Source organism: Paenibacillus sp. BIHB 4019, assembly GCF_002741035.1.
In the GTDB taxonomy this organism is placed as follows: domain Bacteria; phylum Bacillota; class Bacilli; order Paenibacillales; family Paenibacillaceae; genus Pristimantibacillus.
In genome coordinates, this window is sequence record NZ_CP016808.1 from 634,251 (window position 1) to 691,921 (window position 57,671).

Here is a 57,671-nt window from a genome sequence, read left to right on the forward strand (position 1 = left end):
CATCGCCTGCTTTGAACAGCCGATTTTGCTTAAATGTATGCCTCAGCGTCAACTGCTGTCCGGCTTATTTCTTATCGATAAGCGCCTGCAGCTTGTTTACCGCACTTTGATAATCCGATTTATCCTTTTCATTTAAGGATAGCTGTTCCTGAAGCTGCAATTGCACCTCAAATTGCTTCATTATAGTTAGCAGCTGTGATTTGGGGTTCGTTGGTTTAGCTGGCTCAATGGATTTGGTGCCTGTCTGAATCATCAGCTCTCCCTGATCATCAACTTGCCCCAAAAAGATGTCCTTCACCTCGATCCGTTGATCGCGCAGCTTTTTGTTCAGCCAGTTGTCATCAAGTCCTGACTCCCGAAGCGTCTCCTTAAGCACCTTGCCATCCATAATAATCGTAGTCGCTTCCGCCTCCGGCTCCACTTGAAGGCCGATAATATCAGCGGTCAGCGGCTGTTGTTCCTTTTTCAGCAGCACATTAATTTCACCGCTTTGCTCCATAATAGCAAATTCCACATCCGCCATCCGATAGACATCCTTTTTACGCAGCTGCTCTAGAAACTCATCGAGCGTCATACGCTCCTTTTGCAAATTTTTTCGCAGCAGCTTTCCTCTTCGGATAAGCACGGTTCCCTGCCCGTCGATAAAGTTGCGAAGCGTCTTGCTCTTCATGGTAGCAAACTCGAAGCCAACGGACACAATGACCCATACGAGCAAGGCTAAAATGCCCAAATACCATTCATTATCGAGATCCAGCGAAATGTACGAAGCAATATTCCCCATCGTAATACCCGTAATATACTCGAATAACGATAGCTGCGAAATTTGCCGTTTGCCCAATAGCTTGGTCATGACAAACAAAATAACGACCGAGGACAACGTTCGCAGCGTAATTTCCAACCAATCTTGCATAAAAGGTTTCGCCTCCTGCATTTGTTTGCTCTTACCCAGGGATGGAACAAACTTTGTGAGTTTTGTATTTAAAGTAGCGTAACCAGATAGGCAAAAGTCATACATGTATAGGCATCTTTTCGCCCCTCTTGCAATTGTTCTTCATATAGGCTATAATGAACTTTGATGTGTTATATTTAACCCCCAAATATCCCTCCTAGAGATTCAATGTTTTCCACAGTTTTGATCTTCTTTTCTGGATTTTCTTTTCTGTTCATTTCTGAATTCTCACGTTCGTGCTGTACGAGCTTTGATTCACACTGGCGCGGTCTAGGAGCCGCAAGGATGGAAGAGAGGTAGGGCTTCCGTTGTTTTGGAGTTAGGTTACGAGGCAAGATTATGCTGTCTTGCAAGATTAACAAGGGATATAACGGCCATTCATGTTGCTGAAGGCCCGGTTAAATATACGATACACAAACAGCGGCACCCATTTGATGGGTGCCGCTATCCAATTTTATAGAGGTAATTCTGCAATTAAACGCACGCTGCTCAGCGCGAGTGGCTGCTATTTGATTTGTTTTCCCCATACTGCGAGCCCTTTGTCATCCATTCCGGTAAATACAAGCGAAGGCTTATTCCGCTCTGCATCCCATGCTGGCAGCACCAGCACCGTTTCAACCCCTGCCTTCGTCTGATCGTCATCTTGAAAATACAGGCGCACCGTATGCTCGCCATCAAACTCCCAATAATCTGCTGAATCTTCAGCGCCAATCTTGCCGTCTTTTCTCAGCTCAATCGCTTCTGAATCAATCGGCCCATCTATATATTTCTCGTGCACAATGCGCTCCCATGTGCCCGCAAGCGCGCTTTTAGGTATCGTTTGCACCTGTTCCCCCGCATATCGCTCCGGCGACACCACCGGCCAGCCATCGCCATTCCAGAGCAGCTTGCGCACATGCAAGTACATCCAGTTCGAATCCTGCTCTGGGCGAGCATGATGAACGATATAATCGCTATCGCCGTCCTGCAATATTGAATTGTGGCCGGGAGCAATCCAGCCCTCTCCTTCCGCAAACCGGTAGCCGCCCATAATCTTGTTGCCGACATCGAAGGTCGGATCATAAGCTGTATCGAGCATATCCCTGCCGAGAGAATCGAGAAAAGGCCCTGTTATCGACGCCGAGCGCCCTACCCGCACATTATAATCCTGACTGAGCGAGTCATAGGAAACGAACAAATAATATTGCTTGAGCTCAGCATTATAAATCATATAAGGACCTTCCACTGCCCCCGATTCCGAGGCAGCGCGAGCCGCGATTTTCGTCCCGTAGCCCTGCTCCTTAAGCTTGCCGGTAGCCGGATCGAGCGGAGCTGCATAGATGCCTCCGAAAAAAGAGCCATACACGAACCAAGGCTTGCCTTCGGCATCCTTCACAATATTAGGATCAATCGCATTGGGCTCGTCTCCAGGCCCCGTCTTTACGACTTCCCCCTGATCCGTCCACGGCCCTTCCAGCGAATCGCTTGTCGCAACCCCAATAAACGACCGGTTTGAACCAAAGGTCGACGCGGAATAATATAAATAGAAGCGATCGCCAAGCTTTGCCACCTCTGGCGCCCACATGCCGGTTGCCCCCGTCCATGCTTCTGCTTCCGCTGGAACTCCATCAAGCGCATAGCCGGCCCATTCCCAGTTCATTAGATCCTTCGATTTTCTGACCATAAGTCCCGGCTTTGCCGTTCCGCCGACCTTAACATCCGTGGAGAAAATATAATACGTATCCCCATCCTTAATAATAGAAGGATCATGCACATTGCTCATATTCCACGCCTGCTCATTGTCTATATTCGCTGTATCATACATCGGGTAGCTAGTCGGCGCCTGCGGATAAACTAGTTCCTCGCCCGAGCAGCCCGTTAGCCAAACCGTAGCAATTGCCGTCATCGTTAAAAAATATCGTTTCATAGGCGCCTCTAACCTTTCACGCCAGAAATGGCAACCGATTCAATAATTTGCTTCTGGAATACGAGAAAAATAATAAGCATCGGCAGCAGCGCAATAAAAGAGGCCGCCATAATAAGCGCATAATCGGTCTGAATCGCATAAGTCGCGTTAAAATTCGCAATGACGAGCTGGAGCGTCTGCTTCTCCGGCGAATTCAAATAAATAATCGGCGCCAAATAATCATTCCATACCGCCATAAACCATAAAATAAGCTGCGCCGCCACAGCTGGACGGATAAGCGGGAAAATGATTTTGGAGAAAATGCCGAAATACGAGCTGCCGTCTATTTTTGCCGCTTCAATAATCGCCCCTGGCACGCTCGTCAAATACTGCCGCAGAAAAAAGATCATCATAATGTTGCCGAACAGTCCCGGCACGATTAGCGGCTTGAGCGTATCAACCCAGCCAAATTCGGAGAACAGAATAAACTGCGGAATCATGACCGCCGGGTAAGGAATCATTAAGGCGGATAGCAGCAGCAGAAAAATCATATTTTTGAAAGGAAAACGCAGCTTGGCGAAGGCGAACGCCGCCAGACTTGAGGTGAATGTGCCGATAATCGTCACGCACACCGTAATGATCAGGCTGTTCTGAATGCCGCTAAGCAGCGGACCCTTTTCCCAAATTTCGATATACTTCTCAAAATGGAACGTTTCCGGTATCCATACCGGAGGCAGCGCAAAAACCTCCGCCTTCGACTTGAAGGAGGTCGACAACGTCCACAGCAGCGGGGCAACCATAAAGACAGCACCGACACTGATGACGATAAAAGCAAGCACATCGGTCAGATTGAATCTTTTTAACGATAGCATAATTCAGGCTTCACTCCTTTCCTGCCGGCAAGTTTATTCCATATCCTTCGAGGCGCGTTCATTCATGCGGAACTGCACGAGCGTAATGACGAAAATAAACAGTCCCAGCAGCATCGCCATCCCCGAAGCATAGCCCATCTGCAGGTTCTCGAACGCTTTCTTCCATACATAGAAAACGACCGTTGCGGAGCTGTATTCCGGCCCGCCCGTCGGCGTCATAATGTTAACCTCAGTGAAAATTTGCGCTCCCCCGATAATTTTCGTGACGACGATAAAAAATGTGACAGGCTTCACCATCGGGAACGTAATGTTCCAAAAAATGTTCCAGCTATTCGCGCCGTCCAATTGGGCCGCTTCATAATAATCCTTCGGCACGCTTTGCAGCGCAGCCAAATAAAGCAGCATGGAATACCCGATATTTTTCCAAATCATCATCAATATAAGAGCAGGCTTTACCGTATATTTATCCGCGAGCCAGTTCGGGCCCTCAAAGCCAAACAGCGCTAGAAACTGGTTCACCAGTCCATAATCGCCATTATAAGCCCACTGCCACAGTATCGATACCGCTGCAAGCGACGAAATAACCGGCACATAATAAATGACCCGGAACGTTGTCGTGCCGAACATTTTCCGATTCAGGCCCATCGCCAGCAGCAGCGCTAATGTAATTTCAATTGGAATACCAATCATCATAAAAATCGTATTAAAGCTCGCTTTATAAAAAAGCTCATCCGCGAGAATATCTTTAAAATTGTCCAGCCCAATAAACGTCATCTGCCCAAGCCCATCCCAATCGGTAAAAGAACCATATAGAGAGTACAGCAGCGGGTACAGCGTAAACAAAAGATAGCCGACAACGGGCGCCAGCACGAATAAATACCCGTAATAGCCTTCCTTCCGGTAAAGATTCGACCTTACTTTCATGTTTCACCCCTCAAAATGACCAGAGGCCAGAGGAACAGGCACTCCTTGCAGCTGCCCCTTAAAGACCTTGGGGCCCTGCTTCGCCTGTCCTCCGTCCTTCTGGTACTGAGATTAGCTTCTGCTTGCAACCATTATTTCTTGGATTTCGCTTCCTGCTCAACCGCTTTATCAAGCAGCTTCTGCATCTTAGGCTGCTCTGCCTTCACGTAGTCCGCTGCTGTCACCTTGCCATCAAGCACAGGCTGAATATCGGTGAAAAACAGCTGATACCATTCCGAGTTGTACGTCAGCGTGTTAGGCATTGGCTTCCCGTAATCCTCTACGATACGGAGGAATTCTGCTTTGTTTGCAGGCTTCGTCGTCGTGTCTGCAGCCCATTTTTCCGCCATATCTATCAAGTTCGGAATTTGCACCTTCGCATCAACAAGCTGCTGCATGCCTTCCGGAGATGCGGTGAGATACGTTACGAGCTGTGCCGCTTCTTCCGGATTTTTTGAGCCGCTGGATACGCCGATGCCAAGCGAGCCAAGGAAGGTCGCGGATTTGCCGGTCGAGCCCGCAGGGTAAGGGATTAAATCATAATCGAAGGGCAGCGTCTCATACGTCGCAAGATCCCATGGGCCTACCGGGAAAAAGGCAAGCTCGCCCTTCATCCAGCGCTGATACGTATCAAGCGTCGCCGCATCTTCAATAGAAGGCGTAATTTTATGTACATTTTGCATATCGGCAAAATATTGCAGCGCCTCCGCGAACTTCGGATCGTCAATCGTCACCTTCGTATTCGTTGCGTCCAGCCAGTCTGCGCCATTGCTCCAGACGAAGGCCTGCAGCGCCCAGTTGACATTAAAACCCGTTCCGTACTGATCGATTTTGCCATCGCCATTCGTATCCTTCACCAATTGCTGATTGACCTTGATGAATTCATCCCATGTATACGGCTTTTCCTTATCCGGCAATGGGATTCCGGCCGCTGTGAACATGTCTTTATTGTAGCCGAGCGCAAACGGGCCCACGTCCTTTGGCAAGCCATAGATGCTGCCCTGGCCTACGTTATTGCCATCATAGCGGTAAATATCTACGCCGCGCTTCCAAATGTTATCAAAGTCGACATCCTTCACGTATTCCGTAATATCTTTCAAAACTCCCGCATTCACATAAGCTCTTAAATCGCCTGGGTCAAAATAAAAGACGTCCGGCACGCTTTTGCCTGTAATCGCTGCTTTCAGCTTCGTCGCGTATTGGTCGCCCGTCGTCGTAATGATCTTCACCTTGACATCAGGATGATCGGCCTCAAACTTCTTGACTGTCGCCTCATATGCCTTCTGCTCCTCCGGTCCGCCGCGGAACATGAAGCTAAGCTGCTTCGTGCCGCCCTGCCCAGCCTCTGTACTTCCTTCTGTTTGCGAATTGCTGCTGCAGCCCGCGATAACGCCCCCCAGCACAATCGTCGCTGCCATTGCTGCTAGTAAACTTTTTTTCATCCTCAAACCCTCCTCCATAAAATGAAAACGTATTCACAATTTCGAAAAGTTGCCTTGCATCATGATGGTATAAGTACAGTGCTCGCTCACGCGACACATCCGTTTGCAAGTCAAAATCGCCTTTCAACCGTTGTATCGCGCCTTATGAATTCTATTGCTTCATAAACATTAATAATAAATATATTAATAATTAATGTTTTTATTATTTATGATGATAGTTCAAAGCGCTTACATTGTCAACTATATTTGTTTGATTTTTGGAATTTCTTTGCGCTCAGCCAGTCTCTTACTTGCCATCTCGCACCGGGACGCCAAAGCTAGGCTTGCCATCCGCTGTCCAGCCGAATACTTGCGCCCTCGTGTGGCGGTTCGGATCATAAAGCGGATCCCCTGTAATCTCCTTATAATTGCGGGCATGGTAAATCAAAATATCCTGCTTGCCATCCGGCGACACCGTAAAGCTGTTATGTCCAGGGCCATACTGCCCGTTCTCTTCACTCGTTGCAAATACAGGCTCCGGCGCCTTGCTCCATGAAGCCGGGTCGAGCAAATCGCTGTCCTCCGAAGCGCTCAGCAGTCCCATGCAATAATGATGATCCGTTGCGCTGGCTGAATAGCTAATAAATATCGTCCCGCCACGCTTCAGCACCGCAGCTCCTTCATTGACGCAAAAGCCGATCTTTTCCCATTCGTATTCGGGCTGGGCAATCATAACCTGCTTGCCGCTCATCGTCCAAGGATTGCTCATCGCCGCAATATATAAATTGGAGTTGCCTGCGATCGCCAAATCCTTCTGCGCCCAGACGAGATATTGCGTGCCCTTATGCTCGAAGCTTGTCGCATCCAGCGCAAACGATTCCCAATTGGCGACAAGCTGCCCTTTTTCAACCCACTCGCCTTCCAGCGGATTGGCGGATTCATTTTCCAATACGAACATGCGATGGTCGAACAGCCCTTCAACCGTCTCCGTCGTCCGCGCCGCAGCGAAGTAGATATACCATTTGCCCTGAACAACATGCAGCTCCGGCGCCCAAATGTTCGCGCTCATCGGTCCCTCCGCATATTTTCGCCAGGCGACAACTGGCTCCGCTTCCCCTAACTGCTGGATTGTGCGCGCTCTTCTAAGCTCAATGCGGTCGTATTCCGGAACGGAGCCCGTGAAATAGTAGTAGCCGTCGGAATGGAGATATACCCATGGATCCGCACGCTGCGGTATAATAGGATTGACGAAAGATTGCTCGGCTTGGATCTGCTGCTCCATCATAATCAAAACCCCTTTGTTAATTATTCATAAATATATTACTTACTTTCTTCGATGTTAATATATCAACAGCTTTACGCTGCTGTCAACCAGATTATGGCTGTTTGAAGGCGTTTCCTTGTCTGTTTTAGCCAAATCATGTATCATTAGTCTCAATCAGTGTTATTCACATATTCATTAATATTTCAATTTCCGGAGGACGCCACGTTGAAAATAGAACTTTCCGAACAATATTTGCCTGTATTCGAGGCTATATCCAGCAACGTCCGCATCCAAATCATTCACCTTCTGTCGCAAAAATCGATGAATATTCGCGAGCTTGCCGAAGCCCTCGGGCTCAGCAGCGCTATTATGACGATGCATGTCAAGAAGCTCGAGAAAGCAAACATTATTCACTCGGAGATGACGCCTGGCAAAGGCGGGGCAGCACAGAAGGTATGCTCGCTCAGCATCGATAATTTGGAAATTATGTTTCCGATCAAGGATGTGATTCCGCGCGAGGTTCGGCGAACCGATATTTCGATTGGCCATTTTACCGATTTGGACATTTCGCCGACCTGCGGCATTTGTACGAGGGATTCCATCATCGGCATATTCGACGATCCGAGGCATTTTCTTGATCCAGAGCGGCTGAATGCGAAGATTTTGTGGTTTGGGCAAGGGTATATTGAATACAAGATGCCTAATTACATGCTTGGGAGCGAAAATCCGGAGCAGCTCGAAATTTCAATGGAAATTTCCTCGGAGGCCCCTTTTACGAACAACAATTGGCCTTCGGACATCAGCTTCTTTTTCAATGGCATGAAGGTTGGCATGTGGACGAGCCCCGGCGACTTTGGAGGCAAAGGCAAGCTTAATCCGCCATGGTGGTTCGAAAGCGTCAATCAGCATGGGCTGCTCAAGCATTTGATCGTGAAGAAGGAGGGCACCTTCATGGATGGCATTAAGCTGTCCGATGTGACGATTGACGATATCGATATTCGCAGCAACCAGTGGACCTTCCGAATCGCTGTTGAGGAAAATGCCGAGCATATTGGAGGCGTCACGCTGTTCGGCTCCGGCTTCGGCAACCACAATCAGGACCTGGTGTTCCGCCTGTATTATACGAAGCAGCCTCAGGAGAAGGATATCGAAGCTTAGGCAACGGTAACTCCCTGCACAATGACAGCTTTGGCGGACACAGCAGCCGTTAATTCAACCGAATCAAGGGTTAAGGCACAAGTGACGGACTCAGGAGCCGCTATGGTGCTGCAAATGACCATTTTGGCGGGATAATGACGGTCATAGCGGCTTTCCTGTCCGCTTATGGCCTGAAATCGGGTCAAAAGCCAGAATAGCGGAAACTCAGTCCGCCAAAATAGTATGAGCGTTCCCAAGCTGCTGCTTGGTCTAATCAACAGTGCTCTGAACGACCGTGTACTTAGTAACAGTGAACTTAGCAACGGTAGTCTTAGTATCTGTGGTCTTAGCAACACTCGCATGCTGCCGTTCCCTCACCCTTGAAACTGAATCGCAAAATAAGATTGGCCTTGAATAAACGCTAAGCAAGGTACAGCAGGATGGCTACGGTCAACATACCCGCCTAGTATAACTGCACGCAAAAAAGCTGCATCCCTAGAGGGAGGCAGCTTTTTCGTATGGACAGAAATAGTTGTGCTTTAATGATTTCAGTGGGTATCAGGGGAATGAAAAGCATTCATATTCACATACTGATTAACAGGCTTGCGGTAGCCGCGCGGGCGCTCTTTGTTTGGATCGCTTTTGCCCAGCGTTATGAGCATAACTGGCACATAGCGATCGGGAATTTCGAACAGCTGCTGGATTTTATCCGCATCAAAACCGATCATCGGGCACGTATCCCAGCCCATATCCTTCGCGATCAGCATGAACTGCATGGCCGACAGGCTCGCATTACGAATCGCATCGTCCCGCTGGAACAGCTCGCCCCGCGATTCGTAAAATTGGATCACATTTTCATTTTCCTGATCGTAATCGAGCTTGCTCATCATGCCTAGCGCGAGCATGCCTGCATTCAGCTCTCCAACATTGAGGTGCGCCTTCGTATCACCAAGCACGACGATGGCTGCTGAAGCATTTTTTACTTTATATTGTTTGGAAGCTTCATAGATTTTTTCTTTGCTTTCCTCGGATGTCGCCACGATGTAGTGGCTGTGCTGCAAATTAAAAGCCGAAGGCACGAAACGATTTAGTGAAAAAAGCTGCTGAAGCTCATCCTCCGAAATCGCCACATTTTCCACAAAATTCACTGCCGAACGACGTTTTTCGATAATCGTTTTAAGTTCTCCCATGTTCAAACGCTCCCTTTGAAAAATCATTTTTATGTAAGATTAGTTGAAGGCTTGTCTTTATGTTTGTAATTATAATATATCTACTTTAATTTTGTAAGTAGTTTTCGAAAAATATTTTTGTGATTGCTTGCGGATGCGAAAGCGTGCATGACAAATTGATTGCTTCGCATTTTTGGTGCGAATGTGAAGCTCCCATGAAATCCCTGGGGCATTCGCACCTCAGATTATGTCGAACCGTGGCGAAAACGAGCTGTTCCGTAAAAAGTCAAGCTTGCTCTTATCTTTTTTCGATATTATTTCGTTGAAAATACAGGCGATTAATGCCATGATGGGATTAATTGATACTGTTTTTGCTGTCGCACTCCGTATGGAGTGCGTGGATTGAAACCAGTGTACGCAGCTCGCCGGCAATAAGATCCGACCGTCGCACTCCGTATGGAGTGCGTGGATTGAAACTATAGTGTCTTGGAATGACGGTATTTCAGCGTTAGGTCGCACTCCGTATGGAGTGCGTGGATTGAAACATATCCTCGCTGGCTCCGGCAGTCTTGCCAAGCTCGTCGCACTCCGTATGGAGTGCGTGGATTGAAACTGGACAATCTCCTCGGCCTCAGTTTCGGGCGCGAAGTCGCACTCCGTATGGAGTGCGTGGATTGAAACAATGTTGTCGTCATATTTATAATCTCCTTTTTAGTCGCACTCCGCATGGGTGCATGAATTGAAACAAAATAAAAAGACTCCTACAAAGAGTCTTTTTATTCGCACCTCGTATAGCTCTCGACAAGTCCCCTCATATCCCCCGAAAGAAACTAATCTTATTCCGTTGCCGCCTCGCTCAACTCCTGTTCAATTACAGCTTGGATGGCCTCGTAATCGAACGGATTCCCTATTCTCTTGTTGTTAATCATAATGGTCGGAGTCTGCAAAATATTAAAATCCTTCACGAGCTGCTGATCTTGATCGACCCGTGCCTGTATTTCTTCCGAGCTCAGCAGGGCTTTGAACTGGTCCTTGTCCAAATCCGGAACGGAAGCCTCTGCTACCTGCATCAGCTTCTCTACTGTAATCCAAAGTCCGTCATGGTCTGCATCTGGCTGCTCCGCAAACAAAGCTTCATGGAAATGCCAGAAATCGTCCGGATTCGATTCTAGCACCGCTTCTCCAGCCAATGCGCCTAATGCTGATTCTGCCCCATGAAATAGAACGTTCACATACGAGAACGAGACTTGTTTCGTATCTACATAATCTTTCTTTAATTGCGGCCAAATCTGCGAGCTCCATGCTTTGCAGGACGGGCACTTGTAATCTCCGAACTCTACGATAGAAACCTTGGCGGCCTTATCCCCCCATGTAGGCTGGCTGGAAATGGGCGGAGCCTCTGCTGCTTCCTGCTCGATGCCCGTCCGGCTTTTAGAAATCTCGTTAATGGCGAACAGCGCAATAAAAACAACGACAATGACTAAGGTATACCAAACTAACGACCTTGATTTCACATTTTTCTTTTTCATCCTGCTTCTGCCCCCTGTACTATTCATAAAAATGCAGCGCTTTGTAGAAATGCTTTTACATCCAATTTAAAGAAGAAATCTCAACTCACCTTAACATATGAGCAAATATTCATCAATCGTCTAACCATTTAGAAATTTTGAAAAAACTTCACCACTTGTTGGTAGGGCTTCTTCTCAAATAACAGTAGGCCACTCCACAACGATCATGAAAACACCTATGATATAATAACGAACATGAGTACGAAATGAATTAACAGGCGGGGATACATATGAAATTGGAGCGATTGGTCTCCATCATCTACAAGCTGCTGAATAACAAAGTTTTGTCTGCCTCGATGCTGGCTGAAGAGTTTCAAGTTTCCCAAAGAACCATCTATCGGGATATTGATGTGATTTGTGCTGCGGGCTTCCCCGTCGTCTCCTATCAGGGAATGCATGGCGGATATGGCATAATGGACGGTTATAAAATGGATAAAAGCTTGCTCGGTTCCTACGATGTCGATTCGCTGATCACTGTGCTCAGCAGCCTCGCCACCGTGTTCGACGATGAGCGTGCGCAGGGTACCATTGAACGGCTGCAAACAATTGGACCCGAGCATCAGAGCCCTAGTTTATCTGTGAACCTTGAAACCCGGCGGGCGGAGCCGGACGCACTTCGTCATTTACGCACAGGCATTACGAAGCGAAAAATCGTCCGCTTTGATTATATCAATGCAAATAATGAACGTACGACCCGGGATATGGAGCCCATGTGGCTGCATTTCAAATACAGCAATTGGTACGTTTATGGGTTTTGCCGAGCACGGCAGGATTATCGGGAGTTTCGACTATCCCGGATGATGAATTTATTTTTGACCGAGGACAGCTTTCAGCCGCATCAAGCAGCACCTAAAGAAGCTGCTATCTCAACCACAGAATGGCACGATCAGCTGCGAAATGTGGTAATCCGAGTGGGACCAGAGGCTTTGGCCGAAGCGATGGATCAATTTCATCAGGCTGATAAACAATTTCATGCCGATGGAAGCATGACGATGCAAATTCCTGTATATAAACCATTAGAAGCCCGTTGGCTTTGGTCCATTCTGCTGGGTTTTGGGAGTGGCGCCGAGGTCCTTGAGCCTTTTGCACTGCGAGGGATTTTAAAAAAACAGCTGCAAAAAACACTTCAACTGTATGAAGAAGTATGACGAACTATTGTCATACTTCTTTTTTTATTATAACAACAGAAACAAAATCTAAATTTAGAAGAAGCCGAAAGGAGACGATATGAATGTAGAAGCATCCAGTACAATTATTTGAATACCACACATGGGCAAACCCTCCTGTTTTAGAGCGTATCAAGGAGCGCCCGCCCACTGTGCAGAGTCAAAAAGTGAACAGCTCGATTCCCACCATCGCCCAGCCCCAAGTTTTATCTATGTTGGATGAATACGCCAATCGCTTTGTCCAGTTATTAGAAAAATTCATAGAATGGCCGCTAAGCCAAGCCTATTTGGAGCAATCTATTCTGCTTGAAAATCGACAATCCATTCGCCGGAATCCGCTAAACAAGTTCAGAACACTGCTGCTTATAACACGATTGTTGAGACACGCAACTCGGGACGGTTCCTCCTTTTTCCGAGGACTGAGATTCCGCTATTTTGGCTTTTGAACCGACTTCGGGCCGTACGCGGACAGGAAATCCGTTATTGCCCCCATTATCCATTCAAAATGGCTTTTGGCAGCACATTTGGGGCTCCTGAGTCCGCCTATTGTGCTTTGCCCATGTTTCTTTTAAAATAGCGTCTGCTGTGTCCGCCAACTCTATCTTTGTGCAGGAATCAAGCCCCTTAAACCCGATCAGCAGCTGGCTCGCTTACTTTTACAAACACGCACCCCAATACAAAAATACGATTTTTCGAATAGGAGAATTAATGATGTTCAATGTCTTGCTGGAAATTAATTGGATCGCCGTTCTGCTAGCTGTATTAGCAACCTCTATTTTGGGAGGCGTTTGGTTTACTATCTTTTTTGGGAAGGCTTATGCTTTTGCGTTAGGAAAAGAAGGAACACCACGTGAAAAACCAGCTCCCCTTTTTATCGCGGGACCTTTTGTCTGTGGTTTAGCAACTACAGTCACTATGGCCATTTTGATTTATGCCTTCGATATCGAATCTATGGTTAATGCGCTAATCTTTGGTGGCATTGTTGGTGTTGGATTGTTGGCTTCAACAACCGTCAATACGGCGATCAACCCAAACATGCCTCGCCCGCTGTTATACGGACTAATTAGCGGAAGCTATTTTTTACTTACAGGTTTGATTATTAGCGTAATTGTTGTAGCTATGAAATAATTTCTGCGAAAAATAAATCGCCTTTTCTGGTAATGATAATAACGACTCTCCATGCCTAGAAAGGAGGAACTTACTTTGTCTATCGATATTGAAAATCTATTGGCATTAACATCGCGAGAAGCTTTGAGAATTTGGCTGCAGGAAAACGGACAGACCGAAGCATGTTGTTGGGTAGTCGTAAGCATGACGCCAAACCCGGACACGCTGCTGTATTTGGACGCGGTCGAGGAATGTTTGTGCTTTGGATGGATTGATGGGGTGAAAAAGAAATTTTCTGCATCCCAGCTCGCGCAGAGATTGTCTCCTAGAAGCAAAAAAAGCTCATGGACTGAATTGAATAAAGAACGCGTCCGCCGACTAGAAAAGCTGGGATTAATGAGCGACGAAGGAAGAAAGGTGCTCCCTGATATGGAGCCCCATTCCTTTAAAATAGATCGCCTTATAGATCAAAGGCTGAAAGAAGACCCGCAAGGATATGAAAATTTCTGCGCTTTTCCAGCTCTTTATCAAAGAGTTCGAATCGACACGATACAAAGCTATAAAAATCAGCCATCATTGTTTGAGAGCCGATTAGACAAATTTATAGCCAACACGAAAGAAAATAAAATGTACGGTCAATGGCATGATAATGGGCGCCTCCTAAACTATTAAGCTGCCCTATAGCACGAATAGAGTGAAATGGTTTTTTAAGGTGATAATGACACCTCTAAATCATACCCAAACGAGCAGGCCGCCCACCTCGGGCGATCTGCTCGTTTTTCCAATTTCAGCTTTGCAGCTTTTCCTATTTGCAGCTTTTCTTTTTTGCATCTTCGCGTTTATTCATATTGGAACTTTAATCCTTGAATGATAAGCTTCATTCAATTTCATTCAGTTTCATTCAGCTTCATTCACTCATTAACGAGGCATACTATAATTTCCCCAGCAAATTCGCGCGTATTTCTGCCAGCTTCTGCTCACGCACCAGCTTGCCATTTTCAAAAATCGTTTTCAGCGCGTCTTCGTGCTTCCTTGCCTCATATTGCTGCACGCTTAAATCGTCAGTGAGCGTCAGTACACCGTCCTGCTCGGTTACGAGCACGAGTCCGGTTTGCGATTTTTTCACTTTGCCGATATCGGTTGCCGGGTCTTTGAAAATTTTGCGCTCTTCGCCGTTAATAATCGTAAACGTCGATTTCAGCGCAAAGCCGAACGTATCTCTCGTATTGTACTGGTACGTGAACGAGCCGATACCGAACACCATATTTGTCGAAGCAAAGCCCTTCGCCGCCAGCTTCTCGCAAATTTCACGGCAGCGGCTGATCGTAATCGCATCCCCATAAATCGCGCCAATGTGGCTGTCGAGCTGCTTAAAGCCCTTCTCCGTCACTGTGCCGCCGAAAATATCCCACAAAATTTCAATAACGCCTTTGCGCTCGAATGGATGCTGCGAATCGGGATCGCCGCAAATAATTTTAACCGGATCTCCACTGTCCGGACGAATGACAACCTTGCCGTCGCGAGCGAGAATATCCTCTTTAAGCCCTCTGACCACCACATCGAGCACGCTCCACAAATCCCATGTATCCGAGACGATCGAGACGAAGCCATTCGGATACACCTCATTGATCAAATAGCGGTACGACGCCATTTCATCGGTACCATGGGCGCACATGACGCTGTGCTCGGTCGCTGGAATCGAGGTGCCTACCAGCTCTTTTTCCATATTCGCGCCATAAAATTGCTCCAAATACAAAATCGCCGGAACCGTATCCGTTCCTGTGAACGACAGCAAATGCCCGGCTCCGCTGCCCTTCGCCGCTTCCAGCGAGCTCATGCCCCGCATCGAAAAATCATGCCCCTGAAAAGGCACGCCCGACGTATCGCCGTTCGTCTGCAAAGCGTATTGCTCCAATATTTTGCGGTACTCAAAAGCTATCGTCGCGCTCGTCGTCGGCATCCAAAGCTGGCACGACATGAGCGTCTCCAAATAATTGGTTACCCAGAAAAAGTCAGGATGCGTATTTTCAATCGTCAGCATCGGCACTTTAACCGGAACGATCAAGCCTTCCTCAATCGCCTTAACGCGAATCGGCAAGTAGCCGAGCTCATGCAGCGCAGCGATGTGCGAAGCATCTGGATTAGCATCGCCCAGCGCAAATTTAAGCACTCTGCGATACTCCTCCACAACCTCTTCCTTCGTTCTTGCGAAAAAATGCTCATTGAAATAGTCGATCAAATATTCCTTAATGAAGGCTTGAAAGCCAAAGGCGACCACTTCCTCCACGCCTTCCAGCCGGCTTGTACGGGCGGTCCAGGTCGAGTAGACGAGTTCCGTCCCTTTCGGATACTGGTTTTTGTGGCTGATTTTATAAAAATCGCATAGCAGAGTCGCAGGGTAAGCTGTCTTCGTCGTCATTTTAAACCTCTCCCCATTCAAAAAGTTGTATTTTCTCATGTCCCGCTTCATTCAGCATCGTATTGGTCGTAAACACTTTATCAACGAGCGGCGATTCGAGCAGCTTGCCCTTATGAATCGAAGGCTCGCAGTGCCCTACGAGCAAATAAATTTCCGCCGCGCCCAAGCCTTTAAGCTTCTCCGCACTGCGCATAAACGTTCCCCCGTAGGAGCAAAGATCATCAACGATAATCGCCTTAAAGCCAACGCTTGCCACCTCTCCAACTACATCAAGCCGTTCTATTTCGCCCGTCTGAAAATTCCGCGCCTTAAAGCCGACCAGCTCGTTATAGCCGCGAACTTTGCTGTAGCGCTTCTGCGCCCCGGCATCCGGGAAAAATAAATAGTCGGACGCACGGTCAAAGCCCGTTGCCTCAACGACAAGGTCCAGCAGCTCAATCGTCGGATACCGTGCCGAGCAATTGTTCAGCAGCGCTAGCGTCACATCGGAATGCGGCTCCAGCACCGTCACATGCTCAAATGCCAAGGAGTTGATCAGGCCGCTTACGTATTTCAAGGTAAAAACAGAGGTTCCCTCAATCCGGTCCATCCGGCTGTAGGGCATATAAGCAATCGTCAAGCTCGCCTGCGCCTTCCGGCTGTCCAAATATTGCTTCACGAACATCAGCTTAATCAAGTCGCTGTCATTGTCATATTTAAAAGCAAGCGTATTCTGCTCGGCTATCAATGCCGTAATCGCATCACCATCAACAAGCGTTTCCCCGTTGGGGAACGTTTTGAACACAAGCTCCACGCCATTCAGCTTGATCATCCTGCTCACTCTCCTCGCTGCTTCGTAGTTACCTTCTAAATCTGCCTTTCTGCTCCGTTACACTTTGATACGCTTTGATACGCTCAAATCGTTCTGCTTTCTCTACTCTCACTTCTATCCGTAAATCGACAGCTGCGGCTCTAGCCCTGTAAACCGGTATAGCTGAGCCGGGCGCTGCGAATACTGATTGGAGGACTTTAACGCCCCGGCCGCGTCCACGACTTTCTCAATAATGCCGCTGCGGCTTTGCGTCGAGGTAATTTTCCGAATAAAATTTTGTTCCGCAAAATCCGGCACGACCGCTTGAATGACCTGATACAGCTCGGCAATCGTAAATTCATCCGGCAAAAAAGCTTTCGCTATCGTCGTCGTCAGCATCTTCCGCTGAATTTGAATCCGCGCATCTTGAATCAAGATGCGGTGGTCAAAGGCAAGCGGCAGCTTCAGCGCCTCCTCTACCGAAAACAGCTGCACCTCCGATGCATCGACCGCCGCCTGCCGATTCGCAAGCTGCTGCTCTCCCACGAGTGCAAGAAATGCATGTGAAATCATCCAGCCCCGCGGATCGCGTCCAGGCGCACTATATACGTTAAAATATTCGAGATGGACCTCGCTAACCTGCGTCTCTTCCAATAGCTCACGTCTGGCACATTCCTGCACCGTTTCCGTTTCCAATGTAAAACCGCCCGGCAGCGCCCATTGCCCTTCGAAAGGCCAAATGTTACGCTTGATGAGCAGCACCTGCAGCTCATGATGCGGCAAAGCTTTCTTAACCTTGCTGCGCTGGGTTGAAACAATCGTAAAGATCACGATGTCCGTCGGCGCTCCGTCCGGCGTTCGGTAACGATCCGGCGAATAATTGGATTCATTTTCGATCAAGTGCTTCACTTCCTGTTACGATTTAATTTTCTATTTGATATTATCATTATGACATTATTAAATCATTTGTCAACCCTTTGAATGATTTTAGGCTATTCCTCCCCATTAGTTTATAACGCTACTGACAATCTGTTGTCAGTAGCGTTCTTGTATATTCAACGTATAGTTACGAAAGGGAGGCTCACACTTTCAAAATGGACATAAACAACGACGCTTTTATATTTGAAACACCGCTTATTGAAGGACTGATTCTTCGAAGAAGAAATCGATTTATTATGGAAGTGGCGATCGACGGCATCATTTACGATTGCCACTGCCCTACTACAGGACGCATAGGCAGCATCGTATTCCGCGATATTCCTTGCCTGCTTTCCAAGAGCAAAGACTTGACCAGAAAAACCCTCTACACCGTAGAGGCCATTTCACTCGATTTGCTGTCTGAGCCAAATAAATCTTGGATTGGGATAAATCAAAATGCGGCGAACCGCTATGTGGAACATTTTCTGAAAAATGGCCAGCTCTCTGCTATGGTCAGCAGTGATAGCGTGAAGCGGGAACAAAAGCTCGGCAATTCCAAGCTTGATTTTCTTGTAGGGAATACTTACATCGAGGTCAAGACCCCGCTTACAACTTTACAGGTTGAGAAAAAAGACCATATCACGACCGCAAAAGGAAGTGAGTTCAATTCCTTCGAACGCTTCCTTAAGCACATTGGCGAACTTGAAGCAAGCTTAGCAGAAAATGATAGAGCTATACTGTTCATTTGTTTTATCTATGATAGTCCAGAATTCAGAGGTTCTAAGAACGGCAAATACAGCAGCTATATTAGAGAATCCGTTGAATCTTCTATCAAACGGGGTGTTGAAATCTGGCAGGGTAACTTCAAAATTACGCCTGACGAAGTGAAGCTTATCCGTTATTTCGAAACAACAACAGATATGCTGAACTAATGCGGCTGCTCAAAAAATAATCCTTGCTCGTCATGATGCTAGAAAATAAGGGGGCCGCTGCAAATTGAATAAAACAGAACGTTTGTTATCGATCGTTCTAGAGCTGCAGCGAAATAAGGTGTTGAAGGCTGAAGAACTGGCAGAGATGCTGGAAGTTAGTTCTAGAACGATTTATCGGGATGTTCAAGTGCTGAGTGAATCCGGTGTGCCCATCATCGGTGCAACTGGATTAGGTTATTCTTTGATGAATGGTTATTTTCTGCCGCCAGTGAGTTTTACTGTAGAAGAAGCAGCAGCGCTGTTGATTGGAGCCGAGTTTGTAGAACAGCGCTTTGATCCTGTCTACAGCAGGAGCGCACGCTCTTCACGCGGGAAAATCGAAGCTGTATTAACGGAGCCCATCCGCGATGAAGCGGATCGGATACGCGATAACATCCTTCTTCTTCACAAGGATTATGAACCCGAAATAGGCCATCGAGAGAAGGCTTACGTGGCAGCCATTCGTACTGCCATGCTTGAAGGCAACAAAATCCGCTTTGAATACCACAAACGAGCAGCACAAGCCAATGATAAACATGAAATGCTGCGAACAGTTGCCCCTTACGGGCTCGTACTAGATGAACAAAATGGCTGGCTTTTAGTTGCCCATTGCGACTTGCGGGATGACATTCGCCATTTTCGGGTATCGCGAATTAAAGAGCTTGCCATTACGAATGAAACGTTCCAGCTGCCCAGCAGCTTTCACCTGCACGGCTATCAGCCGAAGGATGACCGCGACGTCAAAGTCCAAGTGCTTTTTAATGTGAGCATCGCAGAGAAAGTGAAAATAGCAAACAACTATTATATGGAGGATGCCCGATTGAACGCCGATGGATATTACGTCACCTTTCGCGTTCGACGGTCTGAGGATTTGCTGTCCTGGCTCCTTGGCTGGGGCGCAGATGCAATAATCATTGAGCCCGAGGCTTTCAAACTCCGCATAAAAAAAGAAATCGAAAACATGATGAAACGTTACTGACAATCTAATGTCAGTAACGTTTTTGTATATTGTAGATAGGCATGAGGTTGCCGTATTTAAAAGGAGGAAAATAAAAAATGAACACCACAAAAGAAACGATATTGGTTACAGGCGCAGGCGGAAATTTAGGGAGATTGGCCGTTCAATGGCTGCTCGAAAATTATGATGGGCCGATTATAGCAGCTACCCGTACCCCAGAAAAACTTTCGGATCTTGCCGACCGCGGGGTTAGCGTACGGCATGCGGACTTCAACCAGGCTGAGACGCTGACCGATGCTTTTGCCGGGGTGCAGCGTCTGCTTTTGGTAAGTACGGATGCGCTTGAAGTGCCAGGTCAGCGAATCACGCAGCATTCGAATGCCATACAAGCTGCCGTTAATGCGGGAGTAAAACATATTGTCTATACATCGTTCTTCAACCCTGAGCCCGGTACAGCGAATTTAACGGCGGGAGACCACTACAGCACGGAAGAGGCTATTAAGAACAGCGGCCTGTCTTATACGATTCTTCGCAGCAATCTGTACGCAGAGAATCTGCTTCAATCCTTGACGCACACGGTCGCCACAGGCCAATACGCCGCTGCTATCGGCGAAGGCAAAATCGCTTATGTGACTCGCAAGGATTGTGCTCATACAGCCGCAGCTGCACTCGCCTCCTCTAACACGGACAAGCACACACGGAATGTAACTGGCCCAGAAGCGCTATCCGGTTATGATATCGCCCAAATATTGAGTGATACCACTAAGAAAAACATTATCTATATTCCACTCGAAACCTCACAGCTCGTTGGCATCTATGAATCGTTTGGCGTTCCGAATGCTGTAGCGCATGCATTAGCTTCCTTCGATACCGCCTCGGCCAGAGGGGAATATGATCAGACGTCAACAACGGTTCAAGAGCTGACTGGTCAAGCTCCTACAAGCTTGAAGCCATTTTTGGACGAGTATTATTGGAAGACGATTACGATCTGCTAAAAGAATAGAACGCAAAAAAGCGGGAGCTGCTTCTTTTCAAGAGCAGCTCCCGCTTTTTTAACCTTCCTCGCTTCATCCTTTAGCATGTGTCGAAATCACACATGCTTGCTTAAGCCTATTATTAAGGCACCGCGGCCTATTCATGTAAATGCTAACTACTGCTCTGCCGCTTCCTAATTTCATTCACGCCCATAATAACCGCAATCAGCTCATAATCTCCGAGCTGGCGGGTTTCGTTCCATAAGCAATAGGCGCCGGATTGCATCCAGCCGCTCGTCTGCGCGAAGCTCGCAATCGTCTCCTCACGGCGGTTCATAATTACATACTCTTTAGAAAACGCTGGCGACTCAATTAAATAAAAGCCGCGCTCGCCCGCATCATACTCAAACCGCTTATTCATGAAGCTCATCCTTGGGCGCAGCACACCTAGCGGAGCGCCGTAGCTGTCGCTGACTTCCCATTTCATTGAGAAAAACCGAAATTTCGCCTCGCACATTTTCGTATCCTTGGCATCATAAACTTCCAGCGAAGTGCTAAACGCACTTTTCAGATTAACCCATCCCGCAGATTCCCCCGTCTCATTCATAATGCCTGTACTGCCGGAACTGAAGAATTTGTCTCTGAAATATAAGGACATGCAGCCTCACTCCCCTTCTACGATGTCATCACCATATACGAAGCGCTCCAGCAGCAGCAGTTTCTCCTCATTCAGCTCTCCTGAATTATCAAAATCCAGCACCGAAGAGGCTGGAATCGGCCAATTCAGCTTGCGCGGTCCCAGCGAGCGGCTGAAGGCTTCCCAATTGCCAAGCTTCCACTCATCAAGCTCCAAGCCCCGTTCCTGTATCCGGGTGCGATGCAGCTCCTGATCCCGCAGGGAGACGAGTACGACCCGCACAGCTACATCACGCAGGCTTGCACCGATGGCCGACAGCTCCTGCTCAATCCAAAGCGGATCAGCAGTTTCCTTCGTGAAGGGGCCGATGACGAGCGCGTCCGTGCCAATCGCTACATTTTCCAAAGCTGCATCCATCGTAATCCGGTAGCCGAGATCGCGGCAGCGCACCTTATACAGCTCCGAATCACGGTCCTTCGGATCAAGCCCCGACGCCGTCATAATTGCCTCGGCCGCCGGACGCAGCAGCGTATCCATATCAAAAATCGCAGCGCCCTTGCGCCGTGCCAGCGCCTTGGCCAGCGTCGTCTTGCCCGCTCCCGCCCCGCCTAGAAAAAATACTAATTTTCGCATATGATTCGCCCCCACACTCTAATGATCATTACCCGCAAACCTGAACCAATGAACACGTTATCAACTCTATCTCTCTACTATAAACCATTTTCTAGCTTGCCTGTAAAAAATAAACCGCTCAGCAGCTGTTATCCCCAGCTGCCCTCATACGCAAAAACCTCCAAAGCTGCGCGAATAGGCAGCCTTGAAGGTTTTTATGCTTGGAATCTCGTTTACTTCGAATTTCCGAGATCGATGAGTTCAGCCTTAATCAGCATGCGCTGAACGATAGCTGCCGTTTCCGCTCTAGTTATGTTGCTTGCTGGCTTCAAACCAGCATCTCTGCCTTGAACCAAGCCGCTGTTTATTGTCGCAGCTACAGCCTGCTTCGCCCAAGCATCTACAGCCGCCCCATCTGTAAACGAAGCAAGTGCAGACGCTGCCTCAGCTTCGCTCACCGTAGTGTTCAAGCCCGTAAGCTTCATCGCCCTCTCAAGCATAACCATCGCTTCTTGGCGTGTAATCGTCTTGTTTGGACGGAATGCTCCGTCTTCATAGCCTTTAATAATCCCGTATTCCTGCGCTTTAGCTACTGCGCCCATGAACCAGTCGCTGGACTTCACATCATGGAAGGCCGTAGTTTTTCCGTTTTCAGCCAATCCCAGCGCCCGAACGATAATCGCCGAGAACTCCGAGCGCGTAATAGCTGCATTCGGATTAAAATGCGTATCGTCGATGCCTTTCACAATAATACGCGAACCCATGTCGTTTACCGCGTCTTTGGACCAATGCCCTTCCACATCCGCGAACGTAATGGGATTCCAGATCAAAGTATAAATGCTGTTCGTCAAACTGCTAACGACCGCATAATAGTTTTTATCATGCTGCGTAACGTACGTCGGCACATGATAAACCGTTCCGTCCTCCAGAAGCACCGTTGCCGTTGTAATCTTGCTCAGGTCTATTCCAGCTGGCAGCGGGATTTCCCGTTGAACATACGAGCTAAACTTGTCTACAACTACGGTTTTGCCATTGTATGAAGCGGTAACCGTAAAATCAATTGGCGGAAGCACCACGCTAAACCCGTCTTTACCCGCCGTATTTTTAACTAGCTCGACGCTTGCATCATTGCTCTTGGCAATGTCCACTTGTACGATGATATCCGTTAGCTTCACTTGAACGCCAAGCAGCGATGACAGGCTGTCGATTGCAATTTCTGCCGCAGGCAGCTTGTAGTTCCCGTTAATCGTCCGAACTTCCAAAATAGCCTCATTGTTTTCCATCGCTTTCACGGCATCCCCAGTCAATACCGTGGATACTTTATCCGCGCTCACGCTCGCAACAGGAATAATGATGGTCGAATTACCGCCCTCTTTGGCGAGCTGTGCTGTCAGCTTGTTCGTATCCACCGTTGCCGTCAGAACACTTTTTCCATCTTGTTTCTTCGTGTTCCCCGTAGCAATCTGATCGTACTCCTTGCCGTTCACGATTACTCGGAAACCTTCCAGCGCCACTTGTCCGCCAGTTGCTGAAGAGCCAGACGAGCCATTGCCTCCGCTGGAGGAATCACCGCCCGAGCCTTGCGAGCTTGTTCTCGGCGTGGCACTCGCTTCATTGGAATAGCCGCCTATTCCTTCTTCGTTATTCGCCTTAACCTTAAAGTAATAAGTTGTTCCGTTGCTCAGTCCAGTTACAGTGAAATTCTCACTGCTTACAACTGCAACGGGAACGGACCCGTAATCACCAGCCACGGTTGACTGATAAACACTGTAAGAAACCGATCCCTGTACGCCAGTCCAGTTCAGCGTCACCGTTCCATTGCCGGCTGTCGCTATAAGCGCGGTTGGCGCAGAGGTTCCCGGCGCATTCACCGTTACGGTGCTCGTTGCCGTCTTGCCGCCGTCTTCCGTTGTCCCTGTAATCGTCACTGTGCCTGCTCTCAGCGGCGTGACTACTCCGTCTTCGTCCACCGTCGCTACCGACGGATCGCTGCTCGTCCACGTGACTTTCTTATTCGTTGCATTGCCTGGCAATACGCCAGCCGACACCGCTCCCGGACTGCCTCCAGCTGTAAGGGTGATCGCCGCTGGGCTTACCGTCACTCCCGTCACCGCCACGTCCGTCGCATTCACCGTAACGATGCTCGTTGCCGTCTTGCCACCGTCTTCCGTCGTTCCTGTAATCGTCACCGTGCCTGCTCTCAGCGGTGTGATTACTCCATCTTCATCCACTGTCGCTACCGATGGATCGCTGCTCGTCCACGTTACCTTCTTATTCGTCGCGTTGCTTGGCGATACGCCCGCCGTCACCGTTCCCGGGCTGCCTCCAGCTGTAAGAGTGATCGCCGCTGGGCTCACCGTCACTCCTGTCACAAGCACGTCCGTTTCATTGATCGTCACCGTGCTCGTTGCAGTCTTGCCTCCATCTTCCGTCGTTCCGGTTATCGTTACTGTGCCCGCTGTCAGCGGTGTAATCACTCCATCCTCGTCCACTGTCGCTACCGATGGATCACTGCTTGTCCACGTTACTTTCTTATTCGTCGCGTTGCTTGGCGATACGACCGCTGTCACCGTTCCCGCGGCGCCTCCAGCTGTAAGGACCAGCGTTGCCGGGTTCACCGTCACTCCTGTCACAAGCACGTCCGCCTCATTTATCGTCACCGTGCTCGTTGCCGTTTGTCCTCCATCTTCCGTCGTCGCCGTAATGGTTACTGTGCCTGCTGTCAGTGGTGTGACCACCCCATCCTCGTCCACTGTCGCTACTGATGGATCACTGCTCGTCCACGTTACTTTCTTATTCGTCGCGTTGCTTGGCAATATCTCCGCCGTCAGCGTTCCAGCGGCGCCTCCAGCCGTTAGCGTAAGCGTCGTCGGGCTCACCGTCACTCCCGTAACGGGCACCGTCACTCCCCCAAGCTTGACCACTTGATCAGCTGTCGCAGGCACCATCCAGATGCTCTCGCCATCAAAAACGCCACCAGAAAAAGGAGCCATGCCTATCGTCGTCGTACTCGGCCAATTGTCGAAAGCCGTCATTACTCCCGTGTCTTTATCCATCTTTACAAGCTGGTCCGTAGACATTCTAGGCAGCATCCAAATACTCTGACCGTCAAAGACACCGGTAAAATATTGGCTCCCACCAGCTATGCTGCTTGGCCAATTGTCGTACCCTGTCATTACTCCCGTGTCTTTATCAATCTTGATAACTCTGTCCGCTCCCGAAGGGATAAGCCAAATGTTCTGACCGTCAAAGATACCGCCGTTAAAGGGATTCGTATTAAAATAATCCTTCGTAAAGCCGCTTGGCCAATCGCTGTAGCTCGTCATCGCTCCCGTATCCTTGTCAATTTTGACTACACGGTCTACTCCGCTAGGAACCATCCAGATGCTCTGGCCATCAAAGATACCCCCGGAAAAGTTTTCATTGCGAATGAAACCATAAGGTGTCGACACACCTTGGCTTGCAAGCTGAACATCGCTTGGCCAGTTATTGTAACCGGTCATTGCTCCCGTATCCTTGTCGATTTTAATGACATAATCGGCTCCAGCCGGAACCATCCAAATGTTCTGACCGTCAAAAACACCGCCGCTGAAGTTTGCCATAGGCGTATAAAAAGGATTTGGATTTGTCGTTGTGCTAGGCAATATAAAGCCGCTCGGCCAGTCGTTATAACCAGTCATTGCCCCTGTATCCTTGTCCACCTTAATCACTCGATCCGCCCCATAAGGAAGCATCCAGATGCTCTGGCCATCAAAGACGCCGCTGAGGAAATCCGGCATCCGGCTGCCTCTCACAAACCCGTTAGGCCATGCTGTGTAGCCAGCCATCGCTCCCGTATCCTTATCAATCTTAATCAAACCTGCAGCACTACTAGGCAGCATCCAAATGCTCTCTCCATCAAAAATACCGCTCGAAAAACCGTTGTTTTGTGTAAAGCCGGCAGGCCAATCGCTATATCCCTCCATCCCGATTGTATCACCAATAGGGGATGGCGATATTGTACCACTGAAGCTTGAACCGCTCTGATTATAAATAGCTGCTGGCCCGGCAAATGCCGTTATTGAGAATAAGTTAGAGATGATTAAGAGCCATGCTGTCCAAATCAACAGCATTTTCTTCTTTTTCCGCGTGTTCATTCGTGTATTCATCCTCTCAGCTTCTTGTTTACTGAATATGTACTTCATCACAAGTTATTTTTCTATTTTGAGTCTTCCTGCCGAGCTCTCCTCCCCCTGCTAATTAGACAACTCTCGTATTTTAATTTCATATTGCGCCTCATTTCGACATTATACTTTATCGTTGTTGAACCGAATTTGAACAAAAAAACGACCCCCACCGTCCTTGGGACAGGGAAGTCGCTTATAATCACCAATTATAAATGTGAAACTTATAGCTGCATCTATTTTAAAAAACAGACGTAGGATTTAGTGCTAGCGCCCTTGTATCTATTTCTGGTGAAGCGCCTAATTCGCCGGCAAACAAGTCCAGCAGCTTTCTCTCTTGCGCTGCTGCCGCTTCCTTGTTGCTCATCAGCAAATGCAGGGCGATGATTTTGGCGTGAATGCGCTCTGCAAACGGCTGCTGCTTTTCCCATCTTTGCAAATACAGCAAAGCAAACTCGTAGCGCTGCTGCCGCACTTCCATATTGACTGCCCATTCCAGCAGCTCGATATATCTAAGTTCAAGCTCGGTCCGCCTCGCTTCCGCCCATTCGTACCCATTGTCCGTCAAATAACCGTTTCGGTACAGCTCCAGCGCCCTTTGCACTTCAGCCATGCTTTCGCCGTTTTTGAACCGCCGATAGCTGCTTTCAAAATCCTCGCAATCCCAGAATTTCGGCTGCCATGTCAAGCGGTAGCGCCCCCCTCCGGCGCGGGTCTGCTCAATAACATCAAACAGGCCAAGCGCTTCCAGCTCTTTGCGCAGCTGATATACTGTCGTATACAGCATCGCCTGCGCCCGCTCTGCATTCCGGTCTCCCCACAACGCATCCATTATGCTCTCCATTGCAATAGGCTGATCCCGGTGGTGGAGAAAGAAGGCAAGCAGCTCTTCCGTCTTGGTTCTGCGCAGCTTGAGCGTCTTCCCTTGGCTCGTTTCCAAGGAAAATTGCCCAAAGCTGCGGACAAGGATGTCCATTGGCTTCGCGCTATGCCCTGTTCCTGCCCCTCTCTTCTTAGTGAATCGTTCCAGCGTCTTGCTGATGCGCTGTGCTGTCATCGGCTTCATCACGTAATCAAAGGCTTCCGACTCAAAAACATCAACCGCATAATAATCATAGGCCGTCACGAAAGCGATCCCTACATCAGGTCTGTGCCTCTGAATCTGCTCAGCCAGCTCCAGCCCATTCATGCCCGGCATTTTCATATCGACAAAAATCAGGTCCGCCTCTATCCTATGTAAACACGCAACAAGCTCCTCAGCGTCGTCAAAAAGTCCCTCTATTTTCACATCGCCAAACGTCTTCAGCACACTCTCAGCCATTTTCAAAGCCGGAAGCTCGTCATCAACCACGATTACTTTAATCATCCAAGTGGTCTCCCTTCGGAATGCTAAACTTTACTGCTGTGCCCCCATTTTCATTGCTTGCAATCTCCAATCGGCGTCTATAGATTCGATATAGACGCTGCTGGATGTTTTTCAGAGCCACGCCGCTGCTCTGCGCTGCGCTATCCCCGATTCGTGTTGCATAATATGAATCTTGAAAACCTACGCCATCGTCCTCTACCGTAATGACGACATCGTGCTCCTTCTCGCAAACGGAAATTTTAATGTTCCCTCCTTGCTTGCGGCTCGCCAAACCATGCTGCACCGCATTTTCGACCAAGGGCTGAATGACAAGCGGCGGCAGTAGGCAATCCACATCGCTGTCTATCTCATAGATAACCTGCAAACGCTCCCCAAAACGGGCTTTTTCAATGGATAAATAAGCCTCCACCAGCTCTAGCTCCTTATGCAGCGGAACGAGTTCTTCCAGATTTCTGAAATCGAAGCTGCCACGCAAATAGTCGCTCAGCGCAGCCAGCAAATCCCGTGCTGCCTGAGGATCATCCAGTGAGTAAGCCGAGATTGTGTTAAGCGCATTGTAGAGAAAATGTGGCTTGATCTGCGCTTGCAGGAAGGCCATCTCGGCAAGTGCCGATTCGCTCGCGGACTTTTTCATTTCCAGCAGTGTACGGATGCGCGCTTTCAATTCGCCAGCCTCGACCGGTTTTCCGAGAAAATCATTCACTCCCGCATCGAACGCTGCTAGCATTTCTTCTGGCCGATTTCTGGCTGTAAGCAGCAGCACCGGGAGCTCGGATAGCGAATATTTGCTGCGTATATTCCGGCACAGCTCGTATCCTGACATTCCCGGCATCATTAAATCAATAACCGCCAAATCGATCCGGCGTTCCTGCTCCAGCTGTCGCATCGCCTCCTTGCCGCTGGATACGGCGAGGACCGAATATTTTTCTACGGACAAAAGATTGAGCAGCACCTGCCGATTGGCGGCATCATCATCTACAACGAGAATCGTAACTGCTCCGCCGCTTTTCAGTTTAATCGTATCTGCCGGGCTGCTTGGCTGAGCTGTGTTTTTCAGCCTTGCGTGAATGGTGTCTGCTTCCGCCTCGGCTGGCTGCACGTCCATATTATTTGCGAGCGGAATAGTAAATGTAAATACCGAGCCTTTACCTAGCTCCGATTCGGCCCAAATGCCTCCCCCATGCAGCTCTACAAGCCGCTTGGCGATGCTGAGCCCCAGCCCCGTTCCGCCTCGTTCCTTCGCCATTGCTCCCCCAGCCTGCTCGAATGATTCGAAAATAACCTCCAGCTTATCATTAGGAATGCCAATGCCCGTGTCCGAGACCGACACCACGAGCCAGCCGTTAACCTCACGCGCTGCAACGGCAATCTCCCCTGCAGCTGTAAATTTGAGCGCATTGCCGATTAGATTGTTCATAATTTGCGTCAGCCTGTCTTCATCGGCATAAACATAGTGCCGATCACTCAAAGAGTCCGTGAAGCGTATCGGCTTTGCGCCGGCGAAATGGCGAAACATCTCGAATATAATGCGCACAAGCGGACGCAGAGCAACCGCCTGCTGGTATAGAACAAGCTCGCCGTTTTTCAATTTGGAGAAATCGAGCAGATCGCCGACCAGATTGCTCATTTTTTTGCCGATGCCTACAATCATCGCCATGTTTTCCTCCTGCTGCGGTGTCATCCGGCCAGCCGCGCCCTCAAGCAGCGATTGCGAAATGTTGATAATGCCATGCAGCGGCGTTTTCATCTCATGGGAGGTGTTCGCCAGAAATTCATCCTTTAGCCGGTCCATCGAACCGAGCCGCTGGGACAGCTTTTGAACGGATTCAAACGCATTTACAAACCTTCGGGATAATAGCAGGCCCTGCGCCATGAAAAAGCACAGCCAAGCGGCCATTTGAAACGATACGTATGACCTTACGCCTAGAAACTCCATCAAGGAGGCAACTGTCATAACCAGCTGCGATACGACGCTGACCAGCATATATACCGAGCCCTCCATCCTCTTCACGACAGCAACGAGCATGACGTAAATGACATAGAGAACGGCAATAAGAGCCATGGCGAAATTAACGAGTGTAAAGCGTGTAAAGACGGCAGCTGGAGTCGCCACAGTTAGGAGCACGGTGAACGCTATGAGCGATCCGGACGTTTGCAGCGCGATTTTATGGAACAGATGGGGCAAGGAATGCCTCGTATACAGCAGTAAAAACAGCACCGCAAGCACACCGGAAAGATCTTGTATTTTCGTAAACAGCTCGTAGGGAATTCCCGGGAACGGCATTAAAAGCATTTTTTCGCCATGTGTCATAAAATACAAGCAGATCGCTATACAGCACAGGCCAAAATAGAGCCATGATCGGTCATGCCCCCGCATATGAAACAATATGATGAAATAGATGCCCATTAACAGAAAGGTCGTTGCGGCAAACCAGTCCTTGGCCACCGCAAACTCCCGTACGGACAAGATGTCCTCCTGATATCCCAAAAGGATAGAATGGGTTATGCCACCTTGCGAATAACGATAGTTGGCAACCTGCACAACAATATCGGCTTCGCCGCCCTCCACCGTAAAAAAACGGACATATGGCGCATTCACGGAAACGGTATCCTCCTTGCTCATTCCCGGAATGCCGCGGCCCCCAATCTCCCGGCCGTTCACGAACAGCTTATGGGCTGTTTTAATATTCATCTGCCTGATGCCAAATACATGCTCGCCTGCTTCCGGAAGCTTAACACGCAAGCGGAAGGTTCCGTACCCGTATGGAGAAGGTTCATCTGCCGCCACCTCATATTGCTCCCATCTATCCGGCACATGGACGTAGCCCGTTCTCTCCAGCCCTTGTCTGCCTTGCATCTCCCGCTTAAAATCAGCCGGGGCCAAAAGCCGGTTTTGGTAAAATTCCCACTCCCCGTCCAGGCGGGCAATACCGTTTTCGGAGAAAGCCCATTTTGTCAAATCCAGCTCCCCGTTTTCAGCTTCTGGAACGTCGCTGGCGATTGCCGCAAAGGGGAACGCCATAATTACCATCCATATCCCACAAAAAATCATGATGGCAATCGCCACTTTTTTTCGCATCTTTCTTCCCCTCTTATGTCAGCAGTTAGTTGAGACTGGCCTCAAGCTTTTATTTCCTGTAATTCCCGCTAGTTCTTCTCTACTATAAACGATTTAGCAGCACCTGTTCAGACTCATTGCAAAAAAACCTTCAAGACCGCGCTTAAACGCAGCCTTGAAGGTTTTCCAGCACTATGCAGCAGTATGCGCATTTGCGCAGGCCGCCACAAGCCCTATACACGGGTCTACTTTATCCTTTATACCATTAGTGAACTTTAATATTCAGCACATCGCCGGCAAGCTGCGTATTCACGCCTGCTCCATCCGTGCCAATCAGCTTGGTGACCGCAAGCGCGGTCACATCAGCTGGCGCGTCCGCTTTAATGCGGAAGGTCAGCTTGAACAGATTGCCCAGCGGATTGTTAAGACCGTCTCCGACATGGCTGCCTTTCATGCTGATAACGCCAGCAGACTCTACAAGCTCGTTAATGACGAATCTGCCCGTATCCAGCGATTCCGGCGTTCTTGCCAGCTCCAATACAGTCGGATCGTATTCAATTCGGATGTTTTGCTTCGCAATGCCTCTTGGCACATTTTGCAGTGCATAAACAACATCGAAGCTTTGTCCCTTCGCCATTGCATTCGGCCCAATGAGCGCTGCGCCCACCGAGCTGCGGTCATCGACAACCGGCGTCCAGTAATTTGGAACCGGCACATTCGCGAAATTCGTATCTGAGGCAAAATAGAAGCTTGTATACGTTGGCTGGTTATACGTCGTATTTTGCCAAGCTACGCCTGTACGGTACTGCGGATCATGCATCAGCGTATACAGCTTGCGGTCTGTCAGCTCTGTGCTCATATAGATACGGATAGCCGAGCTGTCCACGGTGCGCACCAGCATTTCTTCCCGCCAGTCTCCGAAAATATCCGCTACGAGCGAAGGCGTTCCCTTCGTATGATTGTTAGTGCGGGTTCCCTCAGCCGTCAGCAATCTGCCGCGTTTCCAATCATCAATCGTCGGTGTAACTTCCAAGGAGCCATTCACAATTTGCGTCGTCATATTGCCTGCCCATTTAATGTTCATATTCGTTCCAGGAGAGGTTGTGCTGATCTGCGTTCCGCTTGCTGTCCATGTGCCGACTGCCCATGTCTCCAGCCCTCTGTGATCCGGATCGATGTCGCCAATCATGCCGCGTCCGGTATCCTTGCCAGTGTAGCCGCCATAAATGACTTCGCCTGTCTTAGCATCGCGCAGCGAGTAGCCATAAGGGGCATACGGCCCGCCCTCATGCACCATAAAAATTTCCAAGCCCGGACGGTCAGGGTCAATATCTGCGACATGAAGCGCATCGCCATGGCCAAGACCTGCATACGTTCCCGGATTTGCGCTGCCCGGCGGCAAAATATCGCCCGAGCTGTAGAGCAGCGTACCATCATGGTCAATCGTCGAGGAGCCATAAATAATTTCCTGCTTGCCGTCGCCGTCCACGTCCGCCGTGCTCAGCGAATGCGCGCCCTGCGTCGTAAGCGTTGCAAAAGCCGGATTCAGTCCCGGTCTGCCATGCGGTCCGTCGTTAAACGGATTTGTCATCGGCACCCAGCCGCTGTCGACAAACCAGTGCTCGCGCAAATGCTTGCCATCCCATTCATAGGAAACGAGTGTCGAGCGCGTATAGTAGCCGCGGGCAAATACGGCATAAGGCTTCGTGCCATCCAAATAAGCTACGCCTGCAAGGAAACGGTCTACACGGTTGCCCGGCTCAATCCGCGCCATCGCATAGTCGCCCCACATGAGGCCATCGTCATGACGGCCCGGCTTGTAGGGGATCGTCTCCAGCTCCTTGCCCGTCGCTCCCTCAAATACGGTCAAATATTCCGGCCCGCTCAAAATAAAGCCTTCAAAATCACGCAGCTTGTTGTTGCCGCTGCGCGCCGGCGCATATACATCCATAAAATAATCCGTTAGCTCTTCCGCATCCTCGCGGGACAGAGGATAGGCATATTTCGGTGCAATGCCGAAGCTTTCTTCCAGCGTTGCCGGCCAATTGCCGTTTACGACTTCCTCATGCTTGTCCCAGTTCATGAACATATTTACGACATGCTCGTAATAGCCCTGCTTGCTCACGCGGTAATCATCATTATGGCTGTACCCTGCTGCAATATCCTCCTGGGGCATCGTAATATATTTTTCGGAAGCGATGCCGCCGCTGCCGTTGTATTTTGTTATTTTCGTGCCCGGAGCCGTTTTGAACATCATTTCCGCCTTGCCGTCGCCATCAAAGTCATACACCATAAATTCCGTATAATGTGCGCCAGCGCGGATGTTCGGGCCTAGCTCAATGCGGTAAAGCTGCGTTCCATCCAGCTCATAGGCATCAATAATAACTTCGCCAGTGTAGCCCTTCTGCGATACATCCTTGGAGTTGGAAGGATCCCATTTCACGATATATTCGTATTGCCCGTCTCCATCCACATCGCCGACGCTCATATCGCCAGCCGAATAGGTGAAAGCTTCGCCCACAGGCGTCACCCCGTCTGCCGGTTTATTAAGCGGCAAATCGTAATAGCCATCGCCCCACGGCTTAGCTTCGCTGCTTCGTGCCAGCTCTTCCCCATTGACAACAGCCGCCACCTGGTAACGCGATGATGTGCTGCCCTGCGGGTCCGAATAGTTCGTGCTGTCTGTCACCGTCGCAATAAGCTGGCCATCCCGGTAAACGTTGAAATTCGCGCCGGTCATCCCGCCCGCGGAGTACCCAGTCACTTCATTGCCTAGCAGCCGCCAGCTGAGAAATACGCTTCCTGAAGAAGCGACAGCTACAAGTCCTCTATCCAAATATTCCAGCTGTACTTTGCCCAAGGCCGTACCTGCTTGTCCCGAAGCCGTCGTTTCTGCAGCAGTTGCGCCTGCGGCGCTGCCGCAAAGCAGCGTAAGCCCCGTTAACGTGGCGGCCGTCTTTTTAAGCCAGCTCAAGTGGTTGCTGAACATAAATCAATCGCATCCTTTCGATTTGAAGATCAATTGGTTACGCTTACAAAACACAGGTTAAACTAGCTAGCCTCCTTTGCTCAACACCTGCTTAGCGCAGTAAATCCCTTTTTAGTATATAGATTCCTATTTTCCGGCACTAGGCAAAAAACAGAGTTTTTCCATTAAATAACCGTCTTTCCCCATCGTTAGCAGACATTCCCTTGCCTCTTCGCAATCACGAGCTCAAATTAAATCGTTAAATATGATGTTAGATAAAAAAGCAGAGAACCCTTTTACCGGGTTCTCTGCTCTCGCTTACTATAATGCTTTAATTGCCGTTATCTTAAAGTTTATTCATATTTTGATGAAGCACGGCTAGCATTTTCGCCGCTTCTGCTCTTGTTGCGCCGCCTTTCGGATCAAAAGCATTGGCGCCCTTGCCCGAGATGATTTCTGCTTGCTGCAACGAAGCAACGGCATCTGCTGCCCATGAGCTAATGCTGCTTTGATCGGCAAAGGCAACTGCGCTGGCCGTCTTAGGCAGCGTGAAGCCAGCCTGATCGGTAAATCGCTTCAACATGACCGCCATTTCCTCGCGGCTGATCGATACATTTGGTTTGAATTCATTGCTGCTTGAACCTTCAACTATTTTATGCTCTGCTGCCCAGGACACATAAGGCAAGTACCAATCTCCGGCTTTGATATCCCCAAATGCAGAAGCCGTATATCCAGACACATCTGCGCCTGCAACACCAGCCAGTATTTTAGCAAATTCCGCTCTCGTGATGTTTTTGTTCGGCGCGAACTGATTGCTGCCGCTGCCGGAAATCATATCCCGCGCAGCCAGATAGGAAATAAATGAAGCTCCCCAATGACTGCTGCTGTCGCTAAAGCTGATCTTATTGTAGCCTACAGCGTAATGGCTGAGGTGGCTTGTTACGAAAGTAACCTTGCCATTATTGTAGCTTGAATTGTTAAAGGCATTTGCCTTTCCATTACTGTCGATATAATAAGCAATAATAGCGCTTGTATCCTCGCCTTGCGCAGGCGTATACGGAATATCGATCTGAATGCTGCCGCCGCCAAAGGTAGACAGGCTAGTAGAGCCGGATTCAATCGAAATATCCAATATAGGCCTTGTTCCAACTAACCGTTTAGCTTCCGGTGTAAGCGTATCTGCACCGCTTTTCGCTACCTCGAACCGAATATTGCTGCCTGCTGCTTTCTCTATCGCATTCAGCGTAGTCGAAGGAAGGGTAAGAGTGCCAAATGGCGTCACCACGACAACTTGATCTACTTTGCCGTTAGACAGATTTGTAACAGCAGCTTTGGATAGCGTGATGCCAACTGCTTTAGCGTTGTCTGCCGCTTCAACGGTAAGCGTCACAATTCTTGAGCCCGTTTCCATTGCCTGAGCCTGCTCCGTCACGGTTTTAATTTGTGCGTCGTCAATGGCAGCCTCTGCATTTCCATTAGCGTCAGCCTTTGCTGCCACCGTTACACCAATGGAGCTCGGGTCTACAGGGCCGGACGGTGTAGGTGTTGGAGCAGGTGTCGGCGAAGGAGTCGACGGATTCGAATTGCCCGAGCCTGTTGAGCCTCCCGAATTCGACTTATTCGTAATTTCCAGCACCACTTGATTGGCCTGATAAACAACCTGAGTATTGTACTGGCTCGGTACCCCGCTAATCTCAACAGCGGCAAATTGGCCATTTTGTTGACCAGCGCCATAGCTCATAAGAGTCACAGAACCAGCGGATGGCACATAGCTGCTTGGAAAATTGACCTGCAATTTTCCGTTCGCATTTACCGCTCCCTTGATTTCCAGCACATCGTTTGCGCTGTCGACGTTAAGCTCAAGCGTACCATTCGCAGCTTGCGTGAAGCTTCCGCCAATCGTCATTTTTCCGGCTGCCTTCTCTACTAGCGTACCGCCGTTATTCACGACATCGCCGCTGCCGAGAGCTGTTGCCGAGCCGCTTTCCAGCGTACCTGCGTTAATCTGGGTACCCCCGGAATACGTATTTGCACCGAGCAGCTTCAAATCGCCAGTGCCTTCCTTCGTCAGCTTGCCTGTTCCAGCAATGTTGTTCTTCCAGCTGTCCGCTGCATGGAAGCCGCCTTTGCTCGCATCCATCGTCACGGTTACATCGCTGTCAAAAGCGCCATAGCCATCTGCTGCTGCGAAGAGATTCAGGCGTCCCCAGCCCTCCGGATCATCCAGTACCGGATAGCCGGAAGCAATGCCCGTCGTCGCCAAAACAGCACGGCGCTGCTCGCCTGTCAAATAAGGCTGGCGCGTTTCCAGCAGCACTTCAGCGCCTTTAGGCACAACCATCGGTTCCGTTGTGGATTGGATCTGATCGAAGCCGTAGGTCAAACGCTGGGTGAATTGCGCTTTATTTTTCTCATAGTCAGTGAAACGATCTTCCGCTGTTCCCGTTTCGGTCAATAGAAAAGCATGCGCCTGATCATAAGCATCCTGCTTAAGTGCCGCATTGTCCGGGTCAGACAAAGTAGCTGCTGCCAGCGCTGTTGCCATCACGCGTCCGCCTATGACATCAAGCGGAGAATGCATGCCCGCTATAATCCGGCTGTTCCCCATTTCCGAAGCACGGGTCAGCAGCTCCTGGAACCGCTCAGGCACAGCATAGGCCAGTGCATAAGAAGCCAGATACGAAGCGTTCGTGTGGCCGCTTGGGAAACCGCCATCCGTAGCCGGCGTTGTGCTGATTGCAGGAACCAGCGTAGGCACGATCATAGAAGTATCATTAGCCCAGCGGTATGGACGCATATAGCTGTAGAAGTTTTTCGCCGGGTTGCTAGATGCGTAATTGCCGCGCAGCGTCCCGATCAAGTCTACCATTTTGCCAAGCTCGGAATCCGAATCGCCCGCTTTATTGGAGCCGTTGCCGTCGTTGTATTTGACTGATATGGCATCATCTGGAATGCTCGTAATTGTCGTGAATGTTCCCGTTTTGTCGCGATACACATCAGCCAGAGCGCCAAGACCTTCAGTGGCTCCATACGACTGATTTCTCCGGTCAACGAGATAAGCCAATTGTTCATCTTCTGCCGTACGAGTAGCAGCTATGTTTGCTACATATTGGATGTTGTAGTCCAGCACGCTGCTGTTCAGCTTCGTGCCATTGTCCCAGGATGTCCCTGGCTCCCAAAGATCCTGAAATCCGGACAGCACGCCGATGACTGGGTTGGAATATACCGACTGGTTAGCAGAAATGCTGTTTTTGTAGTTGTCTACAAAATGTCCCCATGCCGGAGCTGGCGGCAGTTCAATTGAAGCTCCGTTTGATGCTGCGGTTGCAGCATTCCCCACTACGGAATTAGAAAGCAGTAACAGGCCCAATGCAGCAGATAGATACTTTCTTGTAGATTTCATTTTCAAGTTGAGTCTACTCCTATCGTTTCGTTTTTTGTTTTCCGAACCGATTTCGAGCGTAACATTGGGCCCTGCTGCTGCTCAATATAACAATTTCTGAAATGTATAAAAATCGTATTCTATCCTCGCTATCCGCCCTTTTCTTCCCCATTTCCTTCTACTTTCCTTCCTCCTTTCTTTTATTGCTTTTCCATTTTCAAACGCTGCTGCTCCTAATGTTAAGATTTGATTAATGGGTATAAGTCCGTCCACCCTGTGGTGTATAATCTAGGCGGTGAGGGGGAGTAAGCGGTGAAAAAATGGAACTCCGTATTTGCGAATCTAGCTATTTCATATATAGCGATCGTGCTTGTCATCGTTTTGCTGCTTTGCTCCGTCTTCTATATCTACTTCTCAAAAAGCTACGAAGCGGAGCTGCGCACCAAAAACCAGCTGATTTTAGAAAATACAGCCCAAACGATTGAAGCTACGGTGCTTCAGCGGGTTCAGCAAATTTATTTGAATTTATCTCTCGACAAAACCGTAGATATCCGTTTATTTGCTGACTCTTCCTATAAAAGCAATCTTAGCAAGGCGATTGACCTTCAGGAGCTGCTCAAGACAGAAGTCGCCGGCAGCTCGGACATCATCTATGCCGTTCATCTGTATTATCCTAAACAAAATATAATGCTTTCGTCGAACTATGGGCTTAAGTTTAATGCCGATCAAGGCAGCAGCGCCGTATTTTTTGCCGACTGGATGAACGGGATGCGCGGCACTAAGCAAAACCATCTCTGGACACCTGCCCGGTTGATTCCGCAGGATATTTACTCCAGTCTGCCCGAGAGCAAAGGCGAAACTTTAATTACCTACGCACACAGCTATCCATTCCAAGCCTCCGGCGAAAATAACGATCTTATGATTGCGATTGACATGAAGGAAAGCGCGATTAGCGAGGTTATTCGGAATATGATGCCTACACAAAATGAAAGCACGTTTATTTTGGAGCGTTCTGGAAGCATGATAACAGGCTCAGCCAGCAGAAGCACAGATTTGTACAGTGCTTACAGCTCCAGCTTTACCGAAACCTTGCTGTCCAAGGCGGAGGCCGGCAGCTTTAACGATACGATTCAGGATGAAGCCTATGCTGTTTCCTACCAAACACTGCCATCAACCGGTTGGAAAATATATAGCGCCCTTCCTGCCAGCTTCTTCTATCAAAAGTTGATTTTTGTACAAAAGCTGGTGCTGGGCATCTGTGTTATGGCCCTTTTGCTAGGAATCGTATTATCCGGGATTTTTGCCAGAGCGAATTACAGCCCGATCAAGCGATTGGCGGGAAAAATAAAGGATTTGTCCGGGCATGCGCCTGACTATGCAGCCAATGAATTCAAGCTAATTGACACAGCCTTCATTAGGCTGAACGACAAGGTCAGCAGCCTGGAGGATACTCTTGAAGCCAATAGCTCGGTTATTAGGCACAATGTTTTGCTGAACCTGCTCCATAACCGCTATACCCCAGAGAAATTGGCCGAGGAGCTCCCCTTTTTAGGCATCAATCAGCCATACAGCCATTACTGCTGCATGATTGTAAATTCAGATCAAGCTTTTGCCGGGTTAAGCTCCCGAGATCAACAATATGCGACGTACCGGATGATTAACCAGCTGCAGGGCGCTTCCCTGCCGGAAGGGCACATCATTGCCGAGGAGCTGCCGGACAAGACGATTGTAGTTGTTGTGTTCGCTAAAAAACAGTGTGACGCGCTTTTGGAACAGCTCTGCCAGCTTCTATTAGCGGAGAACAAGCAGCAGTTCCAGCTGGAATCTCAAATATCGCATGGAGGCTGGGTACAGGGCATTATGGATGTCCACAAGAGCTATAGCGAAGCTCAGACTCTAATGAAATATGGCTATTTTCTGCCGAACCTGTCGATTCTGAATGATCGTGCTCTTCTGGATAGGGAGAGCTGTGTTGAAGAACTTCCGCAAGCTATGCTTATGAGGTTCAAAGAAAAATTGCACGCTAGGCAATCCGGTGAAATCGTAACGGCGATCGATCAGCTGGTCAAAACGATGCAGGAAGGCATGTACGCTGCCGATTACTGCCACTTTATTTTGGCGAATACCGTATTCGTCTACTCCGATTATGTAAAGAGCGTCCGTTACAAATACCCTGATCAAGGCAATATGGATTTATATCATCAGTATCAAGAGATTCACAACATTTATTATTTTCGGAATTGGCTGGTTGAATCTATAACCGCATTCCTAGTGCAAATAGAGAAACGGAATAACGATAGAGCCATCTCTAGCGTCGAGGCTGCCAAGCAATACGTGCGCAGCCATCTGTCGGATGATCTGTCTCTTGAGAAGGTAGCTGCTCAGGTGTTTATTAGTCCCAAGTATTTGAGCAAGCTCTTTAAGGATGAGAACGGCATCACCTATACCGACTACGTCACCAGCCTGCGAATGGAAAACGCCCGAGCATTGATCGAGAACAATAATATGTCAATCGAGCAAATCGCGAGCACGGTCGGCTACGGAACCGCGGCTTATTTTATTAAGAAATTCAAGGAAAAGTACGGATGTACACCGGGCAATTATTTGCGCCAAGCCGTTAAACAAGCACAGCCGCTTTAGCCATGCACTGCCTGGCACTGCATGCACTGCACGCAAGACTATGATTCAAGGAAGGGCTCATCATGAAAAGGAAGCCATTACGGCGTATCACCGCTCTTATCGCAGTCGTCTGTCTAAGCATCGTTAGCGGATGCGAAACGAGCTCCTTGCAGCTGTCTGCCGCACAACAATTGCAGTCCCCGGCTTCTTCTGATACCCCGCAGTACAATATTTCCTGGACGATGCATTTGAATCTGCCTGTTCCAGACGATGCCGAGATGGTTCGCCTCGTGGAAAATAAGTTCAACGTTAATCTGGATATCTGGGATTTAGAAAACAATAAATACGAAGCGTTACTAGATATGAAGCTGGCACAGGGGGAAATTCCCGATTTGTTCCGGATCAGACAGCCGCAGGACCTCTTGAAATATCAACAGCAAGGCTTGCTGGCCGAAATTCCGGAGGAGATGCTAAAGCAATACGCCCCCAACATTATGAAAGCTATTAAAGAAAATGCGCCCTCTTATCAAAATGCTGGAAAAATCGGCGGAAACTATTACGGTATTCCTGTCATCAACCCCACCAACATCTACCGCATACCTGTTGTATATCGAAAGGATTGGTTGGATAAGCTGGGCCTGCCTGTGCCTGAGACGCTATCCGATTTTGAGAAGGTCATCTATGCCTTCGCAAATGAGGATCCGGATGGCAACGGCTTGAAAGATACGTACGGCTTGTCCAGGGAAGGAATGAATGTTGTTTTCGGCGCATTCGGGCAAATCGTTTTTGCAGACCAGCTCTACTTTGGGGTGAAAAATGAAAAGCTCGTTATCGGCGCATTGGAGCCGGAAATGAAGCAAGCTCTCCATTATCTTCGCAAATGGTACGCTGATGGCGTAATCGACCCGGAGTTTGTTACCGGGGAAAATAAAGGCGGCTACAAGCATCTGTCCCATGCCTTTATCAATGGAAAAATCGGCATGACCTCCATGGGGAATTACTATCATTGGATTCAAAATGGAGATTATTGGGTAATGAAGGATCAGGGTAGCACGAATCGCGAAGAGATCCCGGTAGAAGCTACGTTTAACGTGAAGGAATTAACAGCGGGCAATCCGCAGGCCCGAATTGTGTTCGGACAACCCTTTCGTGGACCAGAAGGAAAACGAGGCTCCAAAGCCTATGATATGCTGATGAGCTTTACCGCTATCGGGGCTGACGCGGCCAAAGAGCCGGGGAAGATGGAGAAAATCCTGCAAATTCTGGACGATGTGAGCGCCAATCCCGATCTCGATGAATATACCTCAATGAAATACGGGATCAAAGGCACGCACTGGACATGGGCTGGAGACTCGAAAGAGGATGTTATTGTGCTGCCTCCCTATGACACCATGTTCAACTATCAAAATACAATCGGCGCCAATTTGGGGATGACGGTACCCTTGATCCCTAAAGAACGAAGAGAGCAATGGGCCTCCACCTTAGGGCTAGATCAGGATGGCATCTACAATGCTTTGGAAGTTGCGACTCCCTCTTTAATCGACAACGGAGCTGAATTAATCAAGCTAAAAAACAAAGCTTATGTCGCCTTTATTACTGGCGAGAAGCCCTTGGAGGACTTTGACCGTTTTGTCCATGAGTTTATGAAGGCGGGCGGAACAGAGGTGCTTCGGGAAGCAAATGACTGGTATCGCCAGCATGCTGTGAAATGAAGGAAATCATGTATAATCCCTGCCCATTTATTCCACAATAAGAACGTTTTGTTATAGGTGCATGCCGCGCCACTACAAGGAGGTTCTAGGATGAGTACATCTACAACACAAGCGCCTAAGCAGACGCTGCCGCCCCAGCATCAGGATCAGCAGCCTGGATTGGAATCCGTTATGCATCCGCAGCCTGTCTATAAATCTGAAACTTATAAAGCTGCTGGCAAGCTGCTTGGCAAAGCGGCCATTATAACTGGCGGTGACAGCGGCATCGGCCGCGCCGCAGCGATTGCTTTTGCAATGGAAGGCTGCGATGTCAGCATCGTCTATTTGGAGGAGGACAAGGACGCAAACGTGGTGAAGCAAGAGGTCGAACAGCTCGGCAGACGCTGCCTGCTGGTTTCCGGCGATATTGGCGATGAAGCCTTCTGCAAGCAAGCGGTAGAGCAAACGGTCAAGGAATTCGGCATGCTTGATATTATCGTCAATAATGCCGCTGAGCAGCATGTTCAGCAGCGCCTTGAGGATATTACGGCAGAGCAGCTTACCGCGACGTTCCGCACTAACGTTTTCGCCATGTTTTATTTGACGAAAGCGGCGCTCGCCCATTTGAAGCAGGGCGCCTCCATTATTAATACGACATCGGTTACTGCCTATCGCGGCAATGAGACGCTGATCGATTACTCAGCCACCAAAGGCGCGATCGTTTCCTTCACCCGCGCCCTATCCGCCAATTTGGCTGGCCAAGGCATTCGGGTCAATGGCGTCGCTCCGGGTCCTATCTGGACGCCGCTTATTCCCTCCACCTTCGACGCTCAGAAGGTGGCAACATTCGGCGGCGATACGCCGATGAAACGCCCCGGCCAGCCTGCCGAGCTCGCCGCAGCCTACGTCTATCTTGCTTCGGATGATTCCAGCTATGTCACCGGGCAAGTGATGCACGTCAACGGCGGAGAAATCATTAACGGTTAAGAACAATAGTGCACCTCCCAGCCTTGTATTGGATTGATGCCCGCTAACATGGACTTTTCCAGTAGGATCTGTGCCCGCTTAGATGGGATTTTCCAATATTTACTCTGGGAAGTGCATTTTTCATGTACATATGATGCCTATTATATTGGTTATTGCTTTCGATGAACTAGAATGTATATTTGTATATTCAAACCAGAGTTGGCCTGCCACTTCTTGCACAAAGCTTATTCGATGCTGCAGCACTGCTGCCAATCTCATCTGATGACTCAAGTCTGAGACTTAAGAAGCGAAGCATGCGATGGTTGCTGAGACCCCAATTTCTTAGCCCCTTATTTCTTAGACCCCTATTGCTTAGACCACACAGCAGCTTGGGACAGCTGACCCCTTTTTTTCGCGGACTGAGGTTCCGCTATTCTGGATTTTTGCCCGGTTTCAGGCCGTAAGCGGACAGGAAAGTCGTTATCATCCTCATTATCCTGTCAAAATGGTCATTTGCAGCGCAATAGCGGCTTCTGAGTCCGCAGCCTGTGCCTTGCACATGATTCTGTTGAAATAACGGCTGCTGTGTCCGCCAAATCTATCTTTGTTCAGGGTATATACACTAGCAGAGGCCATACATACGTTTGACGCTAAATTTGATCATGATCTAGCGTGCTCACGTTTGCATAGCCGCCCTGGCTTGCTTATGTTTGCATACACGATCTAACTTGCTCACGTTTGCATACCCGCCCTAGAATGCACCGCCACTAACTAATTTGCCGTACTCCCCGTGATCGTGAATAGCGGCATGCTCAACCTGAATTGTGGAATGGACGATGCCATAGCGGTTTTTTAACAGCTCATTCATTGCGAGCGTTATACAATACGGTTGAATGTTGCTTCGCGCCAACACATGTGCTGTAAGGGAATAATGGTCGGTCGACACCGCCCAAAGATGCATCTCGTGCACATCCTCAACGCCTTCCACCTCTCTAAGATCACGGCGAATATCCTCTAGATTAAATTGCTCCGGCACTGCTTCCATTAGAATTACATACGCCTCTCGGATGATTTTGTATCCGCCAAATGCAATAATGCCGCCAATGACGATACTGATAATCGGATCTAAAATCGACAACCCCGTCAATCGAATGAGAATCGCTGACACGATAATGCCAACCGAGCTAAGCAAGTCGCCAATGAAATGCCACAGTGCGCTTTTCACATTCAGATTGTTCTCTGTCTTCATGCTTCGGCTCAGAACCAGCGTAAGCACAATGTTTACGATTAATCCGATGATAGCGATGCCGAGCATAAGGCCAAGATCAACCGGCTCAGGATGAATGATCCGCTTTATTCCTTCTACGAGAATGAAAAGCGCGATGACAATAAGCGCCAATCCATTCAAAAATGAAGCAATGATCTCGAAACGCAGAAAGCCGTAAGTATACTGCTTCGTTGGACGTCTCGTCGCCATATAGATGGCGAGCATGCTCAGCCCCAATGCAAGGATGTCTGAAACCATATGAGCCGAGTCCGACAGCAGGGCAAGAGAGCCGGATACGAGCCCGCCGATAACTTCAACGATTGTGAAAAACAAAGTGAGCATCAGCGTAATCCACAGCGTCTTCTTGGAAGCTGATTGCTCCTTCACATGCTCAAGATGATGAAACTCGCCTATTTTCATAGTAGCCATCTCCTTCAAATTAATTATAATAATTATCTTTTTATAATTAATATAATTATATGTCCATTTACCCATACATACAAATGGACATTTTATGGATAACATGAAGGATAATCATTCTCTCTCGAACTTCGCGCGCGAAAAAAAGCGGCTCTCCAAGCGATAGTCGCTTGGAGAGCCGCTAAACTATGGAATAGGCGAAAGGCAACTGTTCCCCTCCCCGCCTGCTCCGCCCTTGCTTACTCCTCTTCCGGGCTCAAATGCACTTTATCCTCTTCGTTATCGCGAACGGTTTTCTGAAGCACGAGGCAGGCTACAATCAGGAAAGCTCCGGCGATAGCGTAATAGCCTTTTACATAGAATGGCTCCTCCAGAGTGTACAAGCCGATGTATTGCGCAAGCACGGCAATGATGAAGCCGATCCAGGCCATGAACGTGAAGGCTGGCGTGTTGCGGTTGCGATAGGAAGGATTTTGCTCCTTCAGAAATTTGTCCTCATCATTGTCGCGGGCCAGCTTCTGGAGCGTAAACGAGGTAATAATAAGCAGTATTCCCGTTACGGCGTAGTAGCCTTGAACCGAAAGCGGCTGGTTCAGCGTATAAATGCCGATAAATTCAAAGGCGAATGCGAGCACAAAAGCTCCCCAAGCCATAAACGTATAAGTCGGTGTATTCCGGCGGCGGTAAAAGTTCATTGATTTGCGAACAGGCATCTGATTTTCCATAATAGGCGTCCTCCCGTATAACCGTGCGGTTATTTGTTTGATAGCCTTATCTTACCTGTTTTTGCTGGAAAAAATAGTACCATCTTCTCTTAGTACCTGCTGCTAACAAAAGCGGGCACAATGACGCCGAGCAGCAAATATCAGCTGCTTCATCATTGAAAGGAATTAAAAAAAACAAAGGCTTAGTTTGCATAAACTACGCCTTTGTCCTCTAATGCAACAGTCCTGACCGCTGTTTAAATCGTATAGTTGACCTTCTTTTGCAGCGGTATTTCCTCTTTGCCCAGCACCTTATTTAGAATAAGGTTTTCAAAATAAATAAATCCGCTGTCCCGGTTGCGAGGCCGGTCAAGCGTAATCCGCTTATCGAGCGAGATAACGCCCTCCTCAATCAAAATTACCCGGTCTGCCAGCGCAACAGCTTCGCTTACATCATGCGTAACGAGCACGACCGTGAAGCCTTGCTCCAGCCACAGCCGCTCAATCAGCTGCTGCATTTCAATGCGCGTCAGCGCATCGAGCGCGCCCAGCGGCTCATCCAGCAGCAGCAGGCGCGGCTTGCTTGCCAGTCCCCGGGCCAGCGCCACCCGCTGCTTCTGCCCGCCGGACAGCACATGCGGCCATTCCCCTGCGCGGTCCGCAAGCCCGACCTGCGCCAGCGCCTCAGTTGCCTTCGCCTTATCCTTGCCCGGCGTGCCGATCCGCACATTGTCCAGCACGCTCTTCCAGGGCAGCAGCCGCGCTTCCTGAAACAGCACGCGAATATCTGTCCCGCCGCTTTGCTGTTCGCCGCTGCCGAGCAGCAGCGTGCCTTCCGTCGGCAAATCCAGCCCGGCGATCAGCCGCAGCAGCGTGCTTTTGCCACAGCCGCTGCGGCCGACGATGGCGACAAATTCGCCACGGTCTATTTTCAGATCAACGCCCTTTAGCACTTCCTTGCCTGCAAACTCCTTGCGTACCCGGCTTAACTGGAGCTGTGCCCCTTTGCGGCTATCGGTCATGTCATCCCCTCCTATGCTTTCGCACGGCTGTAATTCGGGTTCCACTGGAGCAGCCGCCTCTCGAGTATTTTCGCAATGCTGTCGGACAGCTTGCCAAGCAGCGCATAAATAATAATGCTCAGCACCGTCACATCGAGCTGCATAAATTCACGGGCGTTCATCGCCATGTAGCCGATGCCGGAATTCGCCGCTACCGTCTCTGCAACGATGAGCGTCAGCCACATAATGCCAAGCGAATACCGGACGCCGACCAGCACTGAAGGCAGCGCTCCCGGCAAAATCACTTCTTTATACAAGTCGAAGCCCCGCAGCCCATACACCTTCGCCATCTCAATCAGCCCGCGGTCAATCGAACGGATGCCGTGGAAGGTGTTGAGGTATATCGGGAAAAAGACGCCCAGCGCAACCAGCAGCAGCTTCACCTCTTCTCCAATGCCGAACCAAATAATAACGAGCGGAATGAGCGCCAAATGCGGCACATTGCGCAGCATCTGAATCGACGAGTCCATAACGATTTCCGCTCTGGAAGAAAAACCGTTAATCAGTCCTAGCAGGAAACCGACGCCCCCGCCAATAAGGAAGCCGAGTATGGCACGACGGGCGCTGATCGCAATATTTTCAGCCAGCTGGCCGCTCTTGATGGAAGTGATCAGCTCCTCAATCACTTGCAGCGGCTGCGGCAAAACGTTAGCGGCAATAATACCCGTAACCGTCAGCACATGCCAAGCAATGAGCAGCAAAATCGGCAGCAGCCACGGCGTGAAGGAGGATGTCCAGAAGCTGTAAGATGGTTTCCGCAAAATATAGCTCTCTCCTTTCAGGCTAAAATTATTTCAGTGCGTCGGCAAAAACGTCGCTCCAAATCGACTTCACATCAACCGGATTTTTAAGCAAATCGACCTTTTGCAGCGTATCGGCAATGTCCTGCTGGGAAGCAATTGCCTCGTTCGATGGCGGCAAAATCTTCGTCGGCTGCTGGGCTTCGCCATCCTTCAGCGTTTGAAGGGCCTGCTCGACAGGCTGCTTGGTATTTTCAGCTACAATGCCTGCCCACTTCTCTTGATTCGCACGAATCCACTCATTGTACTGGTTAAGCCGGTTCAGGAAGTCCGCAATCGCTGCACGCTTGCCCGGATCTTCAATCGCTGCCGGAGTCGCTTCAATCGGGAAGTTGCCGGATAAAATGTTTTGGGCAGACGCCAGCGTCGTAGCGCCATTTTGGCGTCCCGAAATGACCGCATTGCCATAGCTCGCCAAGGCATCGACGCTGCCGCCGATCAATGCGCTGAGGCCATCAGAGGTCGACAGGGCTACAGGCTCAATGTCCGTCCAGCTAAGCCCTGCTTCTTCAAGCATTTTCAGCAGAAAATAATGCGCGGTTGTGCTGCTGACGTAAGCAACCTTCTTGCCCTTCAATTCGGCTACGGATTTCACCGTCGAGCCTTTGGGAATCAGCAGCTCCTGCTGGAGCGTGCTTCCCTTTTGAATCGCAATAATTTTGAAATTGCCGCCGTTTGCGGCCTGTGCTGCGAACAGTGGCGGGATTTCGCTCGTCAAAGCGACATCCAAATGTCCGCCTGCCATTGCCTCCAGCTGCAAATTGCCGCCTTGGAACACGCTGAATTCAATTTTGTAAGGCGTGTTATCAAGTCCGGCTTCCTTGAAGCCGATCTTTAGATTTTCCCAGCCCGTTTGGCCGATGTTCAGCGTGACTTTGCTCAAATCTGGCCCAGCTTCCACTGCGGGGCTGCTGCTGTCAGATGAAGCAGCCGGGCTCGCTGCTGCACCTGTATTCGACGTCCCCCCTGTATTGCCGCAAGCTGCGAGCAGACTCGCCACGATGATTGCGATGCTTAAGCCTAGCCATTGTCTCTTTCTGTTTTTCACGGTTGTTTCCGCCTCTCTAGATCTCGTGTTGAATGTTTCCCCTTATCGTTTATCGCGTACCTTTATTGCGAAGAAATGGCTGCTTTGCTTCTAATCCGCTGCCCGAGCTGATCCGCTGCGATAATCGCCTCCGCGATTGCCGCCGGATGAACGGCGAATGGCAGCTCGGCAGCTTTCGCTCCAGCGAGCGGCACTTTATGGGCGATGTCATAAGCGATTTGATCCGCTTTTTCTTCAAATCCCAGCTGCGCCAGCGTAACAGGCAAACCAAGCGCATCAAGCTTCGCAGCAAGCCGCTCCGTCTCTTCGGCCGTTTGCCCTTGCAGCAGCGTGTGGGCAACGAGCCCAAACGCGACCTTCTCGCCATGCAGCGAGCCATGCGTTTGCGTGAACTGCGTCAGGCTGTCGTGAATGGCATGGGCCAAAGCGCCGCGTGCGCCTCCTGCCGATACCGTATTCACTTGCCCGGCCAGCCAAACAATGGCGTGGCTAACCTCATGGAATGCGGGCGAGGCTATGCCGTCGCCTGCGTTCGCATACGCCTGCTGCGCATAGCGGTCAAGCACCTCGACCGCCAGCTCCGACGTTTTGACGCCAAGCCGTACATCAAGGTCGGCCGGAACCTTTTTCACATTGACGACCGTCTCGTTCCATTTCACATACGTATCGCCTATGCCCGATGCGAGGTAGCGTTTAGGTGCAGCAGCAAGCACTGACGTGTCGGCAAGCACCAGCTGCGGCGACCGCTTAAGCGGCAAATAGCCTGCCGAGCGGCCCTCCTTGTCGTACAATACGGTCAGTGCTGACCATGCCGCACAGGTTGCCGCAATCGTCGGCACCGTCACGCTCGGCACATGAATCCGTTCCGCAACCGCCTTCGTCAAATCCAACACCCGTCCGCCGCCGATTCCTACCAGCACGTTGATATCCTGGCTCGACGCCAGCTCCGAGTAAGCTGCAATCTGCTCCGTCGTCACCTGCCCGGAAAAGCGGTGCACCTGATAGGTGACATCAGCGGTATTCAGGCTTGCCAGCAGCGGCGCAGCGGCCTCTAGCGCTTTTTCCCCACCGATAATAAAAAGCTTGTTGCCGATTTCTGCAATTTTTGCCCCGCCGTCCGCCCAAGCATTTGGCTCGTTTACGTATTGATTTGGTGCTTTCACCTGTACCATTTGTTCGCAAACCCCCTTGTTTAAAATATAGGAAAGGATCGAATCCGATTGTTCCATCCCTTCTCTGTATTTCTCGGAATGAAACGCGCTGCGCCGCAAAAGGAATCCGACAGCCGTTTCACCTTGTAATCAGCTATACCATATCCTTATACTCATTATTCACAGTTGTTTACTTGTATTTAGGCAAGTATAGGTTACCCTCAGCTAATCGTCAATCGGCATTAGCCCAGAAATAATCTATTAGACGATCATAAAAATCTATAATGCAGCGGCCTCATCTTTTCCCCCAAAAAAAGAAAAAGAACGGACATCGCTGCTGTATTAGCAGCGGTCCGTTCCGCATCTTTTCCGTTTGTACTATATACGGCTTCTGTAAGGCTCTATACGTCCTGACCAGAGTGCCCCGCGAGCCCACAACAGCAAACAAACGTTAATTCACCAACCAGTTACTTCGCCATCTGCTGCCTTAGCTCCGGGTACTCGCGTTCGAATGTTTTCACCATCACATACAGCTGGAGTCCCCGCGCAGCCTGCAACGCTTCCTCCGCCAGCTCAATTGCCCTTGGCCGATTGCCCTGTTTATACTCCGTGTAAGATAGCAGAGATTGCTTCATCCAATCCTTGGAAATGCGATCTATATAGTCATGAGCCTCCGTAAACTCTCTTCTTTCGATATAATAATAAGCCTGATAATAATACCTATATTCGATTGGCTGAATAAATTCGATTTCGTGCAGGACGCTCTGAATATCCTTATTATAGTGAGCCTGAAGCGTCTTGAACAACGCTTGCTTATTCTTTTGCTTGTACTGCTTGAGCAGCTTCGCTATGTTCTCTTCAAACTCGTCATCCAGACGATTGGCTACCGCATAGTTGATATAGTAGCTAGGTATTTTACGGTTCGCGAGCAGAAATTTCTCGATTTTCGCCAAGTTTCTCGTTCCTAAAATGGTATAAAATAACGGGCCCAGCGTTACGGCCACATACGTCAAAAATATAATGATGATCGATACCGGAGTGCTAACCTCAAACATTCTCAATAAAAAAATAAGAATGATAGCGACCAAAATATAAATCAATGTTTTTTTCAAAAATCTCATCGCTTGCTCTCCTTTATGTTCTTTTCAGCCCTTCTTTCATTCTACCATCCGACTCGATCCGAATACAAAAAAAGGATAATCTGCAGGCTGCTTGCACAGCCCGAGCATTATCCATGTTTCCGTGCTATACAGCCTTCGCTTGCTCCGTATCCTCGCTGCTCAGCACGAAATGACTGAGATCGTCCTGAAGCTGCTGGGCCATATCGCGCAGCGCCTCGGCTGATGCTTGAATTTCCTCCATCGACGCAAGCTGCTCCTCCGTAGCTGCGGCCATCGTCTCGGCCTCATCCGACGTTTTATTCGAGATGTTCGCTACCTCGCCAACCGATGCCGTCACCTCTTCCATGCCTGCGGAAATTTCCTCGGCAGCTGCCGACACTTCCTGAATTTGATCGCTCATCGAGCGGACTTCAAGCAAAATATCGCCAATCGTCGTGTTAGCCTGCTCAATAGAAGCAAGACCCGAAGCTGTCTCCGATTTCATCTCGCTCATCGCCTTCACATTCTCGCTTACCAGCGCCCGAATATCTCTGATCAGCTCAGATATCGTCTGCACCGACTCGCTCGTCTGCTCGGCCAGCTTGCCTACTTCGGAGGCTACGACGCTAAAGCCTCTTCCATGCTCGCCAGCCCTTGCCGCTTCAATGTTTGCATTCAGCGACAATAGCTGCGTTTGCTTGGCAATCGCCATAACGGCTTGCACGATTTGGCCAATTTGCACCGAATGCTCATCCAGCTTCGTAACAACCTCGCCTGAACGGACAGCCGAAGCTTGAATGCTGTTCATTTGCCGCACCGTTTGTCCAAGCTGTTCTTCGCCTACTTGAGCATTGCCCGTCACCTTGACCGCAGCGTCCGCCACTTCTGAAGCCGCTTCGGCAATCCGTGTAATGCCAACTGCCATTTCATTCATCGCTTTCGACGTTTCATCCGCCGATACGCGCTGTACATCCGTTCCTTCAGATACCCCTTGAATGGACTCGGCAATTTGCTTCATCGCAAGCGTCGATTCATGTGAAATGGCTGTGAGCTCCTCCGATGAAGCCGCTGCCTGCTCGGATACGATTTGGTTTCTACGCAGCAGTACATTCAAAGAGCGAATCATTTCATTAAAGGAATGGCCGACCTGAAGCAGTTCATCCCGCGTTTCCAAATGCAATTCTTTGGAAAAGTCGCCTTTCGCCATCGCATCCGCACGGTTCCGGAGCGCTGCCACCGTTACCATTACATTGCGGTAGAAAGCCATGTAGAAAATAGCAACGAGCAGCAGGGACAGAGCCGTCAAGCCAAGCAGCATATTTCTAGTAGCCGTCAGCTCATCGATGCGCTGCTGGAGCACCTGCTCAAGCTCTGTATTGACCTGCACATAAAAGTCGTTTAATACGCCAATCGTCGCCGTTCCAGACTTGAAAAATTCCGATCCATTCATGGTCAAGTTGGAGCCGTTAAGGACACCTGTATTAAGCAGCGCTACAAAGCTTTTAAGCGATGTCACGGTCGTTGCGCCGCTTTTCTCTAGCGATGGCACCAATGCCTCGTTCCAGCCTAAAGCGCTGCTCAGCGACTTATTCATATTCGTCAATGAATAATTGATCATTTCCGCTTCCAAACGAAGCTTAATTTCTTCGTTTTCCGTCATTTTTTTACTCGTAAGCACACCATTGCCTTTGCCGCGAATAATCGCCGCATGCTCCATTAACGCAGGAATCTGCTGGACGAACATAGAACCCAAATAATAAGAATCCATCTGCGTATCAAGCGAAAGTCCCGATTCATCTGCAAGCTTAATCATAATATTGGTTAAATCTAAAACAAGCGTGGAATGGCCTTCAAAACTTTCGGCAGCCGACATCGTAGCGTTGCTTGCATCTAATTTTGTCCACTGCTGCTTCCAAGCTTCCCACAGCTCCTGCGCCCCCGCCATTCCAGATGCTACCAGCTCCGTGTCTATCGTTTGAATCAGGCTGGCAATTTCCTGCGATTTGGCATCAACCTCTGCCTTGGCGTCCGCATTGCCATTCAGCAAGCCCGAGGAAAGTCCGCGGTGCTGCTGCACCTGAAGCATAAGCGGCATCATTTCCCTAATATAAGCGACGCCGTCATGCTCACTCTGAATATACTCAATGTTTCCTTCCTGCTCGTTAACCCATAAAACAAGCAGCAAGACCAGCGGGATCAGAAATAGAAAACTGACGACAACAAATTTCTGTGCATACTTCAATCTGGACATGAGAGCTGTAAAAGGACTTAACAATTTGAAAAACATAAGAGCCACCCGCCTATTAATTTAATTGCTATTCATGAATAGAAATATCGGCTATAGACGGGAATTTGTTTAGTAAAAATGAAGGAAAAGTCGCACGGAGGCTGGACTCTGCCCTCATTTTGGAAATTGTGCTGGAAGGCTTGGAGCAAACAAGGAATCAATGGGATAAAGCGTTAACCTATGACATCTGATTTTGATGCCTTGCCTTGCTATCGTATTCATAGACGCTTACTTCCTACAAGAAAGGAAATTGGGACACTTTGTCGAATACTAGGTTCGAATATGTAACAGTACGCGCAATAAAGGAGAAGGAGAGTATACATCCTTGCAAAACCAAAATAATCGTTTTAATAACCGGCCTCCAAACCGTAATATGCGGGCACAAACGAATCGTTCTTCGAACCAGCCTGCCAACAATGTCCGCAGCAGTTCTAATTATGGAAGCAGCTCTGCTGCCAGAAGCCAACCTCCTTCAGTTGTTGTTGAGCAGAATACCAATACTACTGATGCACCTACCCTTTTATGCGTAAAATGTAAGTCCACTCATGTCATGATGACAACAAGAGGCTATAGTGTGACCAATCTGTTCGTGACGCTTGCTCTAATGCTCATTGTGCCTGTGCTGCTATTTATAATCGGTCTTGCCTTTCCGGTTGTTATGCTGTATTTATTCCCGTTCAGCGGCGGCGGATTTTCCGAATCATCAGGTGGAATATTAGGGGCTATTTATGTCATTGTCGGCCTGTTATGTTTAGCCTCCTTTTTCCTTGCTGCACCTGTCGCAGCGCTGACTGGACTGCATGGCAGAAACAAGATTATGAATGGCTGCATGAGCTGTGGACATAAATGGTACCCCGGCGAATAGTCGATCATTTTTGGAGGCCTGCTGAGAAAGAGACGTCATAAAGGAGTAAACATATGCCATCTATTAAAGTCTATCATTACGATGCCTTTAGCCCTATTCCGGGAAAAGGAAATCCGGCGGGTGTCGTTTTAACAGGCACTGATCTGACGGAAAAAGAAATGCTAGCTATCGCTGGGCAAGTAGGCTTTAATGAGACTGCTTTCCCGCTGCCATCGAAGGTAGCGGATATCCGAATCCGTTATTTTACACCGGGCCACGAAATTAATCTTTGCGGCCATGCCACGATGGCAACGCTCTATGCGCTGCAAACTAAAGGGCTGTTAGGCGATAAAACGGAGCTTCTGATTGAGACAAAAGCAGGCGTACTTCCCGTTCGGCTGCACACGGATGCGCAGGAGCAGCTTCAAATTACGATGACGCAGGCGGCTCCGCAGTTCCAAGCTTTTAACGGTTCCTATGAACAGCTGGCTGCTGCTATGGGCATTCAGGAGAGCGACATGGAGACGAAGCTTCCGATTGTCTATGGCAGCACGGGGACATGGACGCTGTTAATTCCTATCAAAAGTCTCGAGGCATTCCGCCGTATGAAGCCAAATAATAAGCGGTTCCCCGAAATTTTGCAGGAGATGCCGCGTGCTTCTCTGCATCCTTTTTGCCTAGAAACCTATGATCCACGAGCTCATATGCATGCCAGACATTTTTCATCGCCGTATTCCGGCACGATTGAAGATCCCGTTACAGGTACAGCATCTGGCGTAATGGGCGCTTATTATGCAGCGCATTTGGCTGAGCAACCGCAGCATTCGCTTGAGCTATGCATTGAACAAGGCCATGAAATAGGCCGGGATGGACGTGTTCTGGTAACAGTCACTAAACGGCGGGATGAACCACTCATCGAAGTGACAGGCACTGCCGTTTATGTGGATGCTTTTGAAGTAAGCCTGCTGTAAATTTGGCATATGCGCGGCGGTTGATTATAATAGTGGGCGAGAGCTGCGAATGAGAGAGGAAGAGATACGTTGAGCCATACCGCACAGGATGTAGCCGATTGGATGCTTGGAGAGCTGAAGTTTGCTGGCATTCTTCATCAGGAGAAGGCCGTTGCCCATATTACAGCCCATTTTGGAGAACAGTTCATTTATGTGAACGAGCAGGGAAATACATCGATCGACAAGGAAGTTAAAAAAGCGTTCAAAAAAGGCCATGGCGGCAAGGCTGCCTGGGACCGTGAAGGCTTTTTCTGGGGCTGGACTTAGCCCGCAAGTGTGAAGCATATGAATTCATATCGTTCAAAAAAAAGCTATGCAACCTTCGGTTAGAACCTAACCGGAAGCCGCATAGCTTTTTCTACTATAGTGGAGCTTGCAATGCCCGCTTGCTGCGCTGGTACGCCCAGTGATTGGTCGGACCATGCCCGCCGCCAATTTGAATGCCGTCCTCGATGGCCGCTTGAATAAACGCTTTCGCTTGGCGCATTGCAGCTTCCATATCAAGCCCCTCTGCAAGTCCTGCCGCAAGAGCCGCCGAAAAAGTACAGCCTGTGCCATGCGTACGGGCCGTCGCCACTCGTCTGCCTGCCAGCTCGGTAAAGCCGCTGCCGTCATACAGCAGATCGATTGCTTCCTCTCCCGTATCGTGGCCGCCCTTAATAATGACGTAGCCTGCTCCATATCCAGCGAGCCGTTTCGCCGCTTCCCGCTTATCGTCCGACGTTACGATCGCAATGCCCGTCAGCTTCTCCGCTTCCGGTATGTTCGGCGTAATTACCGTCGTTACGGGCAGCAGCTTGTCCGTCATCGCCCGGATGGCTTCCTCTTGCAGCAGCGAGGCTCCGCCTTTGGCGATCATGACCGGATCGACGACGACATTTTTCCAGCCAAGCTCGGCAATCGTTGCCGCAACAGCCGTAATGATCTCACTGTTGAACAGCATGCCCGTCTTCAGCGCATCGACGCCAATGTCCGAGCCGACCGAATGCATTTGCTGCACGACAGCATCCACGCTAAGCGGAAATACGCCTTGTACGCCAAGCGTATTTTGCGCCGTAATTGCAGTCACCGCAGACATGCCGAATACGCCAAGCTCCTGAAACGTTTTCAGGTCCGCTTGAATGCCTGCGCCGCCGCCGCTGTCCGAGCCCGCTATCGTCAATGCCGTTGGGACACTGCGCGGCGCCTGTCCATTCCCATGTACGCTCATGATGTACTTTTGCCCCTTTCTTCATCAAATGCCGAACCAAGGTGAAACGGCTGACACCGCCCTACGGCGGCGCGGCGCGTTTCACTCCGAGAAATATAAGCCTAATGATAATCTGCCTAGCTGAACCGCTCAGGAGCAAAAGCCTGCATGAAGTCTGGCATCTTCTTGCCTTCTACACTATCAGCTGCAAGCTGTGCTGTAACGGGGCTGAGCAAAATCCCATTGCGGTAATGCCCTACCGCCATCACGACGCGGCCAGATTGCGCCAGCGCGCCGAGCAGCGGGAAGCCATCCTGCGTGGAAGGGCGAAGTCCCGCCCATTTGTGGAACGGCGTCCACGTTTCGAGAAACGGGAAAGCTTGCTTGTTCCATTTTCGCAGGCGCTCAATGCCCTTCTCCGTCACGCTCGTCTCGAACCCGGCTACATCCTCGGAGGCGCCGCATACGAGCGTATTATTTTCCTTCGCCACGAGATAGCCCTGATTGCAAAACACCATATGGTGAACGGGCTTCTCCACCGTCTCATAAGCGCAAATTTGTCCGCGAATCGGATAAACAGGAATGCGAAGGCCAAATGCGGCTTCCAGCTGCTGCGCCCAAGCTCCCGAGCATACAACGAGCCGATCCCCTTCAAAAATACGTCCGTCTGCTGCCTCCAGCACGACCGTGCTCTGCCAATCCTTAATCGCAACCTGCTCCAAATGCTCATGTATATGAACATCCAGCAAGCGGCAGGCATGCTCCAGCGCTTTGACATAATGCGGCGCATACAGATGGCTTTCCTCCGGCGTATACAGCGCCGCCCGCACCTTGCCTGACAGCTTTGGCTCCAGCCGAAACACGTCGCCACCTTCCAGCAGGCTGCCCGACGAACCATACTCCCGCTGCCAGCGCAGCCTGCCTTCAAGCGCCAAAATATCCGCATCATGGTAAGCGATATACATGCTCCCGGATTCGGTATATTCGAAAGGCACGTCGGAAACCTGCTTCACGCGATCTGTAAACGAAGGATACAGCCGCAAGCTCTGCGCGCATAAGCGAAAAAAGTCATCCGGCCCCTCAACATTTTCCGAAAAAGGAGCCAGCATCCCTGCAGCCGCTCCGGACGCCTGTCCCCCGCAGCTGCCAATTTCCAGCACCGTCACCTGATGACCGCGGCTCCGCAGCTCGAACGCACAGGATAAGCCAATAATGCCGCCGCCCATGATTACAATCCGTTCTCCCATGTCCTAACCAGCTTTCCTTGTTGAATGATGCTGTTATTTCAGCTTAAACTCCTCATAACCGCTGCTTGCCGAAGCGTAGCGCTTCTTCGAAATGCGGCCTGACAAATAAGCCAGACGGCCAGCTTCAATGCCGAGCCTCATCGCCCGCGCCATGCCTGCTGGATCTTTCGCCTTCGCAACCGGTGTATTCATCAGCACGCCCGCCACGCCAAGCTCCATCGCCTGGGTCACATCACTGACCGAGCCAAGCCCCGCATCGACGATAATTGGAACTTTCGCTTCCTCTACAATAAGGCCCAAATTATAAGGGTTCAAAATGCCAAGGCCCGTCCCAATCGGAGCCGCTCCCGGCATAACAGCCGCAGCGCCGGCTTCCTCCAGCCGCTTGCAAATGACCGGATCATCCGACGTATACGGAAGGACGGTAAAGCCCTCTTTTACGAGAATTTCCGTCGCCTTCAGCGTTTCAATCGGATCAGGCAGCAGCGTGCGCTCATTGGCGCTAATCTCGACCTTGATCCAGTCGCTGAGCCCAGAAGCCCGCGCAAGACGCGCGATCCGCACCGCTTCCTCCGCCGTGCTTGCTCCTGAAGTATTCGGCAAATATTGATACGATTGGCCTTGCAAATGCTGAAGAATCGAATCGTCCTCGGTCGCCTCCAAATTAATGCGGCGAATCGCAAACGTCAGCACCTCGGCGCCTGACGCCTCAATCGCCTCCCTCTGTACATAAGGACTTGGAAAAAGCCCGGTGCCGATAAAAAATCGGGACGTTAGTTCACGGTTGCCAATATGCCATACATCCGGCTTCATTCGCTTCAGCCTCCTCCTACAAAATGTACAAGCTCGATTTTCATGCCTTCGCGAACTTCGGTTGCTGCCCATTGCTCCTGTGTCAGCACCGCTCCATCCGCTTCAACGACAACCGGCTTGCCCGTCAGTTCAAAATGGGCAATAACCTCTTCAATCGTCCTCGCTGCCAGCTCCTGCTTCACACCGTTAATGACTAGTTCCATTATGACTCTCCCCATTTATCCAGCTTGTCTAGAAAAGAACGGCAGGTGCCGGAAATATCGCTGCTGCCGACAATTTCGCTAACCGCGCAAATGCGCGTCGCGCCAGCTGCAATAACCTCATCCACATTGCGCAGCTTGATGCCGCCGATAGCGACAAATGGGATTTTCACCTTATCCGCTACCTCGCGCACATAATTAACCGTTACCGGATCAACAACGTCAACCTTCGTCTTCGTCGGAAACACAGGACCGACACCGATGTAGTCGGCACCTTGCTCCTCGGCAAGCAGGGCCTCTTCAATGGCATGCGTGGAAATGCCGATGATTTTATCGCCCACAAGCTTGCGTGCTTCCACAAGCGGCACATCGCCCTGGCCCAAATGAATGCCGTCCGCATCCACTTCCAGCGCAATATCAATGTAGTCATTGACGATAAAGGTTACGCCATGCTTGCGGGTCAGCTCGCGGAGCGCCCGTGCTTTTTCCAAAATCGCCGGCTTGTCACCCGACTTGTCGCGCAGCTGAATAATATCA

At 49.6% G+C, this 57,671-nt stretch carries 44 protein-coding genes, 1 pseudogene and 1 CRISPR repeat array (1 of these 46 only partly in view); of the genes and pseudogenes, 13 read left to right on the forward strand and 32 right to left on the reverse strand.

From position 1 onward, the window contains the following. Positions 1 to 64: 64 nt before the first annotated feature. From BBD42_RS02860 to BBD42_RS02885, 6 genes are all read right to left on the reverse strand, one after another. Entirely contained in the window at positions 65 to 910 is an 846-nt protein-coding gene (locus tag BBD42_RS02860; protein ID WP_099516913.1) for a DUF421 domain-containing protein, read from the reverse strand. 544 nt (positions 911 to 1,454) lie between these two features. Beyond that, positions 1,455 to 2,834 (reverse strand): arabinan endo-1,5-alpha-L-arabinosidase, encoded by a 1,380-nt coding sequence (locus tag BBD42_RS02865; RefSeq protein ID WP_172455694.1) that lies wholly within the window; start codon positions 2,832 to 2,834, stop codon positions 1,455 to 1,457. A 29-nt stretch (positions 2,835 to 2,863) separates the two neighbouring features. Continuing rightward, positions 2,864 to 3,706 (reverse strand): carbohydrate ABC transporter permease, encoded by an 843-nt coding sequence (locus BBD42_RS02870; RefSeq protein WP_099516915.1) that lies wholly within the window; start codon positions 3,704 to 3,706, stop codon positions 2,864 to 2,866. 33 nt (positions 3,707 to 3,739) lie between these two features. Next, complete coding sequence (locus tag BBD42_RS02875; RefSeq protein ID WP_099516916.1) at positions 3,740 to 4,630, reverse strand: carbohydrate ABC transporter permease; 891 nt, start codon at positions 4,628 to 4,630, stop codon at positions 3,740 to 3,742. A 131-nt stretch (positions 4,631 to 4,761) separates the two neighbouring features. Further along, positions 4,762 to 6,111 (reverse strand): ABC transporter substrate-binding protein, encoded by a 1,350-nt coding sequence (locus tag BBD42_RS02880; RefSeq protein WP_237163345.1) that lies wholly within the window; start codon positions 6,109 to 6,111, stop codon positions 4,762 to 4,764. 286 nt (positions 6,112 to 6,397) lie between these two features. Continuing rightward, positions 6,398 to 7,375, reverse strand: a complete 978-nt coding sequence (locus BBD42_RS02885; protein ID WP_481855911.1) for a glycoside hydrolase family 43 protein — start codon at positions 7,373 to 7,375, stop codon at positions 6,398 to 6,400. Between the two features lie 204 nt (positions 7,376 to 7,579). On the opposite strand from BBD42_RS02885, the gene BBD42_RS02890 reads away from it, so the two are divergent. Continuing rightward, positions 7,580 to 8,512 carry an ArsR/SmtB family transcription factor gene (locus BBD42_RS02890; protein ID WP_099516917.1) on the forward strand — a complete coding sequence of 311 codons (933 nt, stop codon included), beginning with the start codon at positions 7,580 to 7,582 and terminating at the stop codon, positions 8,510 to 8,512. Positions 8,513 to 9,039: 527 nt separating this feature from the next. Here BBD42_RS02890 and BBD42_RS02895 read toward each other — a convergent pair. Then, entirely contained in the window at positions 9,040 to 9,681 is a 642-nt protein-coding gene (locus tag BBD42_RS02895; RefSeq protein ID WP_099516918.1) for a nitroreductase family protein, read from the reverse strand. A gap of 355 nt (positions 9,682 to 10,036) precedes the next feature. After that, positions 10,037 to 10,341: a CRISPR direct-repeat array (repeat unit 33 nt; unit sequence GTCGCACTCCGTATGGAGTGCGTGGATTGAAAC). 155 nt (positions 10,342 to 10,496) lie between these two features. Further along, positions 10,497 to 11,189: a DsbA family protein gene (locus tag BBD42_RS02900; RefSeq protein ID WP_172455372.1), complete on the reverse strand. Its 693-nt coding sequence runs from the start codon at positions 11,187 to 11,189 to the stop codon at positions 10,497 to 10,499. A gap of 269 nt (positions 11,190 to 11,458) precedes the next feature. On the opposite strand from BBD42_RS02900, the gene BBD42_RS02905 reads away from it, so the two are divergent. From BBD42_RS02905 to BBD42_RS02920, 3 genes are all read left to right on the forward strand, one after another. Continuing rightward, positions 11,459 to 12,376: a helix-turn-helix transcriptional regulator gene (locus BBD42_RS02905; protein ID WP_099516920.1), complete on the forward strand. Its 918-nt coding sequence runs from the start codon at positions 11,459 to 11,461 to the stop codon at positions 12,374 to 12,376. A gap of 726 nt (positions 12,377 to 13,102) precedes the next feature. Further along, positions 13,103 to 13,522, forward strand: a complete 420-nt coding sequence (locus tag BBD42_RS02915; protein ID WP_237163346.1) for a DUF1761 domain-containing protein — start codon at positions 13,103 to 13,105, stop codon at positions 13,520 to 13,522. 81 nt (positions 13,523 to 13,603) lie between these two features. Then, positions 13,604 to 14,173, forward strand: coding sequence for a YdeI/OmpD-associated family protein (locus tag BBD42_RS02920; protein WP_099521419.1), 570 nt, complete (start codon positions 13,604 to 13,606; stop codon positions 14,171 to 14,173). Positions 14,174 to 14,432: 259 nt separating this feature from the next. Here BBD42_RS02920 and BBD42_RS02925 read toward each other — a convergent pair whose 3' ends face one another. From BBD42_RS02925 to BBD42_RS02935, 3 genes are all read right to left on the reverse strand, one after another. Next, positions 14,433 to 15,920 (reverse strand): nicotinate phosphoribosyltransferase, encoded by a 1,488-nt coding sequence (locus tag BBD42_RS02925; protein ID WP_099516923.1) that lies wholly within the window; start codon positions 15,918 to 15,920, stop codon positions 14,433 to 14,435. A 1-nt stretch (position 15,921) separates the two neighbouring features. Then, on the reverse strand, positions 15,922 to 16,731 hold the full coding sequence (locus tag BBD42_RS02930; protein WP_099516924.1) for a ribose-phosphate pyrophosphokinase: 810 nt from the start codon (positions 16,729 to 16,731) through the stop codon (positions 15,922 to 15,924). 114 nt (positions 16,732 to 16,845) lie between these two features. Beyond that, positions 16,846 to 17,610 (reverse strand): NUDIX domain-containing protein, encoded by a 765-nt coding sequence (locus BBD42_RS02935; RefSeq protein ID WP_481855912.1) that lies wholly within the window; start codon positions 17,608 to 17,610, stop codon positions 16,846 to 16,848. A 194-nt stretch (positions 17,611 to 17,804) separates the two neighbouring features. On the opposite strand from BBD42_RS02935, the gene BBD42_RS02940 reads away from it, so the two are divergent. From BBD42_RS02940 to BBD42_RS02950, 3 genes are all read left to right on the forward strand, one after another. Then, entirely contained in the window at positions 17,805 to 18,560 is a 756-nt protein-coding gene (locus BBD42_RS02940) for a DNA/RNA nuclease SfsA (RefSeq protein ID WP_216364914.1), read from the forward strand. Between the two features lie 64 nt (positions 18,561 to 18,624). Further along, complete coding sequence (locus BBD42_RS02945; protein WP_099516926.1) at positions 18,625 to 19,578, forward strand: helix-turn-helix transcriptional regulator; 954 nt, start codon at positions 18,625 to 18,627, stop codon at positions 19,576 to 19,578. Between the two features lie 77 nt (positions 19,579 to 19,655). After that, on the forward strand, positions 19,656 to 20,552 hold the full coding sequence (locus BBD42_RS02950; RefSeq protein WP_099516927.1) for an SDR family oxidoreductase: 897 nt from the start codon (positions 19,656 to 19,658) through the stop codon (positions 20,550 to 20,552). Positions 20,553 to 20,703: 151 nt separating this feature from the next. On the opposite strand, the gene BBD42_RS02955 is transcribed toward BBD42_RS02950, so the two are convergent. The 7 genes from BBD42_RS02955 to BBD42_RS02985 form a co-directional block, all read right to left on the reverse strand. After that, positions 20,704 to 21,189, reverse strand: a complete 486-nt coding sequence (locus tag BBD42_RS02955) for an LURP-one-related family protein (RefSeq protein ID WP_099516928.1) — start codon at positions 21,187 to 21,189, stop codon at positions 20,704 to 20,706. A gap of 6 nt (positions 21,190 to 21,195) precedes the next feature. Then, entirely contained in the window at positions 21,196 to 21,801 is a 606-nt protein-coding gene (locus BBD42_RS02960) for a P-loop nucleotide/nucleoside kinase family protein (protein ID WP_099516929.1), read from the reverse strand. Between the two features lie 212 nt (positions 21,802 to 22,013). Beyond that, on the reverse strand, positions 22,014 to 25,916 hold the full coding sequence (locus BBD42_RS02965) for an Ig-like domain-containing protein (RefSeq protein WP_172455373.1): 3,903 nt from the start codon (positions 25,914 to 25,916) through the stop codon (positions 22,014 to 22,016). 268 nt (positions 25,917 to 26,184) lie between these two features. Further along, positions 26,185 to 27,309 (reverse strand): response regulator, encoded by a 1,125-nt coding sequence (locus BBD42_RS02970; protein ID WP_099516931.1) that lies wholly within the window; start codon positions 27,307 to 27,309, stop codon positions 26,185 to 26,187. Further along, entirely contained in the window at positions 27,302 to 30,388 is a 3,087-nt protein-coding gene (locus tag BBD42_RS02975; RefSeq protein ID WP_099516932.1) for an ATP-binding protein, read from the reverse strand. The genes BBD42_RS02970 and BBD42_RS02975 overlap by 8 nt, the downstream gene beginning before the upstream one ends. Before the next feature lie 244 nt (positions 30,389 to 30,632). Further along, positions 30,633 to 33,356: a rhamnogalacturonan lyase family protein gene (locus BBD42_RS02980; protein WP_150131501.1), complete on the reverse strand. Its 2,724-nt coding sequence runs from the start codon at positions 33,354 to 33,356 to the stop codon at positions 30,633 to 30,635. Between the two features lie 325 nt (positions 33,357 to 33,681). Beyond that, complete coding sequence (locus tag BBD42_RS02985; protein ID WP_099521421.1) at positions 33,682 to 36,738, reverse strand: S-layer homology domain-containing protein; 3,057 nt, start codon at positions 36,736 to 36,738, stop codon at positions 33,682 to 33,684. 291 nt (positions 36,739 to 37,029) lie between these two features. Between BBD42_RS02985 and BBD42_RS02990 the strand changes: the two genes are divergently transcribed. The 3 genes from BBD42_RS02990 (at position 37,030) to BBD42_RS03000 (ending at position 42,014) form a co-directional block, all read left to right on the forward strand. Next, positions 37,030 to 39,357: a helix-turn-helix domain-containing protein gene (locus BBD42_RS02990; protein WP_099516933.1), complete on the forward strand. Its 2,328-nt coding sequence runs from the start codon at positions 37,030 to 37,032 to the stop codon at positions 39,355 to 39,357. A 62-nt stretch (positions 39,358 to 39,419) separates the two neighbouring features. After that, positions 39,420 to 41,048, forward strand: a complete 1,629-nt coding sequence (locus tag BBD42_RS02995; protein ID WP_099516934.1) for a type 2 periplasmic-binding domain-containing protein — start codon at positions 39,420 to 39,422, stop codon at positions 41,046 to 41,048. A 90-nt stretch (positions 41,049 to 41,138) separates the two neighbouring features. After that, a complete protein-coding gene (locus BBD42_RS03000) occupies positions 41,139 to 42,014 on the forward strand; it encodes an SDR family oxidoreductase (protein ID WP_099516935.1) in 876 nt (291 codons plus the stop codon). 730 nt (positions 42,015 to 42,744) lie between these two features. Here BBD42_RS03000 and BBD42_RS03005 read toward each other — a convergent pair. From BBD42_RS03005 to BBD42_RS03040, 9 genes and pseudogenes are all read right to left on the reverse strand, one after another. After that, a complete protein-coding gene (locus BBD42_RS03005; protein ID WP_099516936.1) occupies positions 42,745 to 43,680 on the reverse strand; it encodes a cation diffusion facilitator family transporter in 936 nt (311 codons plus the stop codon). 239 nt (positions 43,681 to 43,919) lie between these two features. Then, the gene (locus tag BBD42_RS32115; protein ID WP_237163490.1) at positions 43,920 to 44,111 is read right to left on the reverse strand and encodes a YiaA/YiaB family inner membrane protein; all 192 of its coding nucleotides are present in this window, start codon (positions 44,109 to 44,111) and stop codon (positions 43,920 to 43,922) included. A 60-nt stretch (positions 44,112 to 44,171) separates the two neighbouring features. Next, positions 44,172 to 44,375, reverse strand: a pseudogene (locus BBD42_RS32530) (YiaA/YiaB family inner membrane protein); the annotation flags it as partial. A 266-nt stretch (positions 44,376 to 44,641) separates the two neighbouring features. Then, entirely contained in the window at positions 44,642 to 45,406 is a 765-nt protein-coding gene (locus tag BBD42_RS03015; RefSeq protein ID WP_099516937.1) for an ATP-binding cassette domain-containing protein, read from the reverse strand. 11 nt (positions 45,407 to 45,417) lie between these two features. Further along, the gene (locus BBD42_RS03020) at positions 45,418 to 46,206 is read right to left on the reverse strand and encodes an ABC transporter permease subunit (protein WP_099516938.1); all 789 of its coding nucleotides are present in this window, start codon (positions 46,204 to 46,206) and stop codon (positions 45,418 to 45,420) included. Positions 46,207 to 46,234: 28 nt separating this feature from the next. Beyond that, positions 46,235 to 47,293: an ABC transporter substrate-binding protein gene (locus BBD42_RS03025; protein WP_237163347.1), complete on the reverse strand. Its 1,059-nt coding sequence runs from the start codon at positions 47,291 to 47,293 to the stop codon at positions 46,235 to 46,237. A gap of 62 nt (positions 47,294 to 47,355) precedes the next feature. Next, positions 47,356 to 48,465, reverse strand: a complete 1,110-nt coding sequence (locus BBD42_RS03030; RefSeq protein ID WP_172455374.1) for an iron-containing alcohol dehydrogenase family protein — start codon at positions 48,463 to 48,465, stop codon at positions 47,356 to 47,358. A 446-nt stretch (positions 48,466 to 48,911) separates the two neighbouring features. After that, a complete protein-coding gene (locus BBD42_RS03035; protein WP_099516940.1) occupies positions 48,912 to 49,565 on the reverse strand; it encodes a hypothetical protein in 654 nt (217 codons plus the stop codon). A gap of 124 nt (positions 49,566 to 49,689) precedes the next feature. After that, the gene (locus tag BBD42_RS03040; protein WP_099516941.1) at positions 49,690 to 51,831 is read right to left on the reverse strand and encodes a methyl-accepting chemotaxis protein; all 2,142 of its coding nucleotides are present in this window, start codon (positions 51,829 to 51,831) and stop codon (positions 49,690 to 49,692) included. A gap of 574 nt (positions 51,832 to 52,405) precedes the next feature. On the opposite strand from BBD42_RS03040, the gene BBD42_RS03045 reads away from it, so the two are divergent. From BBD42_RS03045 to BBD42_RS03055, 3 genes are all read left to right on the forward strand, one after another. Beyond that, on the forward strand, positions 52,406 to 52,696 hold the full coding sequence (locus BBD42_RS03045) for a hypothetical protein (protein WP_099516942.1): 291 nt from the start codon (positions 52,406 to 52,408) through the stop codon (positions 52,694 to 52,696). Between the two features lie 53 nt (positions 52,697 to 52,749). After that, positions 52,750 to 53,646 carry a PhzF family phenazine biosynthesis protein gene (locus tag BBD42_RS03050; RefSeq protein WP_099516943.1) on the forward strand — a complete coding sequence of 299 codons (897 nt, stop codon included), beginning with the start codon at positions 52,750 to 52,752 and terminating at the stop codon, positions 53,644 to 53,646. Between the two features lie 69 nt (positions 53,647 to 53,715). Then, positions 53,716 to 53,952: a DUF6953 family protein gene (locus tag BBD42_RS03055; protein ID WP_172455375.1), complete on the forward strand. Its 237-nt coding sequence runs from the start codon at positions 53,716 to 53,718 to the stop codon at positions 53,950 to 53,952. A 94-nt stretch (positions 53,953 to 54,046) separates the two neighbouring features. On the opposite strand, the gene thiD is transcribed toward BBD42_RS03055, so the two are convergent. The 5 genes from thiD to thiE form a co-directional block, all read right to left on the reverse strand. Next, positions 54,047 to 54,895: a bifunctional hydroxymethylpyrimidine kinase/phosphomethylpyrimidine kinase gene (gene thiD, locus BBD42_RS03060; RefSeq protein ID WP_099516944.1), complete on the reverse strand. Its 849-nt coding sequence runs from the start codon at positions 54,893 to 54,895 to the stop codon at positions 54,047 to 54,049. Between the two features lie 116 nt (positions 54,896 to 55,011). Beyond that, the gene (thiO, locus tag BBD42_RS03065; protein WP_099516945.1) at positions 55,012 to 56,121 is read right to left on the reverse strand and encodes a glycine oxidase ThiO; all 1,110 of its coding nucleotides are present in this window, start codon (positions 56,119 to 56,121) and stop codon (positions 55,012 to 55,014) included. A 33-nt stretch (positions 56,122 to 56,154) separates the two neighbouring features. Next, positions 56,155 to 56,934, reverse strand: coding sequence for a thiazole synthase (locus tag BBD42_RS03070; protein ID WP_056035911.1), 780 nt, complete (start codon positions 56,932 to 56,934; stop codon positions 56,155 to 56,157). Positions 56,935 to 56,939: 5 nt separating this feature from the next. Then, positions 56,940 to 57,137 carry a sulfur carrier protein ThiS gene (thiS, locus tag BBD42_RS03075; protein ID WP_099516946.1) on the reverse strand — a complete coding sequence of 66 codons (198 nt, stop codon included), beginning with the start codon at positions 57,135 to 57,137 and terminating at the stop codon, positions 56,940 to 56,942. After that, positions 57,137 to 57,671: the 3' portion of a thiamine phosphate synthase gene (gene thiE, locus BBD42_RS03080; protein ID WP_099516947.1), read on the reverse strand. 95 nt of this gene lie beyond the right edge of the window; 535 of the gene's 630 nt are visible here — the last part of the coding sequence; the start codon falls outside the window, past its right edge; it ends in the stop codon at positions 57,137 to 57,139. The genes thiS and thiE overlap by 1 nt, the downstream gene beginning before the upstream one ends.

Excerpts from the sequence above, each read along its gene's own strand:
- BBD42_RS02995 (WP_099516934.1), top strand. The coding sequence starts at position 39,420 with ATGAAAAGGAAGCCATTACGGCGTATCACCGCTCTTATCGCAGTCGTC.
- BBD42_RS02950 (WP_099516927.1), top strand. The coding sequence starts at position 19,656 with ATGAACACCACAAAAGAAACGATATTGGTTACAGGCGCAGGCGGAAAT.
- BBD42_RS02985 (WP_099521421.1), bottom strand. The coding sequence starts at position 36,738 with ATGAAATCTACAAGAAAGTATCTATCTGCTGCATTGGGCCTGTTACTG.
- BBD42_RS03035 (WP_099516940.1), bottom strand. The coding sequence starts at position 49,565 with ATGAGATTTTTGAAAAAAACATTGATTTATATTTTGGTCGCTATCATT.
- thiS (WP_099516946.1), bottom strand. The coding sequence starts at position 57,137 with ATGGAACTAGTCATTAACGGTGTGAAGCAGGAGCTGGCAGCGAGGACG.
- BBD42_RS02885 (WP_481855911.1), bottom strand. The coding sequence starts at position 7,375 with ATGATGGAGCAGCAGATCCAAGCCGAGCAATCTTTCGTCAATCCTATT.
- BBD42_RS03005 (WP_099516936.1), bottom strand. The coding sequence starts at position 43,680 with ATGAAAATAGGCGAGTTTCATCATCTTGAGCATGTGAAGGAGCAATCA.
- BBD42_RS02895 (WP_099516918.1), bottom strand. The coding sequence starts at position 9,681 with ATGGGAGAACTTAAAACGATTATCGAAAAACGTCGTTCGGCAGTGAAT.
- BBD42_RS02965 (WP_172455373.1), bottom strand. The coding sequence starts at position 25,916 with ATGAACACGCGGAAAAAGAAGAAAATGCTGTTGATTTGGACAGCATGG.
- BBD42_RS02975 (WP_099516932.1), bottom strand. The coding sequence starts at position 30,388 with ATGCGAAAAAAAGTGGCGATTGCCATCATGATTTTTTGTGGGATATGG.
- BBD42_RS02900 (WP_172455372.1), bottom strand. The coding sequence starts at position 11,189 with ATGAAAAAGAAAAATGTGAAATCAAGGTCGTTAGTTTGGTATACCTTA.
- BBD42_RS02940 (WP_216364914.1), top strand. The coding sequence starts at position 17,805 with ATGGACATAAACAACGACGCTTTTATATTTGAAACACCGCTTATTGAA.
- BBD42_RS02875 (WP_099516916.1), bottom strand. The coding sequence starts at position 4,630 with ATGAAAGTAAGGTCGAATCTTTACCGGAAGGAAGGCTATTACGGGTAT.
- BBD42_RS02865 (WP_172455694.1), bottom strand. The coding sequence starts at position 2,834 with ATGACGGCAATTGCTACGGTTTGGCTAACGGGCTGCTCGGGCGAGGAA.
- BBD42_RS02915 (WP_237163346.1), top strand. The coding sequence starts at position 13,103 with ATGATGTTCAATGTCTTGCTGGAAATTAATTGGATCGCCGTTCTGCTA.
- BBD42_RS02980 (WP_150131501.1), bottom strand. The coding sequence starts at position 33,356 with ATGTTCAGCAACCACTTGAGCTGGCTTAAAAAGACGGCCGCCACGTTA.
- BBD42_RS32115 (WP_237163490.1), bottom strand. The coding sequence starts at position 44,111 with ATGGCCTGGATCGGCTTCATCATTGCCGTGCTTGCGCAATACATCGGC.
- BBD42_RS03050 (WP_099516943.1), top strand. The coding sequence starts at position 52,750 with ATGCCATCTATTAAAGTCTATCATTACGATGCCTTTAGCCCTATTCCG.
- BBD42_RS03015 (WP_099516937.1), bottom strand. The coding sequence starts at position 45,406 with ATGACCGATAGCCGCAAAGGGGCACAGCTCCAGTTAAGCCGGGTACGC.
- thiD (WP_099516944.1), bottom strand. The coding sequence starts at position 54,895 with ATGAGCGTACATGGGAATGGACAGGCGCCGCGCAGTGTCCCAACGGCA.
- BBD42_RS02870 (WP_099516915.1), bottom strand. The coding sequence starts at position 3,706 with ATGCTATCGTTAAAAAGATTCAATCTGACCGATGTGCTTGCTTTTATC.
- BBD42_RS02930 (WP_099516924.1), bottom strand. The coding sequence starts at position 16,731 with ATGATCAAGCTGAATGGCGTGGAGCTTGTGTTCAAAACGTTCCCCAAC.
- thiO (WP_099516945.1), bottom strand. The coding sequence starts at position 56,121 with ATGGGAGAACGGATTGTAATCATGGGCGGCGGCATTATTGGCTTATCC.
- BBD42_RS03030 (WP_172455374.1), bottom strand. The coding sequence starts at position 48,465 with ATGGTACAGGTGAAAGCACCAAATCAATACGTAAACGAGCCAAATGCT.
- BBD42_RS02970 (WP_099516931.1), bottom strand. The coding sequence starts at position 27,309 with ATGATTAAAGTAATCGTGGTTGATGACGAGCTTCCGGCTTTGAAAATG.
- BBD42_RS03040 (WP_099516941.1), bottom strand. The coding sequence starts at position 51,831 with ATGTTTTTCAAATTGTTAAGTCCTTTTACAGCTCTCATGTCCAGATTG.
- BBD42_RS02860 (WP_099516913.1), bottom strand. The coding sequence starts at position 910 with ATGCAAGATTGGTTGGAAATTACGCTGCGAACGTTGTCCTCGGTCGTT.
- BBD42_RS02905 (WP_099516920.1), top strand. The coding sequence starts at position 11,459 with ATGAAATTGGAGCGATTGGTCTCCATCATCTACAAGCTGCTGAATAAC.
- BBD42_RS02955 (WP_099516928.1), bottom strand. The coding sequence starts at position 21,189 with ATGTCCTTATATTTCAGAGACAAATTCTTCAGTTCCGGCAGTACAGGC.
- BBD42_RS02880 (WP_237163345.1), bottom strand. The coding sequence starts at position 6,111 with ATGAAAAAAAGTTTACTAGCAGCAATGGCAGCGACGATTGTGCTGGGG.
- BBD42_RS03070 (WP_056035911.1), bottom strand. The coding sequence starts at position 56,934 with ATGAAGCCGGATGTATGGCATATTGGCAACCGTGAACTAACGTCCCGA.
- BBD42_RS02925 (WP_099516923.1), bottom strand. The coding sequence starts at position 15,920 with ATGACGACGAAGACAGCTTACCCTGCGACTCTGCTATGCGATTTTTAT.
- BBD42_RS03000 (WP_099516935.1), top strand. The coding sequence starts at position 41,139 with ATGAGTACATCTACAACACAAGCGCCTAAGCAGACGCTGCCGCCCCAG.
- BBD42_RS02960 (WP_099516929.1), bottom strand. The coding sequence starts at position 21,801 with ATGCGAAAATTAGTATTTTTTCTAGGCGGGGCGGGAGCGGGCAAGACG.